This window comes from Algibacter sp. L1A34 (genome assembly GCF_009796805.1).
Classification (GTDB): Bacteria; Bacteroidota; Bacteroidia; order Flavobacteriales; family Flavobacteriaceae; genus Algibacter.
Genome location: NZ_CP047029.1, coordinates 807,401 through 852,500, shown reverse-complemented (window position 1 = coordinate 852,500; position 45,100 = coordinate 807,401). Strand labels below are relative to the sequence as shown.

The 45,100-nt window shown below is 33.1% G+C and carries 39 protein-coding genes, 1 tRNA gene and 2 rRNA genes (2 of these 42 cut by a window edge); 28 read left to right on the top strand and 14 right to left on the bottom strand.

The genetic code is table 11. The features are described from left to right. From GQR97_RS03760 to GQR97_RS03740, 5 genes are all read left to right on the top strand, one after another. Positions 1–2,198 (top strand): 23S ribosomal RNA (locus GQR97_RS03760); it begins 626 nt to the left of the window's first position. A 134-nt stretch (positions 2,199–2,332) separates the two neighbouring features. Further along, positions 2,333–2,440 (top strand): 5S ribosomal RNA (rrf, locus tag GQR97_RS03755). 172 nt (positions 2,441–2,612) lie between these two features. Then, entirely contained in the window at positions 2,613–5,657 is a 3,045-nt protein-coding gene (locus tag GQR97_RS03750; protein ID WP_158845509.1) for a WGR domain-containing protein, read from the top strand. Between the two features lie 4 nt (positions 5,658–5,661). Further along, complete coding sequence (locus tag GQR97_RS03745; protein ID WP_158845507.1) at positions 5,662–7,290, top strand: SWIM zinc finger family protein; 1,629 nt, start codon at positions 5,662–5,664, stop codon at positions 7,288–7,290. 261 nt (positions 7,291–7,551) lie between these two features. Further along, on the top strand, positions 7,552–9,063 hold the full coding sequence (locus GQR97_RS03740; protein WP_158845504.1) for a reverse transcriptase family protein: 1,512 nt from the start codon (positions 7,552–7,554) through the stop codon (positions 9,061–9,063). A gap of 219 nt (positions 9,064–9,282) precedes the next feature. Here the strand turns inward: GQR97_RS03740 and GQR97_RS19940 are convergent, their stop codons facing one another. The 3 genes from GQR97_RS19940 to GQR97_RS03725 all read right to left on the bottom strand — a co-directional run bounded on the left by GQR97_RS19940 (position 9,283) and on the right by GQR97_RS03725 (position 12,013). Then, entirely contained in the window at positions 9,283–9,513 is a 231-nt protein-coding gene (locus GQR97_RS19940; RefSeq protein ID WP_410488945.1) for a sensor histidine kinase, read from the bottom strand. A 261-nt stretch (positions 9,514–9,774) separates the two neighbouring features. Then, the gene (locus GQR97_RS03730) at positions 9,775–11,298 is read right to left on the bottom strand and encodes a tetratricopeptide repeat protein (RefSeq protein WP_158845502.1); all 1,524 of its coding nucleotides are present in this window, start codon (positions 11,296–11,298) and stop codon (positions 9,775–9,777) included. 85 nt (positions 11,299–11,383) lie between these two features. Beyond that, positions 11,384–12,013 carry a 7-carboxy-7-deazaguanine synthase QueE gene (locus GQR97_RS03725; protein WP_158845499.1) on the bottom strand — a complete coding sequence of 210 codons (630 nt, stop codon included), beginning with the start codon at positions 12,011–12,013 and terminating at the stop codon, positions 11,384–11,386. 101 nt (positions 12,014–12,114) lie between these two features. On the opposite strand from GQR97_RS03725, the gene GQR97_RS03720 reads away from it, so the two are divergent. From GQR97_RS03720 to GQR97_RS03695, 6 genes are all read left to right on the top strand, one after another. Then, complete coding sequence (locus GQR97_RS03720) at positions 12,115–12,807, top strand: hypothetical protein (protein WP_158845496.1); 693 nt, start codon at positions 12,115–12,117, stop codon at positions 12,805–12,807. A gap of 169 nt (positions 12,808–12,976) precedes the next feature. Further along, positions 12,977–13,753, top strand: coding sequence for a hypothetical protein (locus GQR97_RS03715; protein ID WP_158845493.1), 777 nt, complete (start codon positions 12,977–12,979; stop codon positions 13,751–13,753). 102 nt (positions 13,754–13,855) lie between these two features. Beyond that, on the top strand, positions 13,856–15,394 hold the full coding sequence (locus GQR97_RS03710; RefSeq protein WP_158845491.1) for a helicase HerA-like domain-containing protein: 1,539 nt from the start codon (positions 13,856–13,858) through the stop codon (positions 15,392–15,394). A 54-nt stretch (positions 15,395–15,448) separates the two neighbouring features. Further along, positions 15,449–16,006: a hypothetical protein gene (locus GQR97_RS03705; RefSeq protein ID WP_158845489.1), complete on the top strand. Its 558-nt coding sequence runs from the start codon at positions 15,449–15,451 to the stop codon at positions 16,004–16,006. Positions 16,007–16,016: 10 nt separating this feature from the next. Continuing rightward, positions 16,017–16,997: a YitT family protein gene (locus GQR97_RS03700; protein WP_158845486.1), complete on the top strand. Its 981-nt coding sequence runs from the start codon at positions 16,017–16,019 to the stop codon at positions 16,995–16,997. A gap of 22 nt (positions 16,998–17,019) precedes the next feature. Next, a complete protein-coding gene (locus tag GQR97_RS03695; RefSeq protein ID WP_158845483.1) occupies positions 17,020–17,925 on the top strand; it encodes a GYDIA family GHMP kinase in 906 nt (301 codons plus the stop codon). 132 nt (positions 17,926–18,057) lie between these two features. On the opposite strand, the gene GQR97_RS03690 is transcribed toward GQR97_RS03695, so the two are convergent. The 6 genes from GQR97_RS03690 to GQR97_RS03665 all read right to left on the bottom strand — a co-directional run bounded on the left by GQR97_RS03690 (position 18,058) and on the right by GQR97_RS03665 (position 26,029). After that, on the bottom strand, positions 18,058–20,187 hold the full coding sequence (locus tag GQR97_RS03690) for a SurA N-terminal domain-containing protein (protein WP_158845481.1): 2,130 nt from the start codon (positions 20,185–20,187) through the stop codon (positions 18,058–18,060). A 277-nt stretch (positions 20,188–20,464) separates the two neighbouring features. Then, the gene (locus GQR97_RS03685) at positions 20,465–21,754 is read right to left on the bottom strand and encodes a hemolysin family protein (protein WP_158845478.1); all 1,290 of its coding nucleotides are present in this window, start codon (positions 21,752–21,754) and stop codon (positions 20,465–20,467) included. Between the two features lie 308 nt (positions 21,755–22,062). After that, positions 22,063–22,617: an LPS export ABC transporter periplasmic protein LptC gene (gene lptC / locus GQR97_RS03680; RefSeq protein ID WP_199269906.1), complete on the bottom strand. Its 555-nt coding sequence runs from the start codon at positions 22,615–22,617 to the stop codon at positions 22,063–22,065. After that, positions 22,617–23,999 carry a hypothetical protein gene (locus tag GQR97_RS03675; protein ID WP_158845475.1) on the bottom strand — a complete coding sequence of 461 codons (1,383 nt, stop codon included), beginning with the start codon at positions 23,997–23,999 and terminating at the stop codon, positions 22,617–22,619. Before GQR97_RS03675 ends, lptC begins: the two co-directional genes overlap by 1 nt. Before the next feature lie 18 nt (positions 24,000–24,017). Then, the gene (locus GQR97_RS03670; RefSeq protein WP_158845472.1) at positions 24,018–25,301 is read right to left on the bottom strand and encodes a hypothetical protein; all 1,284 of its coding nucleotides are present in this window, start codon (positions 25,299–25,301) and stop codon (positions 24,018–24,020) included. Continuing rightward, complete coding sequence (locus GQR97_RS03665; protein WP_158845469.1) at positions 25,301–26,029, bottom strand: type III pantothenate kinase; 729 nt, start codon at positions 26,027–26,029, stop codon at positions 25,301–25,303. Before GQR97_RS03665 ends, GQR97_RS03670 begins: the two co-directional genes overlap by 1 nt. Positions 26,030–26,222: 193 nt before the next feature. Between GQR97_RS03665 and GQR97_RS03660 the strand changes: the two genes are divergently transcribed. Next, positions 26,223–26,298, top strand: a tRNA-Phe gene (locus GQR97_RS03660). Between the two features lie 743 nt (positions 26,299–27,041). On the opposite strand, the gene GQR97_RS03655 is transcribed toward GQR97_RS03660, so the two are convergent. The 3 genes from GQR97_RS03655 to GQR97_RS03645 all read right to left on the bottom strand — a co-directional run bounded on the left by GQR97_RS03655 (position 27,042) and on the right by GQR97_RS03645 (position 28,823). Continuing rightward, positions 27,042–27,191, bottom strand: coding sequence for a hypothetical protein (locus GQR97_RS03655; RefSeq protein WP_158845466.1), 150 nt, complete (start codon positions 27,189–27,191; stop codon positions 27,042–27,044). After that, positions 27,157–27,483: a hypothetical protein gene (locus tag GQR97_RS03650; protein WP_158845463.1), complete on the bottom strand. Its 327-nt coding sequence runs from the start codon at positions 27,481–27,483 to the stop codon at positions 27,157–27,159. The genes GQR97_RS03655 and GQR97_RS03650 overlap by 35 nt, the downstream gene beginning before the upstream one ends. A 104-nt stretch (positions 27,484–27,587) precedes the next feature. Further along, positions 27,588–28,823, bottom strand: a complete 1,236-nt coding sequence (locus tag GQR97_RS03645; protein ID WP_158845461.1) for a 3-deoxy-D-manno-octulosonic acid transferase — start codon at positions 28,821–28,823, stop codon at positions 27,588–27,590. A 160-nt stretch (positions 28,824–28,983) separates the two neighbouring features. Here GQR97_RS03645 and GQR97_RS03640 point away from each other — a divergent pair, with 160 nt between their 5' ends. Next, a complete protein-coding gene (locus GQR97_RS03640; protein ID WP_158845458.1) occupies positions 28,984–30,138 on the top strand; it encodes a DegT/DnrJ/EryC1/StrS family aminotransferase in 1,155 nt (384 codons plus the stop codon). Beyond that, the gene (galE, locus tag GQR97_RS03635; RefSeq protein ID WP_158845456.1) at positions 30,131–31,153 is read left to right on the top strand and encodes a UDP-glucose 4-epimerase GalE; all 1,023 of its coding nucleotides are present in this window, start codon (positions 30,131–30,133) and stop codon (positions 31,151–31,153) included. The genes GQR97_RS03640 and galE overlap by 8 nt, the downstream gene beginning before the upstream one ends. 89 nt (positions 31,154–31,242) lie before the next feature. On the opposite strand, the gene GQR97_RS03630 is transcribed toward galE, so the two are convergent. Beyond that, on the bottom strand, positions 31,243–32,109 hold the full coding sequence (locus GQR97_RS03630; protein ID WP_158845453.1) for an MBL fold metallo-hydrolase: 867 nt from the start codon (positions 32,107–32,109) through the stop codon (positions 31,243–31,245). Between the two features lie 115 nt (positions 32,110–32,224). On the opposite strand from GQR97_RS03630, the gene cyoE reads away from it, so the two are divergent. The 14 genes from cyoE (at position 32,225) to tsaB (ending at position 44,519) form a co-directional block, all read left to right on the top strand. Further along, positions 32,225–33,118 (top strand): heme o synthase, encoded by an 894-nt coding sequence (cyoE, locus tag GQR97_RS03625; RefSeq protein WP_158845450.1) that lies wholly within the window; start codon positions 32,225–32,227, stop codon positions 33,116–33,118. Positions 33,119–33,120: 2 nt separating this feature from the next. Continuing rightward, entirely contained in the window at positions 33,121–33,702 is a 582-nt protein-coding gene (locus GQR97_RS03620) for a heme-copper oxidase subunit III (protein WP_158845448.1), read from the top strand. Between the two features lie 316 nt (positions 33,703–34,018). Beyond that, a complete protein-coding gene (locus GQR97_RS03615) occupies positions 34,019–35,014 on the top strand; it encodes a cytochrome c oxidase subunit 3 (protein ID WP_158845445.1) in 996 nt (331 codons plus the stop codon). 51 nt (positions 35,015–35,065) lie between these two features. Beyond that, a complete protein-coding gene (locus GQR97_RS03610; protein WP_158845442.1) occupies positions 35,066–35,446 on the top strand; it encodes a cytochrome C oxidase subunit IV family protein in 381 nt (126 codons plus the stop codon). A 191-nt stretch (positions 35,447–35,637) separates the two neighbouring features. Further along, entirely contained in the window at positions 35,638–36,354 is a 717-nt protein-coding gene (locus tag GQR97_RS03605) for a hypothetical protein (RefSeq protein WP_158845439.1), read from the top strand. A 9-nt stretch (positions 36,355–36,363) separates the two neighbouring features. Next, on the top strand, positions 36,364–37,107 hold the full coding sequence (locus GQR97_RS03600) for an SCO family protein (RefSeq protein WP_158845436.1): 744 nt from the start codon (positions 36,364–36,366) through the stop codon (positions 37,105–37,107). Further along, positions 37,100–37,630 carry a DUF420 domain-containing protein gene (locus tag GQR97_RS03595; protein WP_158845433.1) on the top strand — a complete coding sequence of 177 codons (531 nt, stop codon included), beginning with the start codon at positions 37,100–37,102 and terminating at the stop codon, positions 37,628–37,630. The genes GQR97_RS03600 and GQR97_RS03595 overlap by 8 nt, the downstream gene beginning before the upstream one ends. 53 nt (positions 37,631–37,683) lie before the next feature. After that, positions 37,684–37,902 carry a hypothetical protein gene (locus tag GQR97_RS03590; protein ID WP_158845431.1) on the top strand — a complete coding sequence of 73 codons (219 nt, stop codon included), beginning with the start codon at positions 37,684–37,686 and terminating at the stop codon, positions 37,900–37,902. 160 nt (positions 37,903–38,062) lie between these two features. Continuing rightward, positions 38,063–38,764, top strand: coding sequence for an ABC transporter ATP-binding protein (locus tag GQR97_RS03585; protein ID WP_158845428.1), 702 nt, complete (start codon positions 38,063–38,065; stop codon positions 38,762–38,764). After that, positions 38,757–39,986 (top strand): ABC transporter permease, encoded by a 1,230-nt coding sequence (locus tag GQR97_RS03580; protein WP_158845425.1) that lies wholly within the window; start codon positions 38,757–38,759, stop codon positions 39,984–39,986. The genes GQR97_RS03585 and GQR97_RS03580 overlap by 8 nt, the downstream gene beginning before the upstream one ends. A 2-nt stretch (positions 39,987–39,988) precedes the next feature. Next, on the top strand, positions 39,989–41,233 hold the full coding sequence (locus tag GQR97_RS03575; protein ID WP_158845422.1) for an ABC transporter permease: 1,245 nt from the start codon (positions 39,989–39,991) through the stop codon (positions 41,231–41,233). A gap of 12 nt (positions 41,234–41,245) precedes the next feature. Then, positions 41,246–42,367 (top strand): efflux RND transporter periplasmic adaptor subunit, encoded by a 1,122-nt coding sequence (locus tag GQR97_RS03570; RefSeq protein WP_158845419.1) that lies wholly within the window; start codon positions 41,246–41,248, stop codon positions 42,365–42,367. Then, positions 42,360–43,703, top strand: coding sequence for a TolC family protein (locus GQR97_RS03565; RefSeq protein WP_158845416.1), 1,344 nt, complete (start codon positions 42,360–42,362; stop codon positions 43,701–43,703). The genes GQR97_RS03570 and GQR97_RS03565 overlap by 8 nt, the downstream gene beginning before the upstream one ends. A gap of 138 nt (positions 43,704–43,841) precedes the next feature. Then, a complete protein-coding gene (gene tsaB, locus GQR97_RS03560; protein ID WP_158845414.1) occupies positions 43,842–44,519 on the top strand; it encodes a tRNA (adenosine(37)-N6)-threonylcarbamoyltransferase complex dimerization subunit type 1 TsaB in 678 nt (225 codons plus the stop codon). A gap of 85 nt (positions 44,520–44,604) precedes the next feature. Here the strand turns inward: tsaB and GQR97_RS03555 are convergent, their stop codons facing one another. Continuing rightward, positions 44,605–45,100: the 3' portion of a mechanosensitive ion channel family protein gene (locus tag GQR97_RS03555; RefSeq protein WP_158845412.1), read on the bottom strand. Its footprint extends 329 nt past the window's final position; the window shows 496 of its 825 coding nt (coding positions 330–825); the start codon falls outside the window, past its right edge; the stop codon is at positions 44,605–44,607.

Below are 45,100 nucleotides of genomic sequence, written 5' to 3'. Positions count from 1 at the left end.
GGTTAAGGACTTCAGGTCCGGATCCGTAGCGAAAGCGAGTCTGAATAGGGCGCTTAGTTAGTAGTGGTAGACGCGAAACCGTGTGATCTACCCATGGGCAGGTTGAAGCTGTAGTAACATACAGTGGAGGACCGAACCGGTTGACGTTGAAAAGTCTTCGGATGACCTGTGGGTAGGGGTGAAAGGCCAATCAAACTCGGAAATAGCTCGTACTCCCCGAAATGCATTTAGGTGCAGCGTTGATTTATAGTTTTATAGAGGTAGAGCTACTGATTGGATGCGGGGGCTTCACCGCCTACCAATTCCTGACAAACTCCGAATGCTATAAAATGATAATCAGCAGTGAGGGCATGGGTGCTAAGGTCCATGTCCGAGAGGGAAAGAACCCAGACCATCAGCTAAGGTCCCAAAATATATGTTAAGTTGAAAAAACGAGGTTGAACTGCTTTGACAGCTAGGATGTTGGCTTGGAAGCAGCCATTCATTTAAAGAGTGCGTAACAGCTCACTAGTCGAGCGGTTCGGCATGGATAATAATCGGGCATAAACATATTACCGAAGCTATGGGATAGAAATATCGGTAGGGGAGCATTGTAGTGTCGTCGAAGGTGTGCTGTGAGGCATGCTGGAGAAGCTACAAAAGAAAATGTAGGCATAAGTAACGATAATGCGGGCGAGAAACCCGCACACCGAAAGACTAAGGTTTCCTCAGCTATGCTAATCAGCTGAGGGTTAGTCGGGACCTAACGCGAACCCGAAAGGGGTAGTGGATGGACAACTGGTTAATATTCCAGTACCTGCTCTCAATAAAAGTGACGGAGGCGAAAAGTTAGTGCGCACAGACGGAATTGTGCGTTGAAGCGAGTGGTAACACCGCGATAGTACACTGAGACTTCGGTCAAGGTGATAATCTAGCAAATCGACTTCCAAGAAAAGCAAGAGAAGCAGCCCGTACCCTAAACCGACACAGGTAGTTGGGATGAGAATTCTAAGGTGCTCGAGAGATTCATGGCTAAGGAATTAGGCAAAATAGACTCGTAACTTCGGGAGAAGAGTCGCCACCCTTCGGGGTGGCCGCAGTGAAAAGGTCCAGGCGACTGTTTATCAAAAACACAGGGCTATGCTAAATTGAAAGATGATGTATATGGCCTGACACCTGCCCGGTGCTGGAAGGTTAAGTGGAGATGTTAGCTTCGGCGAAGCATTCAAATGAAGCCCCAGTAAACGGCGGCCGTAACTATAACGGTCCTAAGGTAGCGAAATTCCTTGTCGGGTAAGTTCCGACCTGCACGAATGGTGCAACGATCTGGACACTGTCTCAGCCATGAGCTCGGTGAAATTGTAGTATCGGTGAAGATGCCGATTACCCGCTGTGGGACGAAAAGACCCCGTGCACCTTTACTATAGCTTAGTATTGGTTTTGGATAAGTAATGTGTAGGATAGGTGGGAGACTTTGAAGTGGCGTCGCTAGGCGTTGTGGAGTCATTGTTGAAATACCACCCTTTGCTTATCTAGAGTCTAACCTTCTTTTGAAGGGACAGTGCTTGGTGGGTAGTTTGACTGGGGTGGTCGCCTCCAAAAGAGTAACGGAGGCTTCTAAAGGTTCCCTCAGCACGGTTGGTAATCGTGCGTAGAGTGCAATGGCATAAGGGAGCTTGACTGAGAGACCTACAAGTCGATCAGGTACGAAAGTAGAGCATAGTGATCCGGTGGTTCCGTATGGAAGGGCCATCGCTCAAAGGATAAAAGGTACGCCGGGGATAACAGGCTGATCTCCCCCAAGAGCTCATATCGACGGGGGGGTTTGGCACCTCGATGTCGGCTCGTCACATCCTGGGGCTGGAGAAGGTCCCAAGGGTTGGGCTGTTCGCCCATTAAAGTGGCACGCGAGCTGGGTTCAGAACGTCGTGAGACAGTTCGGTCTCTATCTACAGTGGGCGTTAGAAATTTGAGTGGATCTGACTCTAGTACGAGAGGACCGAGTTGGACTAACCTCTGGTGTATCAGTTGTTCCGCCAGGAGCATTGCTGAGTAGCTACGTTGGGAAGGGATAAGCGCTGAAAGCATATAAGCGCGAAACCCACCACAAGATGAGATTTCTTTAAAGGGTCGTGGAAGATTACCACGTTGATAGGCTATAGGTGTAAAGGCAGTAATGTCATAGCCAAGTAGTACTAATAACCCATAGGCTTATTGTACGCCTGTTTTTTTATAAGTTATACAATACATTATATTCATGATTTTTGTTTCAATATGTTAAGATATTTGTTTATCCAAAGAGATAAACGCTGTATGCTAGAGGATTAAAATCTAATAGCGAGCAGCTATAACTTAAGGTGGTTATAGCGATGGGGCTCACCTCTTACCATTCCGAACAGAGAAGTTAAGCCCATTAGCGCCGATGGTACTGCATTTGTGGGAGAGTAGGTCGTTGCCTTTTTTAATCCTCAACAAGAAATTGTTGAGGATTTTTTTTGCAATAAACTCAACGTAAATAATTATTGGTAAGGTGTATTGAATGAGCTGTTTACAATTTAAATAGGCTTTTTTTATTTTCTTCAATATAAGTTGATTGTATAATTCTGTATATTTACTTACAAATCGTTTTGGAATTGAAGATACAACAGCAAAAAAAACTATATTTTACAGAAGGTAAGTCGGATAAAGTTTACGAGGTGGATTTATGTGAATCTGGTGGAGACTTATTCGTGGTAAATTTTCGATATGGTCGTAGAGGAGCAACTTTAAGAGAAGGAACTAAAACCGTTTTCCCTGTACCTTATGATGACGCTCTGTCTATATTTAATAAGTTAGTCGAAAGTAAAGAGAAAAAAGGATATGGTGAGAATGGTTCAGTATCTATACCTGTTAAACAGAACACTGCTCGTGAAGACACCATTTTAAAGTATTTAGAGCAATCAGTTGCTGGTACTTATTCAAGAGATTGGAAAGTCTCTAAAATTATTTTAAGATGTGCAGAGCTTGATATTAAGTTAGCATCTCCACTTATAGCTCGTTTTATTAAATCTAATTACGAATTTGAACAATATGCTTCTATATATACGCTTTGTGTTTTAGAAGATGATACACATGTTGATTCGATTTATAATGTTTTCAAAACTGAGAATTTTTCAAATAAAAGCGGTCGTGCTGCTGTTGCATATTGTCTTAAATATGGTAACGATAATGTAAAGAAGGAAATTCAAAATAAGATTTTAAATACGCTTCCATCAGAATTAGGAAATCATATAAAACATCCTAGATTATTTTACGCTGCATTAAAAGATTATTTCCTCAAAGAAGAGAATATTGATGCTTCAGTTTTATATTATGTTTATTTATATAGTGATATCATAAATTCCGGTAGGGAAGAGCTATATCAATTCCTTCAAAGTATTCCATTAAAAGTAAACACATTTAAGTCTGTTAGATATATTTATCGAGTAGCCCACTTATTAAACGACTATCAGTTTTTAGGCTTGTTATCTAAAAAAATGGGTGTTAGTACACCTGGATATACTTCTAGTTATATATATAGCGGTCAGCAATGGACTTCAGTAGATGTTGAAAAGAAGAAAGAGAATCCTTCTGTTGCGTTTTCATCTAAAACACAAAAATATTTTAATAAAAACACCTATAGCTTAGTTTATAAATTAAGCAAAACTAACATATCTGGTTATTTGGATTATGCAGTGTCTATTTTAGTTGCGTTAAATGATAAAATGGATAGAAATGCTTCTAATGTGCAATACAATTATATTTATGATTCTGTAGAAAGACGCTATATTACCGAGCGTCGAATCTTTCCAAGATATCATGAGTTTTCTGCACTAATGTATGTGCTTTATGGTAATTCTACTTTGTTAAACAGAGATAATACTAAATGGTTTTATTCTGAAGATATTAAGTTGGAAGATCTAGAACGAGCAGAAATTCTTCCAGAAGTATGGAGTAGCAATCCTGAAAAAGTACTGTATGTTTTAAGTCATGCTAAGAGTGAAGAGGCTGTGTTTTTCGCATTACGAATTATAAAGGAGAATAAAAGTATTTTAGATTCACTTTTGTTAGAAGATTTACAACGTTTAGTTTCTCATTATCATCCTAAGGTTTTGGAAGTGATTTTAGAATCTATAAAAGATAAATATAAGAACGTACAACCTGAAGATGTTATATTGTTAGCATTATTAAGTTCTAAGAATGAAAGTGCTATAGAATTAGCGCTTTGTTGGCTTACTTTTTATGAGCGTGATTATTTTTCTAGAGCGGAAGTGGTTGTCGGTTTATTACTAACTGGTGAAGTAAAGGTTATTTACTATTTAAAAACCTTATATAGTAGTATTTCTAAATACAACCCTATACTTAATTTAAATGCATTAAGTAGCTTATTTGAATCACCTTCTGTATTCATTGAGGCTTATCTTTTGGAGGTAAACAATTTAATAGGAAATACTTCTTTTGGGGGCTTATTGAGTGATGTGTCTATAGAAGATATCAATAAATTGGCATCTTCTAATAGTTTTACCAATAAATTATTTGCGGCTAATTTTGCTAAGCACAATAAAATTGAAACATTCTTATTATTTAAAGATTCAATAGATGAATATATTAATTCTAATGAAGCCAGATTGAGGCAAGTTGGAATTGAGTTGTTATCTCAGTTTCCTGATCATTTTTTATTAGAGAATAGTAAAAAGATTAGTGGCTTTTGTTTTTCCGAATACGAAGAAGTACGAACAGCAATACAACCAACTATAGAACGTTTGGTTAATTTAGATGCAGATTTTAAAACAAGCCTTTTTAATAGCTTACTTATTGTATTAATTGATGCAGAAAAATATGATGGTTTACATGCTAATTGTTACAGCTTGTTAACAGAAAACTATAAGCATTATTTAAATGATGTTTCTCATGAGCTTATGTTTAAACTTGTACTTTCGCATTATGAATATGCTCAAAAACTTGGTCTTCCTTTATTTAAACAACATATAGATTTAAATATGTTACCTGTTGATAAATTAGTCTCTTTAGGTAATTCAGATGTTTTTGAAATACGTAAAATGCTTCAAGATTATTTTCAGTTACATATTCCGAAGATTAATTATGAGTTAGAAAAGGCATTATTAATTTTTAACTCAAGTTGGCAAGATATTATAGATTGGGCTTGCGATTATTTTGAAAGAAGCATTGAAGAAAAAACCTGGACAGTTAACATGCTGTTATACGCTTGTGACCATACTAAAAATGAAGTACAAGCTTTTGGTAGAAAAATGATAACAGCTCATTTTAGCGAGGAGAAAGGTTTGCCGTTACTAATGAAACTACAAGAGCATCCTACAAAGGATATGCAGTTTTTTGTAACTAACTATTTAGAAACATATGCTAAAGATACTCCAGATGTTATTTTAAAACTGGAAACATATTTTAAAACGAGCTTATTTAATATTAATACACATCGTGCAACTAAAACAAGAATTTATGCTTTTTTAGAACAAGAATCTGTTAAAAATAAGGTGGTTGCAGAAATGACTGTACGTTTAATAAACAGTATTATTGGAACAAAAACCATAAAAGATAGAAGTAACAACATTGATGTTTTACTGAGTATATATGATGTTTTTCCAGAAATTGAAGTTCCGTTATTAATAAAATCAAATTAAAAACATGCAATTTAATTATAAATACGGAGGCGGAAGTGCTGTTAATAATGGAGTATCTAACACTAATGTTAGTTTTGCTCCAGATGTGCTGCGCGATCCTACATTTTTTGTAGGGACTTTGGATAAAAAAATTCCGTTTAGAGAAGCTATTTCTGCATTGCATCATGTTGTGGTTGCTGATTTTAATTTTCAGCCAAAAGATAATTCGGCTTATTTGGCATGGTTAAAAGGCCAAGAAGAGATTTGGTTATCGGAGGCTAGTTCCGATTTATCGAAATTGCGTTCAGAAATTCACGAGGTACGAGCCAAAATGGAAGGACTTCGTAAAGAGCGCGATTCTATAATGAAACCTTATTATAAAGCACAAAGTGCCTATTTTAAGTTTTTGTACAAAAGAGATATGGATGCCTGGATGGTTTTAGATCCAGTAATTACGGTGCATCCCGATCAAGTTTTTTTTGAATGTTTTAGTAAAGATGAATCGGTTTACGGTAAATTATCTTGTGGATATGATGTGTTTAAAGATATTAATGAATTTAAATGTGGTACCACAAACATTGATTATTCTAAGAAATTATATGAAGAGTTTCAGAAAATAAGAACTTATAAGGAGACAGATTTTAAAATAGATCCTAAGGGTTTTGATGTTAAAACAACCGGTGAAGATAATTATAGAGAAGTAAAAATTGATTTGCCCGATAGTTGGGTTCGTGGCTTTTTACAAGTGAGTACAGCAATGACCACTAAAAAAATATCTTTTGAATTAGAAGCTATTGATATAGCCAATTTTATTTCAGTATTAAAACGAAACAAAGAACGTAAAGGCCCTCGGTCTATTAAATATATCCTGAAACCAAACGAGCCTATTGTTGCAGTTTTCGAACCTTGGAATATTGAAATTGTTTGTAATCAATCGACTTATAAAGGAGATGAACATGAAGAAATTAGAGTTTGGGGACGTAGACGTATTCTACTTTTAGAACGATTACTGCCAATAACCAACAAATTCAGCGTTCATCTTTTAGGTAACGGCATGCCTTCATTTTACACGGCACATTTAACCAATGACATGTATTTTACATTGGGACTTTCTGGGTGGACAGCGAACGATTGGACACAGTCTAGCCAATTAGAATTATTAGCACCTCGTACATTAGTGCCCGCTACAACTATGCAAAGTATTTATTTAGAATTACGAAATACGTGGTTTTCAAGTGAAACAGATTTGGCTAAAAACCTAAATTTAGATGTTACTACGGTTAGTAAATCCATGGAAACTTTTGCGCAAGCCGGTAAAGTAATTTATGATCTTAAAAATAAAGTTTACCGTGTACGTGAATTAAAACGTGACGGTATTGATATAGAATCGCTTCGTTTTTCTAGTGAAACAGATAAGGACGCATATAGGTTAATGGAACAAGGTGCGGTTGCTAACTTAAAAATTACAGAACAGAACGGCAAAGTATTGTTAACCGCCACAGTAAGTAACAGTTATAATACGGTTGTATTAATTGATAAAGATTTAAAAATTACAGATGCTAAATGTAACTGTAATGAGTTTTATAAAAATAAAATGACAAAAGGACCTTGTGCACATATTTTAGCTACAAGAATCACTTTTGATAAAAAATAATATTATATTTAAACCATGGTAGTAATAAGATAAAAACCTTGCATTTTGATTGGTGGATCGCCAATCTTGCTTACAGATACCGAACGCGTCACTGACTCGAACTTAACTTGTGAAATAGGTACTAGTGTACCGTTTCCGGTTAGACTTCTGCGAAGTGAAACAGTACACTAGTACCTATTTCACTGGAGTTGTTCAATTCAGTCTTGAGAATCGTACGAAGGGCATTCAAAATACATCTTATTGCTACCTTTTTTTTGTTATATGAGAAATAATTCTACGGAAAGAAGACAAGAAATTTATGATAAAATAAAGGCATCTTCTAAACAAGAATATATCCTTTCGGAAATGAAACGCTTAGGGTTTTGGAATGAAGGAGAACTTGATTTTAAAGCTGTAAATACGTTTTTTAATGAAGAAAGAGAATTATCACAGAAACTTCAAAAGCTATTAAAAGAAAAAAAAGTTATAGAAGATCCGGAAGCTTTTCTGGCTAAAAAACACCAAGAACGCAAGCTTGCTTCTAAACAATCTCAAAAAGAAACTAAAGAACGTCGTGAAAAAGAACGCTTAGAAAAGGCTGAGAAATGGCGTGTTTCTAAAGAGAAAGATATTATTTATTTAGGTGAAAATTATTCGCATCAATTAAATGAGCAGATATCTAATACCGAACGTTTAAAATCTAAAAACTTACCTGTTTTACATACAGCCGAAGATTTAGCCAAAGCTATGAATATCTCTATTGGTGAGTTAAGGTTCCTATCTTTTTCAAGAAAAAACTCCAAAATTAGTCATTACAAAAGATTTCAAATGGCTAAAAAATCTGGTGGATATCGTTTAATCTCAGCACCTATGCCTAAGTTGAAAAAGGCACAACACTGGATTTTAGAATCGGTTTTAAATATAGTACCTGTTCACTCAAATGCACATGGTTGCGTGATAGGAAGGTCTATTAAAACTAATGCCGAACTACATGTTGGGAAAGCTGTTGTTATTAATCAAGATTTTAAGAATTTTTTCCCATCTGTTACTTATGCGCGAATTAAAGGTGTATTTTTAGCTTTGGGTTATTCTAATCAGGTTGCAACTATTTTTTCTCTTTTATGTTCGGAACCTAAAATACTAGATGTTTCCCTTTTAGGTGAAGATTATTATGCACAGCGTGGCGAACGTTTTTTACCACAAGGCGCTCCAACAAGTCCTGCTATTACAAATATTCTTTGTAAAAAATTAGATTTTAGATTAACGGGTTTAGCTAATAAATACGGTTTTATATACACGCGTTATGTAGATGATATTACTTTTTCCGGAACTCATGATAGTTTTGATAAAATGACTCCGCTTTTAAAATACTCTAGATACGTTGTAAATAGTGAGAATTTTAATTTACATCCCGAAAAATTACGCATCATGAAGCGTAATGCCAAACAGGAGGTTACGGGTGTTGTTGTTAACGAAAAAACAAATATCCCGAAAGAAGACTTAAAACGTTTTAGAGCGCTTCTATTTCAGATTGAAAAAGATGGTATAGAAGGTAAATATTGGACTAAAGGTGGTAATGTTTTGGCTCAAATTGATGGGTATGCCAATTATATTTTTCAGATAGAACCAGAAAAAGGTGTACTGTATAAAAAACGGGTAAATGTTATTTTAGAAAAGTATAACTATAAGGAGAAACATAAGGCTGAGCATGTTCCAAAAGTAAAACCTAAATTAAATACATCATCTTCAGGTGGTGGTTTTTTCAATAAAATTATGTCCTTCTTTAAAAAATAGAAACAGTCTTTATTGATAACTTGTCCTTAGCAGATAGTTGCGGGAGTGATAGAAACGGCATCCTTTTTTACCTGATAAGTATTACCGTGTAAATTACACAGTAGGCTTATAGAATTACGATGCAATTATTTTTATGTAACGATGTAAAAAAGATATAGTGGATAGCACGGTTTTTATTTTTCTTAAAAACCCGCCCAAAAACTTTTTAATGGCTTTATTTTAAGTTGGAATTTGAACCAAAATAGCTGTGCCCTTATTTTTTTTACTTTTAATTGATAATCTGCCTTTTAGTATATTGATACGCTCTGTCATGGTTTTTAACCCAAGGCTATTTAGCGTGATGGTATCGTCGATATCAAAACCATTTCCGTTGTCTCTTATTAAAACCTTGATACCATTTTTTTGCTTTAATATATTTACAAATAGTGTACTGGCGTTGGCATGTTTTATAACATTACTAACAGATTCTTGTATAAATCTATAAAAATTTAGGGTTTCAACATCATCAAAGCGCGTGTTAACATCGTCTATTTCTAAAGTAACAAATAGATCTGTAGTTTCGTCTAGTTCAAATAGTAATTTTTGAATACTATTGGTTAACCCCAGTTTTGTTAAAGTGATAGGGTATAAGTCTCTAGAAATATGCCGAACTTCTTCTAGTGTGTTTTGTACAAGTAGAGATAATTCTGGCTGTTTTAACGATTGGGTTTTTCATTTTAAAAGTACAAGTTGTTGCCCTACACTATCATGCAAATCTTTAGAAATACGAGTGCGTTCTCGTTCTTGTGTTTTTATGAGTTCTTGAGAAAAACCTTGCTGAACAATTTCTCGATGTTTGGCATTGGTGTAAGAACGGTAAAACAATATGCAGGCAAATAAAACGAGCATACTAATTACGCCTAAGGTTAGTTGTTGCGTTTTGTTTTTATTTTCAACATTTAATAATTCAATATTTGTGTTTTGAGCTTCTATTTTTCGGTCTTGTTTTTCGGTTTCGTAAAGGGTTTGGTAATAAGCAAGCGTTTTTGTGTTTTGTACGCTAGTAATAGAATCTTTTAAGGTATAATAACTTACAAAGTGTTCATTTGCTTTTTGCAAATTATTTGTTGCTTGGTATACTTTTGCAATAAATTTTTCGGCAAGCATAATTTCTTCATACCCGCGTTTTTGTTTTCTTAGGGTTAAATATTCTTTCCCATACGTAAGAGCGTTAGAGTAGTTGCTTTTTTGAAATTCTAGTGATTTTAATGCAAAAATGTACGATTCACGATTTCTACTAGATTTATTATTTAAATAGATTTGTTTAAGTTCTTTAAAGTGTGTCTCGGCTAAATTTGTGCTATCATTTTCGGAATATGCTATTACTAATTCTGCTAAAATATTGGCTTTTAAATACATTTCGTTTTCAGATTTTGCATTGTAAGCTAATGATGTTTTTAAGTATGCTATTTGCTTTTTATAGTCGGCTATTTTTCTGTAATCGGTAGCTGCGTTGAAGTATAAGCTAATAAGATGATCGTTTCGGTTATCCTGTTGTGCCAGTTCTATGGCTTCATTTCGTTCTTTTTCTGCTTCGTTAAAAAAAGCATTTTTACTGTACAGAATGGATAGTGCATTTTTTGATGATAAGATGTTGAAGCTGTCTTTTACTTCTGTAAATATGTCTATAGCCGTTTTTAAACTTTTTGAAGCTTCGGGGAATTTGCCCATATCAGACTCTGTGTAGCCTAGGTATAAGTGAGCGAAACCTTCTAATCTTGTTTTATTATATTTTTGAGCATATTTAATGGTTTTGTTGTAGAATTTAACAGCTGTATCTACATCGTTTAAGTAATAATAACTATCGGCTACGTTTAAGTAAAACCTTGTTAGGGCATAGCTGTTTTGCATATGCTCGTAGGTTTTAATGTACTTATTATAAAGTTTTAACCCTTCTTCTGGTTTGCCTGTTATATTATTTTTGTAGTAGATTAAATCGGCAATATGGTTACCGGCAAGCTCTAAGGAATCTAGTTTTAAAGCGAAATTGATGGTTTGTTTTACAATAGAATCGTATTGTAATTCTGTTTTATATTTCACAATAGAAACCAAGCTATCCATCCATTTTAACTGAAGGGTTTTTTCGGAATTTTGAATCTTGGAATTTATCTCGAAAATAGATTTTTCTATATCCGAATGTTGTGCGTTTAGCGTTAATACAGTAAAGAGGGAAATGTAGAAAAGTACTAACTTCATGCTAGTTAGGGTTTGTTTTTCTAAATATATGTGATTTACATGACAAAAAACAAAAAAGCCTTGAAAAACTTCAAGGCCACTTTATTTAAGGAATATTTAAATATTTATGTGTTTGTAAAGAAACTTTCCATTTCGGGTTTTTCATTACATAATCTACTATTTCAGGAACTACTTTGTCACGTTTACTCCATTCCGGTTGCAAGTATAGAATGCAGTCATTATTTACTTTAGCGGCCTGTTCTTCCGCGAAGCGAAAATCATCTTTATTATAAATAATAACTTTAAGTTCGTGCGCATTATCATAAACAGCTTTTGTTGGTAACTTCATTTTCTTTGGGGAAAGACAAATCCAATCCCAAACCCCAGTAAGCTCATAAGCGCCCGACGTTTCAATGTGTACTTGTAAGCCTTCTGCTTTAAGCTGAGAGGTTAAAGGTGTCATGTCCCACATTAAAGGTTCCCCACCAGTAATTACTATAGTATCGCTATTCTTTTTTGCATTTTTAACAATTTCAGAAATTAATGTAGGCGGATGTAAATCTGCATTCCAACTTTCTTTCACATCACACCAATGGCAACCCACATCGCAACCACCGACACGAATGAAATATGCTGCTGTTCCTTTGTGAAAACCCTCACCTTGAATGGTGTAAAACTCCTCCATTAATGGAAGCATTTCTCCTTTATCAACTAATTGTTGTATTTCTTTCTTCATAAGTTCGCAAAGATACGGATTTCGTTAGTTTTTATAGAAATTTTGTTTTACATTCGAAGTCATATATAGTAATCTTTATTCTCTCAAAAGAACTAATAAAAATGAAAAAATATTCCCTCATGCTTGCGCTGTGCGTTAGCTTTTTCTTTGCGCAATCTCAAGTAGGAATTGGCACAACAACTCCCGATGACGGATCCGTTTTACAAATAGATAGTAAAGTAGGTGCTTTTGTACCTCCACGAATGACATTTAGTGAAATGTCTGCGATTCCAACTCCTTTAGATGGTGCTTTGGTTTTTAATACAACCCACAACACTTATTTTGTATATAGAAATGGTTTTTGGTCTAGTCAAACTAATGCTAGCTTAATATTAAATAAAGATTATCCTTCAGGTAATAGTGCGCTTTCTACACCAAATGACACGTATGTTGACTTTCCTATAGGGCCTTCAGATATAATTGCAATAAACTCGAGTGCCTATGATGTTACGGCAAATGGCACGGTTACAATAAAAGAAAGTGGTAATTATTTGTTTAGTGCATCTTTATCAACCAGTAATATGCCCAGTGGTTCCAAAAAATATATTATTGCACTTAATGTTAATGGTGCGTTAGTTGCCTATTTATCTCGAGGAGCTTCTAGCTTAACAAGTCCAGATTATTGGGGGATTAGTGGAACCGTTATGTATCCTATTGTTGCCAACGATGTAGTAACCATGCGTTATGTACTAAATAATGGAAATACTCCTATAAATGCCAAGTTTGTTAATATTGGTATTAGTCATCTTAACTAGTTGTTTTTAAGGTGTTAAATGTATTTGTTGCAGTTTTATTCTTTTTTTAATAATAAAAGCTTAGTAAAAAACGAATAGATGAGTTTAGTTGAAATATTGCTGTTTTTAAATATTCTTGCTATATTCGGGGAATAATTAATATAATCTGGCTCCCTAAAGCTATATAATAATGAAGAAATACACCCTCATGCTTGCGCTTTGCGTTAGCTTTTTTGGTGCGCAATCTCAAGTAGGAATTGGCACAACAACTCCCGACGATTCAGCAATATTAGATATTGATTCCGACAGTAAAGGTATTTTAATACCAAGGCTAACTACTACCCAAAGAAACAGTATAACATTACCCGCTATTGGTCTATTGTTATTTAACACCACTACAAGCAGGTTTGAATTTAACTCTGGATCGGTAGGAACACCAATTTGGAACCCTATAAACTCTCATGCTACGGTTAGTACCGATTTGGGTAATATATTAGGTTCAGGAACAGATTCTGGTGCCTATATCGGATCTACAACCTATGTAGGTAAATTTATAATTACAAATACAGGTACTCAAACTATTACCGGTTTACCATTTGAACCAAGTTCTATTAAATTTTCGGCTTATGCCAACGTAGAGACTGAAGATTTAAGTGCGGATAATGGAACTGTTAATAACGATAATAGTTTTCAAAATTCGTTTGGGTCTATGCAAGGTTATGCTAGTAACTATGGTGGAACCATAGACCAACAAGTTATTTTTAATGGAGGACACGGTAACTCTATTAACGATATTTCTAGATACGCTTCTAGTTCTAGAGCCATAGGCATACGTTATGGAAGTCAAAATGGAGACCTCTTAGGTTTAACTGCAGCAGAAGTAACAAGTTTTAATACCGATGGGTTTACCATTAATATTTCTAATAGAACAGAAAACATTGTTGTTCTTTACGAAGCTTATAGGTAATGAAGCTTATGGTAAACAGAAATTAAGGAGTCTATTTACTTCCGTTGAAACCATATTTTTTTCTTCATTTTATTTACTGTATTTTTATGCAAAATATACAGTATGAGTAAGACAGATGCTTTTTTTAAATATATAACGGACGGAAATAAAACTAAAGGAGATTTTATAGCAGTTGGTGCAGCCATGTTAGATGGTGAAACTGTTACGGGTGCCCACGTAAAAATTCCTTTAAAAACCATGAATCGTCATGGCTTAATTGCCGGAGCAACTGGTACAGGAAAAACAAAATCACTTCAGGTTTTAGCTGAAAATTTGAGTGATAAAGGTATTCCTGTCTTATTAATGGATATTAAAGGCGATTTAAGTGGATTGGCTCAACCAAGTCCTGGGCATGCTAAAATAGACGAACGTCATGAAAAAATTGGTATACCTTTTGAATCCAAAGGATTTCCTGTAGAATTGTTAACACTTTCTGAACAAGATGGTGTTCGACTTCGAGCTACGGTGAGTGAATTTGGACCTGTTTTATTGTCTCGAGTTTTAGATTTAACCGATACTCAAACAGGAGTTGTTGCTGTTATTTTTCAGTATTGTGATGATAATAAATTGCCATTACTAGATTTAAAAGATTTCAAGAAAATTTTACAATATACTACCCAAGAAGGTAAAGCTGAGTTTACTGAAGCTTATGGAAGAATTTCTACGGCATCTACTGGAGCAATTCTTAGAAAAGTTATTGAACTTGAACAGCAAGGTGCTGAATTGTTTTTTGGTGAAAAATCTTTCGATACCCAAGATTTACTGCGTATTGATGAAAATGGACGTGGTTATATTAATATATTAAGGTTAACAGATATTCAGGATCGTCCAAAATTATTTTCAACATTTATGCTGAGTTTGTTGGCCGAAATTTACTCTACCTTTCCAGAACAAGGCGATAGCGACCGGCCAGAACTTATTTTATTTATAGATGAAGCTCATTTAATTTTTAATGAAGCTTCCAAAGCGCTACTAAATCAAATCGAAAGTATTGTAAAATTGATTAGAAGTAAAGGTGTTGGCTTGTATTTTGTTACGCAAAACCCAACCGATGTTCCCGAAGCCGTTTTAGGGCAGTTAGGTTTAAAAATTCAACATGCGTTAAGAGCGTTTACAGCTAAAGATAGAAAGGCTATTAAATTAACAGCGCAAAATTATCCGGATTCCGAGTATTATGATACTACCGAAGTTTTAACTTCATTGGGAATTGGAGAGGCTTTAGTTTCTGCATTAGATGAAAAAGGACGCCCAACTCCATTGGCTGCTACCATGATGCGTGCACCTATGAGTAGAATGGATGTGTTAACCGATGGAGAGTTAAGTAGTTTACTTTCAAATTCTAAAATGGTTAAAAAATACAACGAAACCATTGATAGAGAGAGTGCTTACGAAATGCTTAACGAAAAAATAAAAGAAGCTGAAGCAGACGAAGCCAAAGAAAAAGCAAAAAAAGAACAGGAAGCTCTTAAAAAAGCAGAATCTAAAAGAAAAACAACAACTCGTCGTAGAAGTACAGCGATGAACCCTATAGTTAAAGTGCTTACGAGTGCAACTTTTATTCGTTCTGTTTTTGGGATTTTGACCAAAGTGCTGAAAAAATAAGAACTATTTTATTAGATTATAATTTACTAGGAAATAAATAACTGAATTAAGATTATGTATAAAATATTTTTTAGTCTATTGTGTTTTACGGTTGCTTTTACAAGTTGTAAGAAGGATCGAGATCCTTTTGAAATTTCTAAACATCATGTTGGTTTATTAACCGATTCTACGCAAGTCAAGGATTTAAAACTTGTTTTTCCTAACGATTCTATCGTTCGATTTATTGGAGGTGATGAGTTTCTGGGAAATATTAATAATATTGAAGTTTTCGAAAAAGGAGGAAAAAAATTATTAACCTTATTACCTAAACATGCTTTGGATTCTACATCCACGATTTCAGGAATACGTATTATGGATCCTCGTTTTACAACCGAAAAAAAGTTATCTACTGTTAGTGTGTTTAAAGACATAAATAGCCAATACAAAATTTCCCGAATTAGTAACTTAATTAATTCTATAGTTGTTTCTGTAGATGATATTAATGCTAGTTTTACCATTGATAAAAATGAGTTGCCACCTAATTTGAGGTTTGATATGAACTTGAAATTTGAAAGCACCCACGTTCCTGATCAGGCTAAAATAAAATACTTCTTTATTAATTGGTTAAATTAAAAAGTCCTGAATGAACCCGTTTTTATCCAAAATATTAATAGATGTCGCTCGCAAACGGCTTAAAAAGAAGCAGAGTAGTGTAGGCGATAAGCCTATTAGTATAAGGCAAATTGTGCCGTTGGTACGGAAGTTTCAGGTAGAATTAACTCATGCTGTAAAAGAATATATTTTTATAATCATAGGTGTGTTTTCTGCTGGTTTTGGGCTAAAAGGTTTTTTATTACCAAACAAATTTATAGATGGTGGAGCTACTGGGATTTCTTTATTACTGGAAAACGTAACATCTCTGGAATTAGGATTCTTACTTGTTTTAGTAAATATTCCTTTTTTAATACTCGCATCTAAAACTATTGGAAATAAATTTGCCCTAAAAAGCATCGGTGCCATTACTCTTTTAGCTTTTGTTGTTCATTTTGTAGAATATCCTATTATTACAGAAGATAAACTTTTAATAGCCGTTTTTGGTGGTTTCTTTTTGGGTTTAGGTATTGGTTTATCTATGCGTGGAGGCAGTGTTATAGATGGCACTGAAGTTTTGGCTATTTATTTAGGTCGAAAATTATCCCTAACTATTGGAGATGTATTATTACTAATTAATATCGTAATATTTTCTGTAGGAGCTTATGTTTTATCTATTGAAATTGCTCTGTATGCGATATTAACTTATCTGTCGGCTGCAAAAACCGTAGATTTTGTTGTAGATGGAGTAGAGGAATATGTTGGAGTTACTATTATTTCTAATAAGCATGAGGAGTTAAGAGTTATGATAACCGAGAAGTTACGTCGTGCATGTACTATTTATGCAGGAAAAGGTGGCTTCGGAACTAGTGGAGATAGTTATGATAAAGATATTATTTATACCATAGTTACTCGTTTAGAACTTGCAAGACTACAAACCGAAATAGATAAAATAGATAAAAATGCATTTATCATTATGGGAATTGTAAAAGATTTAAAAGGTGGTATGATTAAGCGGAAGCCTTTGAAGTAAATCAATAAATTAAACAAAACAAGTGAAACAGTTTTTTAGCAACGGGAAATTATTAATTTCTGGGGAATATGTAGTTTTGGATGAAGCCGTTTCTCTGGCCGTACCAACTAAATATGGACAATCTTTAATTGTTGAAAACATTGGGGAACCCAAAATTATTTGGCAAAGTTTGGATGAAAAAGGAATAATTTGGTTTGAAACTGAATTTAAACTAAAAGAAGATGAAATTCTAAACTCTAATGATGATGAGATTTCTAAAAGACTTCTACAAATATTAAATACTGCTAAAAAACTTAATCCTGATTTTTTAAAAGACGGATTAGCTTATAAAGTGACTACTAAGTTAGATTTTCCTAAAAATTGGGGGTTAGGTACATCTTCAACCTTAATAAATAATGTTGCTAATTGGGCTCAAACTGATGCTTATGTATTGTTAGAAGAAACTTTTGGAGGTAGCGGTTATGATATTGCTTGTGCTCAAAACAATTCGGCAATTACTTATAAGTTAAATGGAGATTTGAAAGAGGTTCTTCCTGTAAAATTTAATCCTAAATTTAAAGAGGATTTATATTTTGTTCATTTAAACAAAAAACAAAATAGTCGAGATGGTATTAAACATTATCGCGAACATAAGGGAGATTTATTGGCGTCCATAAAGGAGGTTAATAGAATTTCTCAAGAAATGATAGACTGTGTGTCTCTAGAAGCCTTTCAAAAATTGATGGAAACCCACGAAGCTATTATTGCTGAAATAACGAAACAAACACCAGTAAAAGAAAAACTATTTAGCGATTTTAAAGGCGCTATTAAAAGTCTTGGTGCTTGGGGTGGGGATTTTGTTTTAGCGGCTTCAAACCAAAACCCAGTAGCATATTTTAAAGCAAAAGGTTTTGATACTGTTATTCCTTATCAAGACATGGTGCTTTAATTTTTAATCCAAAACTTCGTTTTATATTTTTAGTTTAAAAATATAATTTTATAATAGAGTGTTCAGAAAGTACAGCGCATAAAAAAGCCTCAAGTTAATGAGGCTTTTTTTATAATTTAAATCAATTTGTTTTTATTGAACCTGTGTTTTAGCTCTGTTATCTTCAATTTCCGAAGCATCTTTTAAAGCATTGTATAATTTAGAATTTACAACGTTAGATTTTTGTTGAGCAACTCTGTTAGCAGAAGCTTGGTAATTATCTAAGGGTGCAGCAGGCGTTACTTTAGTTACTTGAACCATGTAAACTCCATTAGCTCCATCTATTAATTTAGAGGTTTCTCCTTCGTTTAATCCAAATGCAGCACCAACAACTAAGGGCTCTCTACCAGCTCCAGAAATAGTTGGGTTTTTCATATTAATGGCAGAAGCTGTACGCACACTTTTCTTTTGTGCAGCAGCTAAATCGTCTAGTGTAGTTGCAGAAATTTGTTCTCTTAGCATTGCTGCTTTTTTCTCTTTTCTTAGAATAGGTAAAACAGTTACCGTAGTATCATCAGCAGACATTAAACCAGCTTCGTGTTTTGCTACTAATTGAGCAATTACATATCCGTTTGTAATATTAAAACGTTTTAAATCGCCAACTTCAGCATCAGCTTCAAATGCCCAACGAACAATTGGTCTTTGGTTACCAACACCAGGGATAGTTTCATCTAATACTTTAATGCCGTTAACAGGACGTACAGTATAACTTTTTTCTTTTGCTAAAGCTTCAAAATCTTTATCGGCAGCAGAAATTTCAAAACTAGATGCATCTCTAAATACTTTATCAACTGTCGCATCCGATGGTTGAATTTGTCTTGCTAATGTTCCAACTTTTATAGCTTTTGTTTTGTTTTTTTGTCCTTCAACTTCAATAATATGAAATCCAAACATTGTTTTTACAATACCTAAATCACCAACTTTACCTTCAAATTCAAAATCATTGAATTCTGGTACCATTGTATTGTAAGCATGCCAATCGTAACGTCCACCATTTTCAACACTTCCTTGATCTGTAGAAAATTCAGTGACGAAATCAGGAAATTTAGAAATATTAGATTTTAAAATAGTTAAAAGACTATCTGCAGTTGCTTTTGCTTGCTCTTCTGTTTGAGTTGCTTGAGCTCCAGAACTTCTTGTTCCAATAAAAGGAATTAAGATGTGACGTACTTTAGCTGAATCTGGAATTTGCTTAACAGCAATTACTTTAGATATTTTAAAGTATCCATTATCTTTATAAGGCCCATAAACTTGACCTTCATTTAAGTTATAAATAGTATCGGCAACAGCTGATGGTAAGCTAGATTTGAAAACAAAACGATCATCAAATTTAATATCAGAATTAGAATTGATAAAATCTTCGTTGTTTGTTGTGTTTAAGAAACCTATGATGTTTTCGTTAGCTTTGATGCCTTCGTTATATTGAACACGATCTATTAAAAGTGTTTTTAAATCTGCTTTAATAGCATTTTCATCCTCTACACTTGCAAATTCTTTAAACTCTACAAAACGAATATCACGAGATGCTTCAACTTCATATTTTTTAGCATTTTTACTAATGTAGCTAGAAATATCAGATTTAGAAACCTTTACTAAACTATCGGCAATTGAAGAATAAGGTACTTGTACATATTTAATATCTACTTTGTTATTTTCAAGCATATATTCTAATTCGCCTTCAGCAAGAGTTCCTGTTAAACCAGCTTTAACTAAGTTAAAGTAGTTTTGTTGTAACGCATTGTTTGCTAATTGCTTTTCGTAATTAACCCAGCTTTCATAGCCTGCTGGCGATGTTTCTTTTAGGTTAGCAATGTATTCATTAAGTTTTGCTTCGTCAAACATTCCAGCTTCGTTTAAAAACTCTGGACTAGATGCAAGTGCCGTTTTTAACAAATCTTTCATTTGGTCTTTCTCAACAGAAATTCCTAGTTTTTCAAATTGTGCATTCATTACAGCATCACGAACTTCTTGATCCCAAACACGGTTCATAACTTGTGTACTTGTTGCACTTGCACCTGCTTGGCGTTGCGCTACATCTACTTTTTGAAGAAATGATTCACGCGAAATATCTTTACCATCTACGGTACCAACAATATTTTGCGATTTTGCTGAAAGTGCATCACCATTTTTAAATAAATCTGCTAATACAAAGGAAAATAACGCTAGCGCTATAATTAAAATTAAGAATAATGAACGCTGTCTGATTTTATTTAAAACTGCCATCTGTAATTAAAATGTTTTAGAATAAATCCGTTATTTGGATTTAGCTTGTTAAATTTGGTTATCAATTTACGACTAAATTGATGAAAATATCGTGCGCGAAAATACCATTTTCTATTTAATAATGAAAGGGATATTTATTGTTTTGTGTAATGTTGTCACTTCGAAGTGATATTAGTGGTGTTATTTATTGAAGATTGGTTGAATTCCTGTGAATGATTAAGGAAATGGGATATATAAAAAAACAGGAGGAAATATGTTTTTGTTCTTAGTTAAACACCTAATCATCTTGTTTTAGTTTAAGTTCAACCAAATCAATTTTTGTGGTTGAAACTTCTAAAATTGTAAATTGAAAATTGTCAATTTTTACAATTTCATTTTGTTCAGGTATTTGTTGCGTGTGGTTTACAATTAAGCCGCCTAAGGTTTCATAGTTTTCACTTTCCGGAAGGTTGATTTTGTAAGTTTCGTTTAGATAATCAACTTCCAAACGTGCCGAAAAATTAAAAGTTTCATCTTCTAGTTTTTCTTCAATTAAAACAACCGTATCATGTTCATCTTCAATTTCACCAAAGAGTTCTTCAACAATATCTTCCACAGTCATAATTCCTGCAGTTCCGCCGTATTCATCTAAAACTACAGCTATACTTTTATGCTTTTTAGTAAGTACACCGAGCACATCTTTTATTAAAACTGTTTCTGGCACAAACTCCACTGGCAGCATCATGGCTTTAATGGTTTTTGGTTTTTTAAAGAGCTCGAAAGAGTGAGCATATCCTAAAATATCATCTATGGTATCTTTATAAACTAATATTTTTGTGCAACCAGTTTCAGTAAAAAGCGCATTTAAGGTTTTAATAGATTCTTTAATTTCAAGAGCAATAATTTCAGTTCTTGGAACCATAACTTCACGAGCTTTTACTTCGGAAAACTCTAAAGCATTTTGAAATATTTGAATTTCGGTATCTACTTCATCATGTTCTTCAACCGATTCCATTTGCTCGCTAATGTAATTACCTAATTCAATTTTTGTGAAGGCAAGTTGAATTTGGTCGCCTTCGGTTTTAAAAAAAACTCTAAGAACAATATCTGAAATCCAGATAACAAAATCGGAAATAAAACTAAATAGGATATAAAAAAAATAGGCAGGAATAGCCAGGGCTTTAATTAATTTATTCGCATAAATCTGAAAAAATACTTTTGGTAAAAATTCCGCAGTTATTAAAATAACAAGGGTAGATATAATGGTTTGCGATAATAAACTTAAATCATTAAGCAAATAATTTATTGGCCCGTAAGGTGTTGGAAGCATAGACCGAAACCAATCTACTAGCAAATCGCCCATAAAAAAACCATAAATAACCAATGCAATATTGTTACCAATAAGCATAGTAGTTATAAATTTCGAAGGTTTTACTGTAAGTTTACTAAGTATTTTAGCGAGTAAGCCTTCTTGTTTTTTTTCAATTTCTATATGGATTTTGTTTGAAGAGATGTAAGCAATCTCCATCCCTGAAAAAAAGGCAGAAAGGATTAATGATACAATTATGATGATGACATAAATGCTCATTTATTTAGTGTTGTTGCTTTTCTTTTCAAATCTGCGTCTAAAAAAGAACATGAATATTGCAACAGCCAATAGAAAAATACTTAGGTATGCGCGACTTCTATCTATATTCCATGTTTTAAAAACGTCGTATATTAGGTAGATGGCAAAAGCTAAATATAAAAATTTGGAAAATTTTAAATAATTCATTGATTGTTTTTTAATCTAGGCAAAGATAATTAAAATAACAGACGTACGATTTTATTTGTATTACTGTTTTAAAGTGAATGTTTTTAAGACTATAAATTAAATGTAGAGTGGATTGTACTAAATTAATCTTCCATAGTGATAATACCTGTAACTTCTAATACTTCGGCTTTTTTGAATTTAGTATCAGAATCGAATCCATTACCATGAATTTCATCGGTTTTTGTTTTATAGGTAACTGGGTTATTAGTGAATAACCATTCTTTTCGTTGATCGTAAAAAAGCTGATCAGATTTTAAAGAGGAGCCATCGTGCATTGTAATAACAACGTGACCTTGTAGGTCTATTAAATCGGTATCGGTATATATAATGGCATAATCTGCTACAACGGTACTTTTAGTATCGTCATCGCCATATATATATAAGGTAAAGTCATCAACAAATTCATAGTAAGGAAAATCTCGATTAGAGTAATCTAGCATTTTCGTACTTATCAAGTTAGTTGTAACGCGACCAGAATCGGTATGCTTTAAATTAATATTTTCGGCAACACCAATAGGTTCATTTTCTGAAACTCCAATTTTTTGAACTTCCTTTAAACTGTTGTTACATGAAAAAAACATAGCCATGCAACTAAGCATGACTATGTTTAAAATATGATATGTTTTTTTTCTAATCATTAGATATTTGGTACGGTAACCGAAGCGCCAATCCAACATCCAATTTTAATGCTTTGACCAGAACATGAACAGCTAAATATTTCAGCTTTATGTGGAGCCTTTGCGGTATAGTTTGCTACAGATGCAGCAGCAGCTTTTCTTAAAGTTGGATCTACACGCGCAGCTTTTCTAGCTTCGTCTGCAGCTAACCAATATACAGCTCTTTTGTTAAAGTTAGTATCTCCACAGCTATTTGCGCTTGCAGCATACATTGCAGCAATAGATAAATGTGGACGACCATTAGAAGGGTTTAATGCTAACGATTGTCTAAAGTATCCTCTAGCTTGACCGTAACTTCCTCTAGCTTTAAGTTTAATTCCAATTTTGTTATTTAATTTTGCTTTCTTGAAGTTATCAGTTTCTAAATCAATAGCTTGTTTGTAAAATGCGATAGCTTCATTGTTTTTACCTTCTTTATCTTTTAAGATACCTAAGTAGTATGCAGAATTAGCAGAAGGTGAAATTTCGTGATAAGCGTTTACTAACTTAAAGAATAATGGATCATCAGTACAATCTTTTTCAGACATTTTTCCAGCAGCTCTTTGTAACCAAAGGGCATTGTTTTTGTTCTCTTCGAAATCTTTTTGGTATAAAGGAATTAAGTTCTCACAGTTTGCGCGCTCTCCTAATTTTTGATCAACTCCAGAAGAGACTTGATCGAATGCTCCTAAAATTTGACCGTAATATCTTTTGTACTTACCTTCTTTTGTCGTTAATTCAGTTCCAGCATCTTCTTTAGCAATTAATGTGTTAAGGTTTTCTGAAGTGTTTTTTACTTCATCTTCAATTTTTTCAACAACGTCATCATATTTATTAAATAATTCTGCAGCAGTTTTTTGTTTTGCATCATACAAATCAACCATTAAAGAAAAGTATGTATACAAACTTTGAGGGTTTGTAAAGTTATCTTTATCAGCTTTATATATTGCGTCAAAGCAGTTGTATAATTCCTCGTCCGATAAATTTAATAACTGTTTATTATCGTATTTTAATTGGCAAGCCATAGCACCATATTTACCTGTTGGTGTTTTGCTAGCAAAATGCTCGGCACGCTCTTCCCAAAGTTTTAGTAAATCGTTAATGAAAGGTAACTTTGCAGCACCTTCATTTTTTTCTATTTTATCTTCTAAAATCTTTTCTCCATCAATATAAATGGCATTATTAAATTTAGGACACTTATTTCTTACTGCCATCCAAGGCTCGTAAGCTGCATCGAAATTTTTAGATTTTACATATTCATGGAAAATCGAGAGTTTAGACATGCACTCTTCATCTTGTTGTGCGAAGCCAATATTTGCCCCAACAAATAAAAGCGTCAGTAATAGTGTAATTTTAGTTTTCATGATATTAATTTTATGTTGTTAGTCAAATTTTCTTTTATTAAACCATCTGTCGTTCAAAGATAAACTTAATTGGAAATTAACGAAATTCTCTTGTATTAAATTACTGTTAGTGGTACCGCGTTTACCAACTTCAACACCTAAATTAGCATTAGAGAAAAAACTTCCAACTGGTAATCCTAGACCAAAAGACATGCCAAACTCGTTTATCGATTCGTTTTCTATCTTTAAACCGGTGTTTTCGAAGTGTAAACCAGCTCTGTAAACAACACGTTTTAAGTAGCTTGTGAATGAGTTGTACTTCGGAATATAAAAACCACCAAGCTTAATTGCAGATTGATCTTCGTAAGCAGCACCGTTACTATATAAGGCGTTAGTAAAATCACTTGTCTTTAAATATTCCGATTCTACACCTACAAACCATTTTCTTGGTTTCCCAATACCTAAACCAAAAGTGACTTTAGAAGGTAAAACTAAATCAGTTTCTTGTAAGTTTCCTAAATCGGTATCTGCAGTGTTTACAGCAAATCCTGAACTAATAATGGTTGAGAAAGAACGTGTGTTTTTGGATCTTAAGCTGCTTTCCGGAGTATAAGTAAGGCCAGAAATAAGTTCTAACTTCTCGTTTAGCATTGTTCTGTATGATGCTCCTAAGTTGATGTTTAATCCACTTAAATCCGATCTGTTATTTTCCCTACCTTGGTATTGTACGGGATCGCCTTCACTATCGTAAATATACTCTATTGTACTATTTTGAGTGTTTCCAAAGTTATATTGAAAATCTACACCTACACTAAATTCTTCAGTAATTTGATAACCAAAACCTAAAAAAGCCTTATTTAAACCACCTTCGCCATTAAACCTGTTCGAGATAGTTTCATTATCATTATAAGCTTCAAGTTTATAACCAACAGATGTGTATGGCATAAGTCCAAAACCAAAACCAAAATCACCCATAGGAATAGAAATCGCTACGTAATCGAAGGTCGATGAAGAAGCATTGTCCTTACTAGTCTCACTTTTTAAGTTGGTGCTATTATAAGTTCCTCCAACAGTAAATTTTACTGGTCGGCTTTCGTTATTTAAAATATCTAGGTTTTTGCCTGCGTAAGATGCCGGATTTCTTAGGTTAACATGTATACTGTCATTATAGATGCTTAATCCACCCATACTACGGTTTTCCACCGTTCCTTTAAATTTAAGGCTTCCAATACCGTAAAAAGAATACGGAGATGCCGTTCCTTCTTGTCCGTAACTTTGAATTGCAGTTATTGCAATAAAAACGAGTACAAGTTTTTTTATCATTAATTTGAATTAAATTGTAAAATATAATAAAGTCCTTCCAAAAGGAAATTTGAGTTGACAAATATGCTACTTTTTAATTGTTTAGACAAGAAATTAGTATCGCCACCTGTTAAAATAATTGTTAAATCTAAATATTTCTCTTTATAGGTAGCAATATTTCCGTCAATTTCATTTAAAACACCATAAACAACTCCAGAATGTATTGATGATTTTGTTGAGTTTCCAATAATAGATTCTGGCATTTCTGTATTTAATAACGGCAAATTTGCGGTTAAATTATTCAATGCAGCATAACGCATTCGTAAACCAGGTGAAATTGCTCCACCTAAATATTCATTATTAGCCGTTATAAAATCGTAAGTTATACATGTGCCAGCATCTATAATAAGTACATTTTTATTAGGGAATTGTTTAACCGAAGCACAAACTAAAGCAATTCTGTCTACACCTAATGTTTTTGGTGTTTCGTATAAATTAGTAAACGGAAGTTTGGTTTCGCTATTTAAAATGGTTAAATCGAACAATTTACCTATAGCAACTGTCTCTCTTTTAGATAATCGCCCAACGGATGATATGATGGCTTTTTTTATTTCTAAATACTTGTTTTTTAGTTGTTTAATCTCTTTTAGTACATTATCTAAATTAACAACTTGTTTGTCCATAAGGAGGTCTTCCTTAAAAACAGCAAGCTTTACAAACGAATTCCCAACATCAATAATTAAATGCATAAATTATATAAAAACGTAAATTTACAAAAGTGACATTAAACTGATTCTTAATTATTATATAATATTTGAAAATTTATTATTCTTTATAATATGAAGAGCATCAGTTAAATATAAATTATTTTCATTTTTTTTGAAAATTCTTTTGGCAGATACTAAAATAGAGTATATATTTGCAACCGCTTAACAAAGCAATGGTGCCTTAGCTCAGTTGGTAGAGCAAAGGACTGAAAATCCTTGTGTCCCTGGTTCGATTCCTGGAGGCACCACCATAAAAAACCCGACTCAATTGAGTCGGGTTTTTTGGTTTTAAAAAATTACTACTTTGGATATTACTAAAAATGGATCAAGACTAATTGTTGTGTTTATGCAAAAATTGTAGATAATCTATAAAGAAAAAAATCTGGGTTTCTCACGCCTCTAAGTTAAAGTATAAATGTTTTTTTGGGGTATTGAATGTTCAGTTGAATCGAGCGAGTGAGAATGCTTCTGTTTATAAAACAGCTTAAGAAGGGGCGGTAGTTTGTTTTATTGTGTTTACAGTTGTTTTAAAGAGTTGATAGCTCTTATTGCTCCATGTTTTGTGTCAATGTACTTTTTTATATACGTTGTTTTATTGATTTAGCTGAGTTAAACATATTCATAAGCTCTCTGTTAATTCGAAATCAGTTTTAATATCTTGATATTCACTAAATATTATTTTGCGTCATAGGTTCTGGCTTTCTATCTAATTAGAAGGTGCTTTGTATAGTAACTACCTGATTTTAGTAAGTAGTTGTTTTCTTGTGTTTATATTCTTAAATATCTGAAGTGTATAGTTTTTGCTTTTAATCTTGGTTTATTCATTTTCAGGATTTATTGCATCTCGTCTAAGTTTTATTCTAATATTCTGTAAGTTGTGTATCTCGAATTTTCCAAAGATTGTTCTTGATATTTCTGAATATTGTTAAAATTAGGCATAAAAAAACCACCTAATTAAAGGTGGTTCTTAAAATTTTTAAAGTAATAATAAATATTAGTGCTTTAATTTATCAGCTTCAGCTTTAACAGCATCGGCAGCTTTGTCTAATAATTTTTCACCAGCAGCGTCAACAGTTTTGTTAACGGCTTCACCTGTTGCTTTAGCAGCATCATTTACAGCATCGCCAGTTGCAGTTTGCAGCATCTCCAGCAGCTTCAACAGCTCCGTCAACAGCTTCTCCAGTCGCTTTTGCAGCACCTTCTACGGCATCACCTGTAGCTTCAACAGCTCCATCAACAGCTTCTCCAGTTGCAGATGCAGCGTTTTCAACAGCATCACCTGTAGCTTCTGCAGCATTTTCAATAGCATTTCCTGTAGCATCAGCAGCATTTTCCATTGCGTCTTGAATAGAACCATCTTTTTTCTCATCTCTACAAGATGTAAAAGAGATACTTAAAGCTACTAATAAAGCTGTACTTAATAATAATTTTTTCATTTTTTTGTGTTTTAGTGTTTTAATTTAAAGAACAAATCTAATATCTTTTAAATTGAATATGTTAAATTTTCTTAATTTTTACAATTTCAGTATTAAATTCAAGCTTATATACGTAGATAGTCGATAATTTGGACGACAGCACCCTTGTTTTTTTTGATATATGAAGAATTATTTTCACCAGATTGTTTTCGAAACAAGGAATTTTCGATTAATTTATCTAGAACTGTGTTAAATTCCTGTTGATTTCCAACTGAAAATAAACCTTTTAGATTTATCATGGCCTGTGCTTCTGGAAATTTTTCATGATTTGTTCCTATTATAATAGGGATTCCAAAAACAGCAGGTTCTAAAGTGTTATGTAATCCTGTGTTTCCCATGGCACCACCAACATAAGCAATATCTGCATAATTGTAAATTTTTGTAAGTATGCCAATGGTGTTTACAATAAATACGCTTGCTGTTTTTAGGTTGGCATTATCCTTTTCAGAAAACAAAACTGTATCAACCTTTAAATTTTGCTGTAATTGATTTATTTGTCCGTCCTTTATATTATGAGGTGCAATAATGAACTTTACTTGATCTAATTGTTTAGAATTAATATAGCTTGTTAATAATTTTTCACCTTCAGGCCATGTGCTTCCGGCAACTACACAAAGTTTGTTGTCTTTAAAGGTTTTAATAAAATCTAAATTGTTGTCTAATTCTAGCTGACTGTAAACTCGGTCGAAACGTGTATCTCCTGAAACCGAAACAGAATTATAATTTATAGATTCAAGTAGGGTTTTAGAAGCTTCGTTTTGTGTAAAAATATGTTCGAACGCAAATAATGCTCGACGTAAATTTTTTCCATAGAATTTAAAATAAGATTGATTTTTTCTAAATGCAGCCGAAATAAGAATGGCTCGTAGTTTTCTGCGTTTAACTTCATTTAAAAAGTTTGGCCAAATATCATATTTTACAAAAATGGTGAGTTCTGGGTGTACTATATCCAAAAAAGCTTTTGCATTTTTTTTAGTATCTATGGGTAAGTAGACTACTATATCTGCAATTGGAGAGTTTTTCCTGATTTCGTAGCCAGACGGAGAAAAAAAGGAAAGTATAATTTTATGATTGGGATAATGTGTTCGTAATTTCTTAAAAACAGGTAGGCCTTGTTCATATTCACCTAAGGAAGCGCAATGAAACCAAAAAGTCTTGTCGTCTTTTTTAAGTACACTATTTAAAAGTTTAAACGTGTTTTTTCTTCCAATAACTCCGTTTTTAATTTTAGGGTTAAATGGCGAAATAGCTTTAAGCACTATATCTGCAAGATGTATGAGTATGTTATAAATAAAATGCAATTTTTTTCTTTGGGGCTAAAATACATTCTTTAAAAGGAATTCATTGCTTAACGTTTATGAATTTTGTAATTTCGTAGCTGTTTAATTAAGAATAAACAAACTAAAGGAGTTCATTAAAATGAGTCTTTCATATATAAACGGAGACTTTAATTTATTTTAGATGAAGAAAATTCAAATGGTTGACCTTAAAGGTCAGTACAACGATATAAAAGATGTCGTTAATCCTTCTATTCAGGAAGTTATTGAGACTACCGCATTTGTAAACGGACCACAAGTTCACAAATTTCAAAGTAATTTAGAACAGTATTTAGGTGTTAAGCATGTTATTCCATGTGCTAATGGTACCGATGCTTTACAAATTGCTATGATGGGTTTGGGATTAAAACCCGGAGATGAAGTTATAACAGTCGATTTTACTTTTGCTGCTACTGTTGAAGTTATTGCCTTGTTGCAATTAACACCGGTTTTAGTTGATGTAAATGAAGGTGATTTCAATATAAATATTGAAGCTTTAAAAAAGGCGATTACGCCAAAAACAAAAGCCATTGTACCTGTACATTTATTTGGACAATGTGCCAATATGGAAGCAGTAATGGAAATTGCAGAAGCCAATAATTTATTTGTAATTGAAGATAATGCGCAAGCTATTGGAGCTAATTACACTTATAAAAACGGTAAAAAAGTAAAGGCGGGAACTATAGGGAATGTAGGTGCTACCTCATTTTTTCCTTCTAAGAACTTAGGTTGTTATGGAGATGGTGGAGCTATTTTTACAAATGATGATGCTTTAGCGCATACCATTCGTGGTATTGTAAATCATGGTATGTACGAGCGATATCATCATGATGTTGTTGGTGTAAATTCACGTTTAGATAGTATTCAAGCAGCGGTTTTAAATGCTAAATTACCACATTTAGATACTTATAATAAGTCAAGACAAGCAGCCGCAAGAAAGTATACTAAAGCTTTTGAAGGTATTTCAAGTATAATAACGCCTCAGGTTTCTAATAATTGTACTGAAATTTGCGATACATGCGACTGTCATGTTTTTCATCAATATACTTTACGAGTAAAAGGTGTTGATAGAGATGCTTTGGTTAAGCACTTACAAGCTAATGATATTCCTTGTGGAGTGTATTATCCAATTCCGTTACATAAACAAAAAGCATATTTAGATTCGCGTTATAACGAAGCCGATTTTGGTGTAACCAATCAGTTGGTAAAAGATGTTATTTCGTTACCTATGCATACCGAGTTAGAGGACGATCAAATCGAATATATAACATCAACTATAATAAAATTTATAAATGGATAAAATATTAGTTACTGGTGGGCTTGGCTTTATTGGTTCGCATACTGTTGTAGAATTACAAAACGAAGGTTACGAAGTTATAATTATTGACGATTTATCAAATTCTTCAGAAAAAGTATTAGATGGTATTGTAGCCATTACTGGGAAAAAACCCGTGTTTGAAAAATTAGATTTAAAAGAAAAAGATAAAGTTGAAGCCTTTTTCGCAAAGCATAGCGATGTAAAAGGAGTGATACATTTTGCAGCAAGTAAAGCGGTTGGAGAAAGTGTAAGTGAACCATTGAAGTATTATGAAAATAATATAGGGACATTAGTTTACATTTTAAAAGAATTAAGAAAATTACCATCGGCAGGATTTATTTTTAGTTCTTCTTGTACCGTTTACGGACAAGCGGATGAGTTGCCTATAACGGAAAATGCACCCGTAAAACAAGCAGAGTCTCCTTACGGAAACACGAAGCAAATTGGTGAAGAGATTATTAAGGACACTTGTAAAGTGTCTCCAAATTTGAAAGCGATTGCTTTACGTTATTTTAATCCGATTGGAGCTCATGAATCTGTTGAAATTGGAGAATTGCCAATAGGAGTACCGCAAAACTTAGTACCATTTATTACACAAACCGCTATAGGTTTACGTGATGAGCTTTCTGTTTTTGGTGAAGATTATCCAACACCAGATGGAACGTGTATTCGCGATTATATTCATGTAGTAGATTTAGCAAAAGCACACGTAATTGCTTTAAAACGTTTATTAGAAAACAAGAATAAATCTAGTTACGAAACCTTTAACTTAGGTACAGGAACAGGTAGTTCTGTCCTAGATGTTATTAAATCTTTCGAGAAAGTTTCTGGTGAAAAACTGAAGTATAAAATTGTAGGTAGAAGAGAAGGTGATATTATTTCAGCTTATGCGGATACTAATAAAGCTAATAACGAATTAGGTTGGAAAACCCAATTATCGCTAGATGATGCTATGCGTTCTGCTTGGAAGTGGGAATGTAAAGTAAGAGGGAAATAGATTTTTAGATAATCATAGATATTTAAAAAGCCGTTTGAAATTCATTTTTCAAACGGCTTTTTTATTGGTTTTATTCTAGTACTTTATAATTATTCTTTCAAACTTATATAAAATGTGCGTCTCATTTTTTCGCTATTTATAAAATGGTCGCCGTAACCTAAGTCGTCGTAAATTTTGGTAATCGATGTATTAGCAGCGACTTCGTCTTCTGTTTTATTTTTACTTATTTCTTCTAAAACGGCAACTTTTACTGTTTCTAACATGTTTAAGAAGGTTGTGTACTCCGTTTTGTTTCCTAGGTTTCCATGTCCTGGAATAATTTTAGTGTCATCGTCAACAAACATTAATCCAGATTTTACCGCATTAATATAGCCATTTACACTACCTCCAGAACTTATGTCTATATAAGGATAGCGTGCGTTAAAAAAAGTGTCTCCAGTATGTAAAACATTACTTTCTGTAAAATAAAGCATAACATCACCATCGGTATGGGCGTTTTCAACATGGAAAATCACGACCTGCTCGTCGTTCATTTGTATGTTTAGTTTGTCGTTAAAAGTAATTACTGGTAATGCTAATTTCGGACTTTGCTCTAGGAGACGTTTTCTAACATTCTCGTGTGCAATTATAGTTGCTCCTAAATTACCTAGGTTTTCGTTTCCACCGGTATGATCGCCATGGTGATGTGTATTGGCGACAATTTTAACTGGTTTGTTGCTTAGTTTTTTTATGGCATCTAATATTTTTGGAGTTAGTGGTGCAAATTGCGTGTCAATTATAAAAACACCATCGTTACCAATAGAAACGCCAATGTTACCGCCACTACCTTCGAGCATGTAAATATGCTCTGATAATGGAGTCGTTTTAATATTGACTTTATCAAATTTCGATTGCGCATACATCGAGAAATTGATTAAAAGGATATAAATAGCTAGAATTGATTTAAATAATTTCATGGTATAAGAGTGTTACTTTCGGTTAAAGATATTAAAAATGCAATCAATATTGCTAAAATTATTAATATAGAGTATCTTTGCACTCGCAATATAAAATGCACTATTAAAAACAAGTTTGGGCAGATCTAAAACAACTACAGAAAATCCGGGATTAATATCAGATTTTAAGGAAATCACAAAAATGCGATTAGCATTAAGCGTAGTGTTTTCTTCTCTTGCTGGTTACTTGCTTGGTGTAGATACAGTCGATTTTAAAACTTTAACCTTACTGGCTTTTGGTGGTTATTTTATGGTGGGCGCATCTAATGCATTTAATCAAATTATTGAAAAGGATTTGGATGTGTTAATGAACAGAACTAAGAATAGACCTATTCCTGCTGGCCGCATGTCTGTAAATACAGCATTCGTTATAGCAACAATTTTTACCATTTTAGGACTTATTATTTTATACACCATAAACAAGCAAACAGCTATGTTTGGTGCTATTTCTATTTTTATATACACCTGTGTTTATACACCTTTAAAAACAAAAACACCTATTTCGGTTTTTGTTGGTGCTATTCCTGGTGCTATTCCGTTTATGTTAGGTTGGGTTGCTGCTACAGATCATTTTGGTATGGAGCCAGGGACTTTATTCGCTCTACAGTTTTTTTGGCAATTTCCACATTTTTGGGCTATTGGTTGGTTTTTGTTTGAAGACTATAAACGTGGTGGCTTCTTTATGTTACCCACAGGGAAACAAGATAGAGGTACAGCAGTACAAATTATTATGTACACAATTTGGACCATTTTAATTTCAATAATTCCGGTGTTTGGTTTTACTGGTCGCCTGCATCTATCTATTGTTGCGGCAGTTATTGTTTTTATTCTCGGATTGGGAATGTTACATTATGCTATTCAATTATTTAAAAAAATGACAGAGCAGTCTGCTAAAGAACTTATGTTATCCAGTGTGGCTTACATTACTTTGGTGCAAATTGTTTATGTTATCGATAAATTTATAAGTTAATCATGGATTTAACTCAAGGAACAACAGAGGAGAAACACGGCAGAGCTAAGAAAATGATGCTTTGGTTCGGTATTATTTCACTTATAATGTCTTTTATGGGATGGACGAGTGCTTTTATTGTAAGTAGCTCACGTCCCGATTGGCTAGGTGATTTTAAATTGCCAAACGCTTTTATTATTAGTACGGTTGTTATTGTTGTTAGTAGTATTACGTTTTTATTGGCTAAAAAAGCATTAAAAAGCGGGCAACACAAAGCAACGAGCATGTGGTTGTTGGTCACGTTAGCTTTAGGTATTTTGTTTATTTATAATCAGTTTGCTGGTTTTAGACAAATTATAGATTTAGGGTATAATTTTACAGGACCAACGAGTAATGTTACCATGTCGTACATTTATTTAATTGCTTTAGTACACATTATACATGTTGTGGCTGGGTTAATTTGTCTGTTGGTTGTAATTTATAATCATTTTAAACAAAAGTATAGCGCCACAAACATGTTAGGTTTTGAATTGGCAGCTACATTCTGGCATTTTATAGATATTCTATGGGTGTATTTATTTCTGTTTTTATACTTTGTGAGATAGAATTGGGATAGGTGAATATTTGTTATCGCTTGTTTTTAAAGGTGTTTAACAATTTCTTCGTAAGAATAGTTATGCCTAAGAATTTAAGTGTTAGTTTTGCAAATAGGCTCGCGTTAGGGATTGAACGGCCTGTTTGAAATCCTTTTTGTTTTGCTAAAAAACAAAAAGATTGAGTAGTGAAAGCTCGACCCTTGGGGAACGCCCTAAAGGTTTTTAAGGGGTAAAAAGAGAATATTTTAAAATTTTGTGTTGGATATTTTATTAGATAAATAAAATGATTATTTTTGTCCAACTTTTAAATAACAACCAATTATATATGAGTACAGCAGTAGCAGAAGGCAAAACTTGGAATGGCGGGAATGAACCGTTAAAGGCAAGTTACGGTAAAATGATGATGTGGTTTTTCATCGTATCGGATGCTTTAACATTTTCGGCTTTTTTAGCAGCTTACGGATTTTCTAGATTTAAATTTATTGATGCTTGGCCAATTGCCGATGAAGTGTTTACTCACTTTCCGTTTTTACATGGTGTAGATGCACCTATGTATTATGTGGCGTTTATGACGTTTGTCCTTATTATGTCGTCGGTAACGATGGTATTAGCGGTAGATGCTGGACACCACTTAAACAAAGCAAAAGTTACTATTTACATGTTTTTAACTGTAATAGGAGGTATCATTTTCGTGGGTTCTCAAGCTTGGGAATGGAATACCTTTATTAAAGGTGAATATGGTGCAGTACAAACTAAAGGTGGAAACATCTTACAGTTTGGAGAGTACGTAGAGCAAGATGGCGAACAAGTTTTTAAACGTATTGCTGTTAAGGATTTTGCAGTTGTTGATACACACAAAGAAAGAACATTACAAGAAAGAAAAAACGGACTTTGGTTTGTTGGCGAAGGTAGTATACCTGCTTACGATGTGAATGAAGTTTTAAAAGGTATGGAAGCGCATGAAAATGTGTTAGTGCGTACACATTATATAGACGAAGAGTCTGGAGAAAAAATTGTTTTAAGTAGAGATCATTCTTTAAAAACTTTAAAGAATAACGGGACATTATATGTTGAAGGTGCAAACCTGAAAGCTAATGAATATGGTGCGCCATTGTTTGCAGATTTCTTTTTCTTTATTACAGGTTTTCACGGTTTTCACGTATTATCGGGTGTTATTATTAATATCATTGTTTTCTTTAATGTGGTATTAGGAACTTACGAAAAACGTAAAAGCTACGAAATGGTTGAGAAAGTTGGTTTATACTGGCACTTTGTAGATTTAGTTTGGGTATTTGTCTTTACTTTCTTCTACTTAGTTTAATAAAATATATATTTTCAGTTCCTATTATAGGAAATATAAAAAGCATAAAAAATGGCACACGAGCATAAATTAGAAATATTTAAAGGTTTAGTTAAGTTTAAAACAAATACTCAGAAAATTTGGGGTGTTTTAATACTCTTAACGTTTATAACGGTTGTAGAGGTTATTTTAGGTATAGTTAAGCCAGAATCTTTATCTGGATCTGTTTTAGGTATGAAAGCTTTAAACTGGATTTTCATTATTTTAACGATAGTAAAAGCTTATTATATTACTTGGGATTTTATGCACATGCGTGATGAAACAAAAAGTTTACAACGTATGGTTGTATGGACGGCTATTTTCTTGATTACATACCTAGTATTTATCTTATTGCAAGAAGGTGGTTACGTTTTTAGAGTGTATGATAACGGATACATAAAAAGAGATTTCTAATTAAAATGGACATTGTAAAATGCTGATTTTGCAATATTTTAAATAACTTATATAAATTAATCCCGCTGAAAGGCGGGATCTTTTTTTTAAAGATATCTTATTAAGATAAATTAACAATGTAAAGACGGTTTTTGGACTGTCTTTTTTTTATTTTTGCATTATGCTGAAAAATGCCGAAAACGTATTAAATTATGGATAGAAAAAAAGTTGGTCGCTATGCCGTGTTGGGAATTTTGTTTTTTCTTCCTGTTGCGTTTTTATTAGTGTTATATCCCTCTACACACAATTACCAACCATTGGATATTGTTAACGAAAATGTATTAGATTTAGATGCGTTTACATCGGATACAGAGGAACCTATTGTTTTAAAAGATCATATAACTGTTTTAGGTTTCTTGGGTGAAAAACCAATGAAAAATGCCATTGCAGCATCTAACTTAAAGGAATTGATTTATGATAAGTTTAGAGGGTTTAAAAAATTCCAAATGGTTATCGCTATGCCTAAAGGGACCGAAGCAGAAGTTAAGCAACTTATAGCTGAAATAAATACGTATGATGATATTAGGTTCTGGCATTTTGTTTATGGAGATCCTGCAGATATTAAACGAGTTTACTTTAGTTTGAAGAGCAAAACGGATTTAAAGAATGATTTATCTGTAGAAGATGTTTTTATTATTGATAAAGATCTAAACCAACGTGGACGTATAGATGATAGAACGGATAGAGAATTAGAGAAATCGAGTCCGGTTTATGGACTAAATGGATATAATTGTATTGAAGTTGCCGAGGTTAAAAACAAAATGAGCGACGATTTACGTATAGTTTTTACAGAATACAGACAGAAGCGTAAAGGTGAATTTAATTCGGATATTAGACGCGCAGTTGATTTAAAAGGCCCAGAAAATTAATTTTATAAAATGAATAAAAAAAATAATTACTCATACATTGGCATCGCTTTTATTATTTTAGTTTTCGGAATTATTTTTATCCCGAAAATAGTTGATAGAGTTTCTAATGATGATATTACTAGACAATCTGGGAGAAGTGATCAAAAAGAAGCGATTTCTAAAACTTCAGATTTAGAATTTATTAAAATTAATGGTGAAGCAAAAAAAGTACCTGCATTTGCGTTTACCAATCAAGATGGTGTAACAATTACAGATAAGGATTATGTAGGAAAGGTGTATGTTATCGAGTTCTTTTTTACAACCTGTCCTACTATTTGCCCAAGAATGAGTAAAAACTTAGTTCAGGTTCAGAATACTTTCGAAGGTTTTGAGGATTTTGGTGTAGCTTCCTTTACCATAAACCCATCTCATGATACCCCCGAGGTTTTAAAAGCTTACGCTGAAAAATACGGGGTTACTAACCCAAATTGGAACTTAATGACTGGAGAAAAAGCTGCTATTTATAAACTAGCCAACCAAGGTTTTAATTTATATGCCGCCGAAGCCGAAAATGTAGCTGGTGGTTTTGAGCATTCTGGTAATTTTGCTTTAATTGATAAAAAGGGTTTTATTCGATCTCGAACTGACGATTACGGTAATCCAATTATATATTACCGAGGCATTGCTTCGGAAAGCGAGAAAGTAGATGACGATGGCGTAAAAGAAGAAATTAGTGCATTAAAGGCAGATATTAAAAAATTACTAAATGAATAAAGACGATAAGATTTTAGATGATAAAAAATACAATAAACTTATCATTGCGCTTTCTATAGCCATTCCGGTTGTTGTAGCTATTCTTTTTGGTGTTAAAATTGATGCCGAATTACCTGTGTTTTTACCACCTATTTACGCATCTGTTAATGCTTTAACGGCTTTAGTTTTAGTTTTGGCTTTTATTGCTATTCAGAATAAAAAAATAAAACTTCATGAAGGTTTAATGAAGTTTGCTATTGGTTTATCTCTTATGTTTTTGGTTATGTATATTGCCTATCATATGACGAGCGACTCTACTAAATATGGAGGAGAAGGAATGATAAAGTATGTGTATTATTCTATTTTGTTAACACATATTTTAATGTCTATTGTGGTAATTCCATTTGTATTAATCACCTATGTTCGTGCCATTACAAATAATATTGAAAAACACCGTAAAATCGCTAAGATTACATTCCCGCTTTGGTTATATGTGGCTGTTTCTGGTGTGGTTGTTTTTATAATGATTTCGCCTTATTATTAGAAGCTTAGAAGCTAATTATTGGGTAATTACTCGCTAATCAAATAAAAAATAATATGAAGACTAAAATAATATTCTTTTTATTTACGATCCTCTTCTTTTTAGATACTAACGCTCAATGTGCCATGTGTCGTGCAGTTTTGGAAAGTGAAGAAGGGCATACTGCTGCCAAAGGTATAAACGATGGTATTGTTTACTTAATGGCTATTCCATATGTGCTTGTAGCAGGAATAGCTTTTGCTATTTATAAAAAATACAATAAAAAAACGACATAATTATTTGATATTGAGTTCTGTAATAAGAATTTATTGGTGTTAAATAATTAATAATTATTTTTTTTATAAAATATTGTAACATTTCTTTGCTTTAGTAGTCTTACTATAAAGTGGTCGTTTTTAACCAAGACGAAACCATTTTATCAATCAATCAAAAAATATGTTAGAAATTCGTCAGTTACACAAATCCTATCCTATAGGAGATTCAAGTTTACATGTTTTAAAAGGTATCGATCTTTCTGTTAAAGAAGGAGAAATGGTAGCTATTATGGGGTCTTCAGGCTCTGGTAAATCAACATTACTTAATATTATTGGTATGTTGGATGAAGCAGATGAAGGCGAATATGTTTTAGATGGATTGCCTATTAAAAATCTTACCGAAAAGAAAGCAGCCGTTTATAGAAATAAATTTCTTGGCTTTATCTTTCAATCCTTTAATTTAATAAATTACAAAACGGCACTAGAAAATGTTGCGCTTCCCTTGTATTATCAAGGTATGAAACGAAAGGAACGTTTAGAATTAGCTATGTTTCATTTAGAAAAAGTAGGTTTGGCCGATTGGGCAAAGCACTTACCGAAAGAGCTTTCTGGAGGTCAAAAACAACGTGTAGCGATTGCAAGAGCATTAGCTGCAGATCCAAAATTATTATTGGCCGATGAACCAACAGGTGCATTAGATACTAAAACTTCACATGAAATTATGGAGTTTATTCAACATCTTAATGATGAAGGAAAAACGATTTTAATGGTAACGCACGAAGAAGATATTGCCGCTATGTGTAAGCGAAATGTTAGACTTAGAGATGGTGTTATTATCGAAGATAGAATGGTAGAACAAGTTAGAGCGAAACTTTATGTTTGATTTAGATCTCTGGCGCGAAATATTCCAAAGTATTAATATGAATAGAACTCGGAGTTTACTCTCGGGTTTTACGGTAGCATTTGCCATTTTGCTATTCGCTATTTTATTCGGGATTGCGAATGGTTTACAAAACACCTTTCAGGAAGCTTTTGGTACCGATGCTAATAATTCTATTATTATTTATCCGGGAAGAACAACCAAAGCTAATAAAGGGATGCAGGTTGGTAGAAGAATTCAGTTTAAAAACGAAGACCGCGAATTTATAAAAGAAAAATACGGCGATAAAGTTCAGTTTATTACTTCTAAGGTAAATAAAAGTGTTAATGCTTCTTTTAAAGGCGAAAAGAATAGTTACCAACTTCGTGGTGTTTATCCCGAGTATATGTTTATTGAAAACAATGTGGTTAAAGAGGGCCGCTATATCAACCAAAACGATTTAACTAACAAAACGAAAGTAGTTGTTATTGGTAAAAAGGTTGAAGATGAATTGTTTTTTAAAGAAACTGCCATTGGAAAATATATTAACCTTAGCGGAATTCAATATAAAGTAGTAGGTGTTTTTACCGATGATGAAGGTGACAGTGAAGAAAGTATTATCTACATGCCAATTACAACTATACAACGTGTTTATGGTAATAACGATTTGGTAGATTTAATACATCTAACTTATAATCCGGAAATGAATTCTACAGAAGCACTTGCTTTAGGTGTTTCAATAGAAAAAAGTTTAAAGGAAAAATTTGATGTGGCTAGAAGTGATCAGCGAGCTATTCGTATCAGGAATATGGCGCAAGGCACACAACAAGTGGATATGATGACTACCAGTTTATCCATAATTATACTTGTCATAGGTTTCGGAACTTTAATTGCTGGTATTGTTGGTATTAGTAATATCATGATTTTTATTGTGAAAGAGCGTACTAAAGAAATCGGGATACGTAAAGCATTAGGTGCATCACCAAGATCTATAGTTTCCATTATTTTATTAGAATCTATAATAATTACGGCTATTGCAGGATATGTAGGTTTATTGGTAGGTGTTGGTGTTTTAGAACTCGCCACACCGGTTTTAAAAGATTACTTTATAAAAGATCCTGGAGTAAGTAACAGCTTAGTAGCAGGCGCAACCATTACATTAATAGTTGCGGGAGCCATTGCAGGGTATTTACCAGCAAAACGAGCATCACAAATTAAGCCCATTGTAGCTTTAAGAAACGATTAACTATGTTTAAATTTTTACTAGAGAAAGATACCTGGCAAGAAGTTTTCGATAGCTTAAGCAAAAACAAACTACGGTCTATTTTAACCATGGTTGGTGTTTGGTGGGGTATTTTATTACTTATTGGTTTACTTGGTTCTGCACGTGGTTTAGAGAATTCTTTTAACGTGTTGTTTGGAGATTTTGCAACTAACAGTGTTTTTGTTTGGGGGCAAAGTACAGGGAAACCTTTTAAAGGTTTTCAAGAAGGTCGAGAGGTGAAATTATCATTATCCGACGCTAAAAAAATAGAAGAAAATGTTGAAGGTATCGAGTTTGTACTTCCTAGAAATCAAAGAAGCGCAACGGTTACAAAGAATTTTTTATCAGGAAGTTTTCAAATGGCGGGCGATTATCCGCTTTTAGATCAACTTCAAAAGAAAAAATTAATACACGGTCGTTTTATCAATCAGAATGATATTGATGACAATAAAAAAATTGTAGTCATTTCAGAAGATACTTATAAACAGCTTTATGAAAAAGATGCCGAAGTTATTGGAACCTATTTAATTATTAATGATATTAATTTTAAAGTTGTTGGAATGTTCGATTCTGGTAACGTTAATATGGGGCCGTCTACAGATATGCATATTCCGTTTACTACCTATCAGCAAATTTACAATCAAGGCGATCGTATAGGTTGGATGATGATCACCGGAAAACCAGAATATGATATTAAGCAAATAGAAGAAGATTCTAAATTGTTACTAAAAAACTTAAATAATATTCACCCAGAAGATAAGCGTGCATTTGGAAGTTTTAATTTAGGAAAAGAGTTTTCTAAAATGACGGGCTTTTTAACCGGTATGCAATTTTTAACATGGTTTGTGGGTATTGCTACATTAATAGCTGGAGTTTTTGCTATTGGGAATATCCTATTAATTACCGTAAAAGAACGAACCAAAGAAATTGGAGTGCGTCGGGCACTAGGTGCAACTCCATTCGAGATTAAAAGACAAATAGTTGTCGAGGCTGTGTTTTTAACATTAGTAGCAGGCCTGTTTGGTATTATTTCCGGAGGTTTAATTTTAATACTACTCGATAATCTTTTTGGGCAGGGAGCCGATGCCGCATTAGTAAATGCTTCTGTATCTATAGGTGTGGTATTTACAGCCTTATTGATATTAGTCGTTTTAGGTACTTTAATAGGCCTAATTCCTGCAACAAAAGCAACAAGTATTAAACCAATAGAAGCTTTAAGAGAAGAATAAACAATCAAAAAAATGAAAAAAACAGTAAAAATTATTGCAGTAATAGTAGTCATCTTACTATTAGCCTTTGTATTAAAGTATTTTAAGGATGCAAATTCTAAAGGTATTGAAGAGTTTAAGGTCGAGTCACCTTTTTACACATCAATTAATACAAAAGCAGTTGCCACAGGGAAATTAAACCCAGAGGAGGAGATTGAATTGAAACCTCAAATTCCTGGTATTGTAGATAAGATTTTAGTTGAAGAAGGAGACAAGGTTAAAAAAGGAGATTTAATTGCTACTATTAGAGTAGTACCAAACGAGCAAAGTTTGGTAAGTGCAAGTAGCCGTATATCATCTACTAAATTATCTTTTGAGAACGCAAAAGTATTGTACAATCGAAACAAAGCTCTTTTCGAAAAAGGTGTTATTTCTAAGCAAGACTTTGAGAACAGTGAGTTAGGTTACAATCAAGCCAAAGAAACTTACGGACAAGCGCAAAACGATTATCAAATCATTAAGCGTGGTTCTATTTCTGGAGGAAGCTCTGCAAACACCAATATTGTTGCTCAAATTCCTGGTACTATTTTAGAGATTCCAGTAAGAGAAGGCGATCAAGTAATTCAAAGTAATAACTTTAATGCAGGAACAACTATTGCTACTATTGCAGATATGAGTTTAATGATTTTTGAAGGTAAAGTTGATGAAGCTGAAGTAGGAAAGTTAAAAGAAGGTAAAGTGATTAAAGTTGTTTTAGGAGCTATTGCTAATAAAGAATTTCCTGCAAAATTAACGTTTGTTGCACCAAAAGGTATTGAAGAAAACGGAGCGGTACAGTTTACTATTAAAGCCGATGTTGAAATAGATTCTACTACAAATATTAGAGCAGGGTATAGCGCCAATGCAGAAATTGATATTGAAGCTAAGGATAGTGTTTTGGCTATTAGAGAAGCTTTACTGCAGTATAATAGAATTACAGAAAAACCTTTTGTTGAAATATCTGAAGGAGATAACAAATACCGTAAAGAAAACGTAGAGTTAGGTCTGTCTGATGGTATAAATGTAGAAATACTAGAAGGCGTTAAAGAAGGCGATAAGATTAAGGTTTGGAATAAAGCATCAAAAGATAACGAAGATGAGGACGAAGATGAATAATATTACACTGCAAAATTTAAAGAAAGCACTATTCTTAGCTGTTTTATCTTGTTCAGTTACATCATTTTCACAAGAGAAGTTGTGGAGCTTAGAAGCTTGTGTAAATCATGCTTTGGAACATAATGTCACGATTAAACAAGCTGAGAATTCACTTCTTACGAACGATCAAGATATAATTGCTGCTAAGGGACAATTTTTGCCATCAGTAAGTGGTAGTGTCTCTCAAGGTTTAAGTTTAGGAACCTCTTTGGTTGCGGAAGGTATTTTTGCAAATAGAACCAGTCATTCCACAAACGCTGGACTTAGTGTTTCGCAAACGGTTTTCAATGGTTTTAGAAATTTAAATAATAGCAAATCGGCTTTTTTAAATCGTGAAACTAATGAGCTAGAACTTAGTCGTATTAAAGATGATATTTCGCTTAATGTTGTAAACGCATATTTAAATGTACTTTTTAATAAAGAAAATTTAGAAACTGCTCAAGCACAAATGCAGTTTAGTGAAAAACAACTAAATCAAGTTAAGAGTTTAGTTGATGCTGGAGTGCAACCCAAAGCTAATATTTACGATGCCGATGCTACTCTAAGTCGAGATGCACAACAAGTAACACTAGCCGAAAATAATTTTAATTTAGCATTATTATCACTTTCACAACTTTTACAAGTACCTTACAATGGGTTTAATGTTGAAATAATTGATATTAATTCACCTTCTGAAGCTGTTATGTATAAAAGCGTAGATCCCGTTTTAAATTATGCTTTAGAAAATAGAAATGAAATTAAAATTGCTGAAAAAAATATTGAAAGTGCAGAATTAAACACCGAGATTTCTAAAGGTGGTTACTTACCATCTGTATCTTTAAGCTACGGTTTTGGTACTAATGCTTTTTATTCAAATTTATCGAGTAATGAAGAAGCTTTTTTAGAGCAGCTAAATAATAATAAAGGACACAGTTTTAATTTGGGCGTAAGCATTCCTATCTTTTCAAGATTTCAAAATAAAACTAATGTTGCAAAATCTAAAATTCAAGAAGATAATTCTAAACTACGTTTACAACAAGCTAAAATAGATTTAGAGTCTAATATTCAACGTGCTTATACTGATGCTCAAGCCGGTTTAAAAGCTTATTTAGCAGCAAAGAAATCTTTAGAATCTCAAACTTTAGCGTTTAATAACTCTAAAGAGCGTTTTGATATTGGTGTACTAACGAATTTTGATTTAGAGCAAGCTCGTGTACAACTTATAAATGCAGAATCTTCTTTAATAAATGCGAAATACGATTTCGTTTTCAAAACAAAAGTATTAGACTTTTACATGGGTAAATCTTTAGTAAATTAGTTTTCGATTTAGTATAATTCGTAATAATAAATCAAGGCTATCATTTATTTAAATGATGGCCTTTTTACTTTTTATAGACTCTCAATATTTTTCTAATAATAAAAACAATATTTTTGCAATTCCAATGAAAATGAAAACATGAGTACATTTATATTAAATATAGAAACAGCAACTACAAATTGCTCGGTATCCATTGCAAAAAATGGTGAAACTATTGTTTTAAAAGAAGATAACGATAAAAGTTATTCGCATGCCGAAAGACTTCATGTTTATATAGATGAAGCCTTAAAAGAAGCTGGGATTAATTCTGTAGATTTAAGCGCGATAGCGATAAGTAAAGGCCCTGGATCTTATACTGGGTTACGTATTGGCGTTTCTACAGCAAAAGGGCTCTGTTTCGCTTTAGATAAACCTTTAATTTCTGTGCCAACACTACAAGCTCTTGCTTATAAAGTACAATTAGAAAATGGTGTTATTGTGAGTATGTTAGATGCCCGACGTATGGAAGTGTATTCTGCTATTTACGATTCTAATTATAATGAAATAAGAACAACTGAAGCTCAGATTTTAGATGAAAACGCTTTCGCGGAAAATTTACAGAACGGAAAAGTCTATTTTATAGGAAATGGTGTTGAGAAAACAAAAACACTTATTACAAATCCTAATGCCATTTTTATTGAAGATAAATTACCATCGGCTAATGAAATGAGTGCCTTGGCTTTTAAAAAATATCAAAACAATGATTTTGAAGATGTAGCCTATTTTGAACCTTATTATTTAAAAGATTTTGTGGCTTTAAAGCCAAAGAAAAAATAATAGAATTAGTTTTTTGAATATAAAAAAAGCCCTGATAGTTTTAACTATCAGGGCTTTTTAAATTAATAAGTTTTAAGCTAAAGGCTTAAGCTTCTTTATGTATTTCAACTTGGTGTGGGTAAGGAATTTCAATTCCAGCCGCATCAAGAGCTTCTTTTACATTTTCAGTAATACCAAAATAAACATCCCAGTAATCTGCAGTTGTACACCATGGTCTAACGGCAAAGTTAATCGAGCTATCAGCTAATTCCGATACATTTACAGTAGGAGCAGGGTTTTGTAATACTTTAGGATGAGATGTTAATACATCCATAAGTACTTGTTTGGTTTTCTTAATATCAGAATCGTAACCAACACCGAAAGTTAAGTCTACACGGCGAGTACCTTCCGTAGAATAGTTAATTATATTTCCGTTAGATAAAGATCCGTTCGGAATAATAATTTCTCTGTTTGATAAACCTGTTAATTTAGTTGTGAAAATTTCAATTTCTTTAACAACACCAAGTTCACCTTGAGCTTCAATTAAATCACCAATTTTTATAGGTTTAAAAATCATAAGTAAAACACCACCAGCAAAATTA

Excerpts from the sequence above, each read along its gene's own strand:
- GQR97_RS03745 (WP_158845507.1), top strand. The coding sequence starts at position 5,662 with ATGCAATTTAATTATAAATACGGAGGCGGAAGTGCTGTTAATAATGGA.
- GQR97_RS03740 (WP_158845504.1), top strand. The coding sequence starts at position 7,552 with ATGAGAAATAATTCTACGGAAAGAAGACAAGAAATTTATGATAAAATA.
- GQR97_RS03730 (WP_158845502.1), bottom strand. The coding sequence starts at position 11,298 with ATGAAGTTAGTACTTTTCTACATTTCCCTCTTTACTGTATTAACGCTA.
- GQR97_RS03725 (WP_158845499.1), bottom strand. The coding sequence starts at position 12,013 with ATGAAGAAAGAAATACAACAATTAGTTGATAAAGGAGAAATGCTTCCA.
- GQR97_RS03720 (WP_158845496.1), top strand. The coding sequence starts at position 12,115 with ATGAAAAAATATTCCCTCATGCTTGCGCTGTGCGTTAGCTTTTTCTTT.
- GQR97_RS03715 (WP_158845493.1), top strand. The coding sequence starts at position 12,977 with ATGAAGAAATACACCCTCATGCTTGCGCTTTGCGTTAGCTTTTTTGGT.
- GQR97_RS03710 (WP_158845491.1), top strand. The coding sequence starts at position 13,856 with ATGAGTAAGACAGATGCTTTTTTTAAATATATAACGGACGGAAATAAA.
- GQR97_RS03705 (WP_158845489.1), top strand. The coding sequence starts at position 15,449 with ATGTATAAAATATTTTTTAGTCTATTGTGTTTTACGGTTGCTTTTACA.
- GQR97_RS03700 (WP_158845486.1), top strand. The coding sequence starts at position 16,017 with ATGAACCCGTTTTTATCCAAAATATTAATAGATGTCGCTCGCAAACGG.
- GQR97_RS03690 (WP_158845481.1), bottom strand. The coding sequence starts at position 20,187 with ATGGCAGTTTTAAATAAAATCAGACAGCGTTCATTATTCTTAATTTTA.
- GQR97_RS03685 (WP_158845478.1), bottom strand. The coding sequence starts at position 21,754 with ATGAGCATTTATGTCATCATCATAATTGTATCATTAATCCTTTCTGCC.
- lptC (WP_199269906.1), bottom strand. The coding sequence starts at position 22,617 with ATGATTAGAAAAAAAACATATCATATTTTAAACATAGTCATGCTTAGT.
- GQR97_RS03675 (WP_158845475.1), bottom strand. The coding sequence starts at position 23,999 with ATGAAAACTAAAATTACACTATTACTGACGCTTTTATTTGTTGGGGCA.
- GQR97_RS03670 (WP_158845472.1), bottom strand. The coding sequence starts at position 25,301 with ATGATAAAAAAACTTGTACTCGTTTTTATTGCAATAACTGCAATTCAA.
- GQR97_RS03665 (WP_158845469.1), bottom strand. The coding sequence starts at position 26,029 with ATGCATTTAATTATTGATGTTGGGAATTCGTTTGTAAAGCTTGCTGTT.
- GQR97_RS03655 (WP_158845466.1), bottom strand. The coding sequence starts at position 27,191 with ATGCTGCAAACTGCAACTGGCGATGCTGTAAATGATGCTGCTAAAGCA.
- GQR97_RS03650 (WP_158845463.1), bottom strand. The coding sequence starts at position 27,483 with ATGAAAAAATTATTATTAAGTACAGCTTTATTAGTAGCTTTAAGTATC.
- GQR97_RS03640 (WP_158845458.1), top strand. The coding sequence starts at position 28,984 with ATGAAGAAAATTCAAATGGTTGACCTTAAAGGTCAGTACAACGATATA.
- galE (WP_158845456.1), top strand. The coding sequence starts at position 30,131 with ATGGATAAAATATTAGTTACTGGTGGGCTTGGCTTTATTGGTTCGCAT.
- GQR97_RS03630 (WP_158845453.1), bottom strand. The coding sequence starts at position 32,109 with ATGAAATTATTTAAATCAATTCTAGCTATTTATATCCTTTTAATCAAT.
- GQR97_RS03620 (WP_158845448.1), top strand. The coding sequence starts at position 33,121 with ATGGATTTAACTCAAGGAACAACAGAGGAGAAACACGGCAGAGCTAAG.
- GQR97_RS03615 (WP_158845445.1), top strand. The coding sequence starts at position 34,019 with ATGAGTACAGCAGTAGCAGAAGGCAAAACTTGGAATGGCGGGAATGAA.
- GQR97_RS03610 (WP_158845442.1), top strand. The coding sequence starts at position 35,066 with ATGGCACACGAGCATAAATTAGAAATATTTAAAGGTTTAGTTAAGTTT.
- GQR97_RS03605 (WP_158845439.1), top strand. The coding sequence starts at position 35,638 with ATGGATAGAAAAAAAGTTGGTCGCTATGCCGTGTTGGGAATTTTGTTT.
- GQR97_RS03600 (WP_158845436.1), top strand. The coding sequence starts at position 36,364 with ATGAATAAAAAAAATAATTACTCATACATTGGCATCGCTTTTATTATT.
- GQR97_RS03595 (WP_158845433.1), top strand. The coding sequence starts at position 37,100 with ATGAATAAAGACGATAAGATTTTAGATGATAAAAAATACAATAAACTT.
- GQR97_RS03590 (WP_158845431.1), top strand. The coding sequence starts at position 37,684 with ATGAAGACTAAAATAATATTCTTTTTATTTACGATCCTCTTCTTTTTA.
- GQR97_RS03585 (WP_158845428.1), top strand. The coding sequence starts at position 38,063 with ATGTTAGAAATTCGTCAGTTACACAAATCCTATCCTATAGGAGATTCA.
- GQR97_RS03580 (WP_158845425.1), top strand. The coding sequence starts at position 38,757 with ATGTTTGATTTAGATCTCTGGCGCGAAATATTCCAAAGTATTAATATG.
- GQR97_RS03575 (WP_158845422.1), top strand. The coding sequence starts at position 39,989 with ATGTTTAAATTTTTACTAGAGAAAGATACCTGGCAAGAAGTTTTCGAT.
- GQR97_RS03570 (WP_158845419.1), top strand. The coding sequence starts at position 41,246 with ATGAAAAAAACAGTAAAAATTATTGCAGTAATAGTAGTCATCTTACTA.
- GQR97_RS03565 (WP_158845416.1), top strand. The coding sequence starts at position 42,360 with ATGAATAATATTACACTGCAAAATTTAAAGAAAGCACTATTCTTAGCT.
- tsaB (WP_158845414.1), top strand. The coding sequence starts at position 43,842 with ATGAGTACATTTATATTAAATATAGAAACAGCAACTACAAATTGCTCG.